The organism is Chryseobacterium sp. 2987 (assembly GCF_031456375.1).
GTDB lineage: Bacteria > Bacteroidota > Bacteroidia > Flavobacteriales > Weeksellaceae > Chryseobacterium > Chryseobacterium vaccae.
Map to the genome: position 1 here is coordinate 57,672 of NZ_JAVDUN010000005.1, position 57,671 is coordinate 115,342.

General features: G+C 37.9%; 52 protein-coding genes (2 of these 52 cut by a window edge). 30 read left to right on the top strand and 22 right to left on the bottom strand.

Annotation, left to right across the window (positions count from 1 at the left end; translation table 11 throughout):
* A protein-coding gene (locus J2Y40_RS15695; RefSeq protein WP_309999967.1) for an insulinase family protein crosses the window boundary here: on the bottom strand, window positions 1-899 show its 5' end (the start). The gene continues 2,041 nt to the left of window position 1, outside the view; the window shows 899 of its 2,940 coding nt (coding positions 1-899); it begins with the start codon at window positions 897-899; the stop codon falls past the left edge of the window.
* Between the two features lie 22 nt (window positions 900-921).
* On the bottom strand, window positions 922-2,121 hold the full coding sequence (locus J2Y40_RS15700) for a pyridoxal phosphate-dependent aminotransferase (RefSeq protein WP_153391810.1): 1,200 nt from the start codon (window positions 2,119-2,121) through the stop codon (window positions 922-924).
* Between the two features lie 181 nt (window positions 2,122-2,302).
* On the opposite strand from J2Y40_RS15700, the gene J2Y40_RS15705 reads away from it, so the two are divergent.
* The 5 genes from J2Y40_RS15705 to J2Y40_RS15725 all read left to right on the top strand — a co-directional run bounded on the left by J2Y40_RS15705 (window position 2,303) and on the right by J2Y40_RS15725 (window position 7,568).
* Window positions 2,303-3,136, top strand: coding sequence for a GLPGLI family protein (locus J2Y40_RS15705; RefSeq protein ID WP_153391812.1), 834 nt, complete (start codon window positions 2,303-2,305; stop codon window positions 3,134-3,136).
* A gap of 106 nt (window positions 3,137-3,242) precedes the next feature.
* Window positions 3,243-3,878: a 16S rRNA (guanine(527)-N(7))-methyltransferase RsmG gene (gene rsmG, locus J2Y40_RS15710; RefSeq protein ID WP_153391814.1), complete on the top strand. Its 636-nt coding sequence runs from the start codon at window positions 3,243-3,245 to the stop codon at window positions 3,876-3,878.
* A 59-nt stretch (window positions 3,879-3,937) separates the two neighbouring features.
* The gene (locus J2Y40_RS15715) at window positions 3,938-4,342 is read left to right on the top strand and encodes a hypothetical protein (RefSeq protein WP_153391816.1); all 405 of its coding nucleotides are present in this window, start codon (window positions 3,938-3,940) and stop codon (window positions 4,340-4,342) included.
* Window positions 4,343-4,347: 5 nt separating this feature from the next.
* On the top strand, window positions 4,348-4,878 hold the full coding sequence (locus J2Y40_RS15720; protein WP_231128609.1) for a DUF922 domain-containing Zn-dependent protease: 531 nt from the start codon (window positions 4,348-4,350) through the stop codon (window positions 4,876-4,878).
* The gene (locus tag J2Y40_RS15725; RefSeq protein ID WP_153391820.1) at window positions 4,875-7,568 is read left to right on the top strand and encodes a PD-(D/E)XK nuclease family protein; all 2,694 of its coding nucleotides are present in this window, start codon (window positions 4,875-4,877) and stop codon (window positions 7,566-7,568) included. Before J2Y40_RS15720 ends, J2Y40_RS15725 begins: the two co-directional genes overlap by 4 nt.
* Before the next feature lie 68 nt (window positions 7,569-7,636).
* Here the strand turns inward: J2Y40_RS15725 and J2Y40_RS15730 are convergent, their stop codons facing one another.
* From J2Y40_RS15730 to J2Y40_RS15745, 4 genes are all read right to left on the bottom strand, one after another.
* A complete protein-coding gene (locus J2Y40_RS15730) occupies window positions 7,637-9,598 on the bottom strand; it encodes a T9SS type A sorting domain-containing protein (protein ID WP_153391822.1) in 1,962 nt (653 codons plus the stop codon).
* A 162-nt stretch (window positions 9,599-9,760) separates the two neighbouring features.
* A complete protein-coding gene (locus tag J2Y40_RS15735; RefSeq protein ID WP_309999973.1) occupies window positions 9,761-10,939 on the bottom strand; it encodes an acyl-CoA dehydrogenase family protein in 1,179 nt (392 codons plus the stop codon).
* Window positions 10,940-11,068: 129 nt separating this feature from the next.
* Window positions 11,069-11,857, bottom strand: coding sequence for an NrtR DNA-binding winged helix domain-containing protein (locus J2Y40_RS15740; RefSeq protein WP_153391826.1), 789 nt, complete (start codon window positions 11,855-11,857; stop codon window positions 11,069-11,071).
* A gap of 23 nt (window positions 11,858-11,880) precedes the next feature.
* Entirely contained in the window at window positions 11,881-13,065 is a 1,185-nt protein-coding gene (locus J2Y40_RS15745; RefSeq protein ID WP_309999976.1) for an MFS transporter, read from the bottom strand.
* A 176-nt stretch (window positions 13,066-13,241) separates the two neighbouring features.
* Between J2Y40_RS15745 and J2Y40_RS15750 the strand changes: the two genes are divergently transcribed.
* The 5 genes from J2Y40_RS15750 to J2Y40_RS15770 all read left to right on the top strand — a co-directional run bounded on the left by J2Y40_RS15750 (window position 13,242) and on the right by J2Y40_RS15770 (window position 22,750).
* Window positions 13,242-16,070 carry a SusC/RagA family TonB-linked outer membrane protein gene (locus J2Y40_RS15750; protein ID WP_309999978.1) on the top strand — a complete coding sequence of 943 codons (2,829 nt, stop codon included), beginning with the start codon at window positions 13,242-13,244 and terminating at the stop codon, window positions 16,068-16,070.
* 10 nt (window positions 16,071-16,080) lie between these two features.
* Window positions 16,081-17,520, top strand: a complete 1,440-nt coding sequence (locus tag J2Y40_RS15755; protein WP_153391830.1) for a RagB/SusD family nutrient uptake outer membrane protein — start codon at window positions 16,081-16,083, stop codon at window positions 17,518-17,520.
* 2 nt (window positions 17,521-17,522) lie between these two features.
* A complete protein-coding gene (locus J2Y40_RS15760; RefSeq protein WP_309999981.1) occupies window positions 17,523-18,950 on the top strand; it encodes a glycoside hydrolase family 30 beta sandwich domain-containing protein in 1,428 nt (475 codons plus the stop codon).
* A gap of 10 nt (window positions 18,951-18,960) precedes the next feature.
* The gene (gene bglX, locus J2Y40_RS15765) at window positions 18,961-21,183 is read left to right on the top strand and encodes a beta-glucosidase BglX (RefSeq protein ID WP_309999984.1); all 2,223 of its coding nucleotides are present in this window, start codon (window positions 18,961-18,963) and stop codon (window positions 21,181-21,183) included.
* A 127-nt stretch (window positions 21,184-21,310) separates the two neighbouring features.
* The gene (locus J2Y40_RS15770; protein WP_309999986.1) at window positions 21,311-22,750 is read left to right on the top strand and encodes a glycoside hydrolase family 30 protein; all 1,440 of its coding nucleotides are present in this window, start codon (window positions 21,311-21,313) and stop codon (window positions 22,748-22,750) included.
* Between the two features lie 474 nt (window positions 22,751-23,224).
* On the opposite strand, the gene J2Y40_RS15775 is transcribed toward J2Y40_RS15770, so the two are convergent.
* Together J2Y40_RS15775 and J2Y40_RS15780 are read right to left on the bottom strand one after the other, a co-directional pair.
* On the bottom strand, window positions 23,225-24,037 hold the full coding sequence (locus tag J2Y40_RS15775) for an enoyl-ACP reductase (protein WP_153391837.1): 813 nt from the start codon (window positions 24,035-24,037) through the stop codon (window positions 23,225-23,227).
* Window positions 24,038-24,157: 120 nt separating this feature from the next.
* Complete coding sequence (locus tag J2Y40_RS15780) at window positions 24,158-24,457, bottom strand: hypothetical protein (protein WP_153391838.1); 300 nt, start codon at window positions 24,455-24,457, stop codon at window positions 24,158-24,160.
* A gap of 324 nt (window positions 24,458-24,781) precedes the next feature.
* Between J2Y40_RS15780 and J2Y40_RS15785 the strand changes: the two genes are divergently transcribed.
* The 3 genes from J2Y40_RS15785 (at window position 24,782) to J2Y40_RS15795 (ending at window position 27,972) form a co-directional block, all read left to right on the top strand.
* Entirely contained in the window at window positions 24,782-25,339 is a 558-nt protein-coding gene (locus J2Y40_RS15785; protein WP_309999988.1) for a DNA-3-methyladenine glycosylase I, read from the top strand.
* Window positions 25,340-25,602: 263 nt separating this feature from the next.
* Window positions 25,603-26,985 (top strand): hypothetical protein, encoded by a 1,383-nt coding sequence (locus J2Y40_RS15790; protein ID WP_153391840.1) that lies wholly within the window; start codon window positions 25,603-25,605, stop codon window positions 26,983-26,985.
* Window positions 26,986-27,207: 222 nt separating this feature from the next.
* Complete coding sequence (locus J2Y40_RS15795) at window positions 27,208-27,972, top strand: hypothetical protein (protein ID WP_309999991.1); 765 nt, start codon at window positions 27,208-27,210, stop codon at window positions 27,970-27,972.
* 405 nt (window positions 27,973-28,377) lie between these two features.
* On the opposite strand, the gene J2Y40_RS15800 is transcribed toward J2Y40_RS15795, so the two are convergent.
* Genes J2Y40_RS15800 through J2Y40_RS15810 form a run of 3 tightly spaced genes read right to left on the bottom strand, consistent with a single transcriptional unit; the run spans window position 28,378 to window position 30,242 of the window.
* Complete coding sequence (locus J2Y40_RS15800) at window positions 28,378-28,896, bottom strand: hypothetical protein (RefSeq protein ID WP_309999993.1); 519 nt, start codon at window positions 28,894-28,896, stop codon at window positions 28,378-28,380.
* Window positions 28,897-28,902: 6 nt separating this feature from the next.
* Window positions 28,903-29,757 (bottom strand): nucleoside phosphorylase, encoded by an 855-nt coding sequence (locus J2Y40_RS15805; protein WP_153391843.1) that lies wholly within the window; start codon window positions 29,755-29,757, stop codon window positions 28,903-28,905.
* A gap of 26 nt (window positions 29,758-29,783) precedes the next feature.
* Window positions 29,784-30,242 (bottom strand): hypothetical protein, encoded by a 459-nt coding sequence (locus J2Y40_RS15810; protein ID WP_153391844.1) that lies wholly within the window; start codon window positions 30,240-30,242, stop codon window positions 29,784-29,786.
* A 230-nt stretch (window positions 30,243-30,472) separates the two neighbouring features.
* Here J2Y40_RS15810 and J2Y40_RS15815 point away from each other — a divergent pair, with 230 nt between their 5' ends.
* The 3 genes from J2Y40_RS15815 (at window position 30,473) to J2Y40_RS15825 (ending at window position 35,591) form a co-directional block, all read left to right on the top strand.
* Window positions 30,473-32,302, top strand: a complete 1,830-nt coding sequence (locus J2Y40_RS15815) for a cytochrome c peroxidase (RefSeq protein ID WP_309999998.1) — start codon at window positions 30,473-30,475, stop codon at window positions 32,300-32,302.
* 164 nt (window positions 32,303-32,466) lie between these two features.
* Window positions 32,467-34,632, top strand: coding sequence for an alkaline phosphatase PhoX (locus tag J2Y40_RS15820; RefSeq protein ID WP_310000000.1), 2,166 nt, complete (start codon window positions 32,467-32,469; stop codon window positions 34,630-34,632).
* Between the two features lie 59 nt (window positions 34,633-34,691).
* The gene (locus tag J2Y40_RS15825) at window positions 34,692-35,591 is read left to right on the top strand and encodes a leucine-rich repeat domain-containing protein (RefSeq protein ID WP_310000002.1); all 900 of its coding nucleotides are present in this window, start codon (window positions 34,692-34,694) and stop codon (window positions 35,589-35,591) included.
* Between the two features lie 2 nt (window positions 35,592-35,593).
* On the opposite strand, the gene J2Y40_RS15830 is transcribed toward J2Y40_RS15825, so the two are convergent.
* Complete coding sequence (locus tag J2Y40_RS15830) at window positions 35,594-35,917, bottom strand: translation initiation factor (protein WP_153391849.1); 324 nt, start codon at window positions 35,915-35,917, stop codon at window positions 35,594-35,596.
* A gap of 296 nt (window positions 35,918-36,213) precedes the next feature.
* Between J2Y40_RS15830 and J2Y40_RS15835 the strand changes: the two genes are divergently transcribed.
* The 6 genes from J2Y40_RS15835 to J2Y40_RS15860 all read left to right on the top strand — a co-directional run bounded on the left by J2Y40_RS15835 (window position 36,214) and on the right by J2Y40_RS15860 (window position 42,844).
* Window positions 36,214-37,458 carry a DUF2268 domain-containing putative Zn-dependent protease gene (locus J2Y40_RS15835; RefSeq protein WP_310000004.1) on the top strand — a complete coding sequence of 415 codons (1,245 nt, stop codon included), beginning with the start codon at window positions 36,214-36,216 and terminating at the stop codon, window positions 37,456-37,458.
* Window positions 37,459-37,979: 521 nt separating this feature from the next.
* Complete coding sequence (gene gpmI / locus J2Y40_RS15840; RefSeq protein ID WP_310000006.1) at window positions 37,980-39,521, top strand: 2,3-bisphosphoglycerate-independent phosphoglycerate mutase; 1,542 nt, start codon at window positions 37,980-37,982, stop codon at window positions 39,519-39,521.
* A 153-nt stretch (window positions 39,522-39,674) separates the two neighbouring features.
* Complete coding sequence (locus J2Y40_RS15845) at window positions 39,675-40,652, top strand: acyl-ACP desaturase (RefSeq protein ID WP_153391855.1); 978 nt, start codon at window positions 39,675-39,677, stop codon at window positions 40,650-40,652.
* 95 nt (window positions 40,653-40,747) lie between these two features.
* Entirely contained in the window at window positions 40,748-41,179 is a 432-nt protein-coding gene (locus J2Y40_RS15850) for a BT0820 family HAD-type phosphatase (RefSeq protein ID WP_062699114.1), read from the top strand.
* An 88-nt stretch (window positions 41,180-41,267) separates the two neighbouring features.
* On the top strand, window positions 41,268-42,077 hold the full coding sequence (gene map, locus J2Y40_RS15855; RefSeq protein WP_153391857.1) for a type I methionyl aminopeptidase: 810 nt from the start codon (window positions 41,268-41,270) through the stop codon (window positions 42,075-42,077).
* Entirely contained in the window at window positions 42,077-42,844 is a 768-nt protein-coding gene (locus J2Y40_RS15860) for a class I SAM-dependent methyltransferase (protein WP_153391859.1), read from the top strand. Before map ends, J2Y40_RS15860 begins: the two co-directional genes overlap by 1 nt.
* A 76-nt stretch (window positions 42,845-42,920) precedes the next feature.
* Here the strand turns inward: J2Y40_RS15860 and J2Y40_RS15865 are convergent, their stop codons facing one another.
* Both J2Y40_RS15865 and J2Y40_RS15870 read right to left on the bottom strand, forming a co-directional pair.
* Window positions 42,921-43,247 carry a multidrug efflux SMR transporter gene (locus J2Y40_RS15865; RefSeq protein WP_153391861.1) on the bottom strand — a complete coding sequence of 109 codons (327 nt, stop codon included), beginning with the start codon at window positions 43,245-43,247 and terminating at the stop codon, window positions 42,921-42,923.
* A 290-nt stretch (window positions 43,248-43,537) separates the two neighbouring features.
* A complete protein-coding gene (locus J2Y40_RS15870) occupies window positions 43,538-44,101 on the bottom strand; it encodes a Crp/Fnr family transcriptional regulator (RefSeq protein ID WP_153399736.1) in 564 nt (187 codons plus the stop codon).
* A 200-nt stretch (window positions 44,102-44,301) separates the two neighbouring features.
* Between J2Y40_RS15870 and era the strand changes: the two genes are divergently transcribed.
* Window positions 44,302-45,177, top strand: a complete 876-nt coding sequence (gene era, locus J2Y40_RS15875; RefSeq protein ID WP_153391863.1) for a GTPase Era — start codon at window positions 44,302-44,304, stop codon at window positions 45,175-45,177.
* Window positions 45,178-45,242: 65 nt separating this feature from the next.
* The gene (locus J2Y40_RS15880) at window positions 45,243-45,671 is read left to right on the top strand and encodes a DoxX family protein (RefSeq protein WP_153391865.1); all 429 of its coding nucleotides are present in this window, start codon (window positions 45,243-45,245) and stop codon (window positions 45,669-45,671) included.
* A gap of 56 nt (window positions 45,672-45,727) precedes the next feature.
* On the opposite strand, the gene J2Y40_RS15885 is transcribed toward J2Y40_RS15880, so the two are convergent.
* Window positions 45,728-45,889, bottom strand: coding sequence for a bacteriocin-like protein (locus J2Y40_RS15885; protein ID WP_153391867.1), 162 nt, complete (start codon window positions 45,887-45,889; stop codon window positions 45,728-45,730).
* Window positions 45,890-46,009: 120 nt separating this feature from the next.
* Here J2Y40_RS15885 and J2Y40_RS15890 point away from each other — a divergent pair, with 120 nt between their 5' ends.
* Both J2Y40_RS15890 and J2Y40_RS15895 read left to right on the top strand, forming a co-directional pair.
* Entirely contained in the window at window positions 46,010-48,412 is a 2,403-nt protein-coding gene (locus J2Y40_RS15890; protein ID WP_310000015.1) for a prolyl oligopeptidase family serine peptidase, read from the top strand.
* Between the two features lie 73 nt (window positions 48,413-48,485).
* On the top strand, window positions 48,486-49,196 hold the full coding sequence (locus J2Y40_RS15895) for a hypothetical protein (protein WP_310000019.1): 711 nt from the start codon (window positions 48,486-48,488) through the stop codon (window positions 49,194-49,196).
* Window positions 49,197-49,236: 40 nt separating this feature from the next.
* Here J2Y40_RS15895 and J2Y40_RS15900 read toward each other — a convergent pair whose 3' ends face one another.
* Entirely contained in the window at window positions 49,237-49,926 is a 690-nt protein-coding gene (locus J2Y40_RS15900; protein ID WP_310000021.1) for an HAD family hydrolase, read from the bottom strand.
* A 78-nt stretch (window positions 49,927-50,004) separates the two neighbouring features.
* Here J2Y40_RS15900 and J2Y40_RS15905 point away from each other — a divergent pair, with 78 nt between their 5' ends.
* The 4 genes from J2Y40_RS15905 (at window position 50,005) to J2Y40_RS15920 (ending at window position 52,291) form a co-directional block, all read left to right on the top strand.
* Complete coding sequence (locus J2Y40_RS15905; RefSeq protein ID WP_310000023.1) at window positions 50,005-50,568, top strand: Crp/Fnr family transcriptional regulator; 564 nt, start codon at window positions 50,005-50,007, stop codon at window positions 50,566-50,568.
* Between the two features lie 306 nt (window positions 50,569-50,874).
* Window positions 50,875-51,378: an N-acetyltransferase family protein gene (locus J2Y40_RS15910; protein WP_310000025.1), complete on the top strand. Its 504-nt coding sequence runs from the start codon at window positions 50,875-50,877 to the stop codon at window positions 51,376-51,378.
* Window positions 51,379-51,667: 289 nt separating this feature from the next.
* Complete coding sequence (locus J2Y40_RS15915; protein WP_310000027.1) at window positions 51,668-51,841, top strand: hypothetical protein; 174 nt, start codon at window positions 51,668-51,670, stop codon at window positions 51,839-51,841.
* Window positions 51,842-52,129: 288 nt separating this feature from the next.
* Window positions 52,130-52,291: a GNAT family N-acetyltransferase gene (locus J2Y40_RS15920; RefSeq protein ID WP_231128612.1), complete on the top strand. Its 162-nt coding sequence runs from the start codon at window positions 52,130-52,132 to the stop codon at window positions 52,289-52,291.
* Window positions 52,292-52,384: 93 nt separating this feature from the next.
* On the opposite strand, the gene J2Y40_RS15925 is transcribed toward J2Y40_RS15920, so the two are convergent.
* From J2Y40_RS15925 to J2Y40_RS15950, 6 genes are all read right to left on the bottom strand, one after another.
* The gene (locus tag J2Y40_RS15925) at window positions 52,385-52,879 is read right to left on the bottom strand and encodes a hypothetical protein (RefSeq protein WP_153391876.1); all 495 of its coding nucleotides are present in this window, start codon (window positions 52,877-52,879) and stop codon (window positions 52,385-52,387) included.
* A gap of 6 nt (window positions 52,880-52,885) precedes the next feature.
* Window positions 52,886-53,707, bottom strand: coding sequence for a GLPGLI family protein (locus J2Y40_RS15930; RefSeq protein ID WP_153391878.1), 822 nt, complete (start codon window positions 53,705-53,707; stop codon window positions 52,886-52,888).
* Window positions 53,708-53,801: 94 nt separating this feature from the next.
* Window positions 53,802-55,163, bottom strand: a complete 1,362-nt coding sequence (locus J2Y40_RS15935) for an MATE family efflux transporter (RefSeq protein WP_153391880.1) — start codon at window positions 55,161-55,163, stop codon at window positions 53,802-53,804.
* Between the two features lie 102 nt (window positions 55,164-55,265).
* On the bottom strand, window positions 55,266-56,450 hold the full coding sequence (locus J2Y40_RS15940; RefSeq protein WP_310000032.1) for a sigma-54 dependent transcriptional regulator: 1,185 nt from the start codon (window positions 56,448-56,450) through the stop codon (window positions 55,266-55,268).
* 56 nt (window positions 56,451-56,506) lie between these two features.
* On the bottom strand, window positions 56,507-57,166 hold the full coding sequence (locus J2Y40_RS15945) for a YggS family pyridoxal phosphate-dependent enzyme (protein WP_310000034.1): 660 nt from the start codon (window positions 57,164-57,166) through the stop codon (window positions 56,507-56,509).
* Window positions 57,167-57,289: 123 nt separating this feature from the next.
* On the bottom strand, window positions 57,290-57,671 hold the 3' end of the coding sequence (locus J2Y40_RS15950) for a polysaccharide deacetylase family protein (protein WP_153391886.1). It continues 485 nt past the right edge of the window; only the last 382 of its 867 coding nucleotides appear in the window; the start codon falls outside the window, past its right edge — the gene reads right to left on this strand; it ends in the stop codon at window positions 57,290-57,292.

Genomic DNA, 57,671 nt, shown 5'->3' on the forward strand with positions numbered 1-57,671 from the left:
GCTTTGTCGATTTTTGCGATCACTTCATCAGGATTGAAATCTCCGGACATGATCACCCCCATATTATTAGGAACATAATAGTTGTTGAAATAATCTCTGATAGCTTTCAGAGAAGGGTTTTTCAGGTGTTCAATGGTTCCGATAGTAGTTTGCTTCCCGTAGTTATTATTCGGGAAAAGATTGGCGAACATCATGTCAAACACCTTATCACCATCATCATCAAGTGTTCTATTTTTTTCTTCATAAACCGCTTCAAGTTCCGTATGGAAAAGTCTTAAAACCGGCTGTCTGAACCTTTCGGATTGTACTGCTAAGAACTTATCAATCACATTGGCTGGAATGTCTTCTGTATAAACGGTCTGCTCAAAAGAAGTGAAGGCATTGGTTCCTTCAGCTCCCATTCCGGTCATCATTTTATCGTATTCGTTGGCGATTGCATATTTAGCCGCTTCACCGGAAACTTTGTCAATTTCTTTATAGATCTCTTTTCTCTTAGCCTCGTCCGTCGTTTTGTTGTACTTTTCATAAAGTGCATCGATCTGGTCTAATAAAGGTTTTTCTTTTGCCCAGTCTTTAGATCCGAATTTATCGGTTCCTTTGAAAAGCATATGCTCCAAGTAATGAGCTAGCCCCGTATGATCCGCAGGATCGGTTTTGCTTCCCGCTTTAGTAGCGATGTAAGCCTGGATTCTTGGGTCTTTATTGGTTGGACTTAAAATAACCGTCAGTCCGTTTTTTAACGTGTAATATCTTGCTGCAGTAGGGTCGTTGGTTACATATTTGTACGTATAACCGTTAGATTTTGCTTCTTTCCATTGGAAATCCTGTCCATAAGCATAACCGGCAAAACTTGCGGCGGCGATACTTGTTGCGATTGTTAGTTTTTTTAACAGATTCATTTTTGTTGCGTTATTATATGCTTTATTTTGTGCTGAATGGTTCCAGCAGGTTTTTGATTCTTTTCATAGCTTCTCTCAGATCATCTTCTGATGCGGCATACGAGAATCTGATGCATTCCGGGCTTCCGAAAGAAACTCCGCCTACACATCCTACGTGGGCATTTTCTAAAAGGAACATGGCAAAATCATCAGCATCTTTGATTTCTGTACCATTTAAAGTCTTTCCGATATAGTAGGAAACATCCGGGAAATAGTAAAATGCAGCTTTTGGAAGAACTACTTTAAACCCCGGGATTTCTTTGATCAGATCATACACAAGATCTCTTCTTTTTTTGAAGGCATCAATCATGTATTTGTATTCCGAAGGATCTGTTTTCAGTGCGGTAATAGAAGCTCTCTGGGCCATCGTGTTGGCTCCGCTGGTCATTTGTCCCTGGATCTTTTCACAGGCTTTGGCCAGCCATTCAGGACATGCAGAATATCCAATTCTCCATCCGGTCATGGCATAAGCTTTAGACATTCCGTTGATCACAGCTGTCTGCTCATATACTTCAGGAAACTGGGCAATAGAGGTCGTCTTGGTTTCGTAGTTGATAAACTCGTAGATCTCATCCGATATAATGGTAACATGTGGATGCTTAGCAATAACTTTGGCCAAAGATTTCAGCTCATCATAGGTGTAATATCCTCCTGAAGGATTACATGGAGAACTGAAAAGAACAGCTTTTGTTTTCTCTGTGATTGCTTCTTCCAGCTGTTCAGCCGTAATTTTAAAATCAGTTACATAAGAAGTAGGAAGCATAACCGAATTTCCGCCCATCATTTTCACCATTTCATCATAACTTACCCAATATGGGGCAGGAAGAAGAACTTCGTCTCCATCATTGATGATCGCTGCCAGTACATTAAGGATTGCCTGCTTGGCTCCGTTTGATACGCAGATTTGTGAAGGTTTATAGTCAAGATTGTTATCTCTTTTCAGTTTGTAGGCAACGGCCTCGCGAAGTTCCAGAAATCCCGGAACAGGAGAGTAGTGGCTGTAGTTTTGATTAATAGCGTCGAAAGCTGCCTGTTTAATATTATCCGGTACGTCAAAATCCGGTTCGCCAAGAGTGAGGCTGATTACGTCAATGCCGCTGGCTTTCATTTCTCTTGCTTTGTTTGACATGACGAAAGTCTGCGAGTAACCCAGTCGTTTTACTCTATCTGAAAGTTTGTCCATGTAGTCTTTTTGAATTTTAACAAATATATAATAAAAACATCTTGCCGGGAAATAAAAATAAGCTTAGAGAAAAGATTTTTGTCAGGTTTCAATTTAATCACTAGCTTTGGAAATAGGATTGATTTTGAGGCTTTCACCAGCTTTAAAAATTGATAATGTTTAATAATGGCCAAACTTAAAAATGTACAAACTTCTTTTTTTATTGTCCGCAGCTCTCTTTTCTGCACAGAATTACCGCTTTGTTTATGAATACAAGATGAAATCTGATATCGAAAATGATTCTTTGGTCACCGATTATATGAGTCTGGATACCGACGGGAAGAAATCTTATTTTTATAACACCGCTAAGTATGAAAAGGACTCTGCTTATGCGGCTGATAAGGATTTTGCAAAACTGTTTAAACGTAAGAACTATAACAGAAATCTGAACTATCTTATTGAAAAAGATTACGCTAAAAAGACTATCAATTTTTATGATCAGTTTAAAAGTGTGAAGCTGGTGACTACGGATAGCGAAATTCCTCAATGGAAAATAGAAAAAGAGTTTGTTAAGATCAATAACATGAAATGCCAGAAAGCGGTGACGAATTACAAAGGAAGAACCTGGGAAGCGTGGTTTAGTAAAGATTATCCGATCAATGACGGACCTTATAAATTCAGCGGTCTTCCGGGGCTTGTGGTAAGTATAAAAGATTCCGAAGGGCAGCATATCTTTAACCTGATCCAGATCAAGAAAATGAAAACCCTGTTTGATCGGGTTCCTGCAAACAGTAAGAAAATGTCTGAGAATGAGTATAAAAAACTCATGAAAAATTATACTTTCATTCCTGCAGAAGATTTTGAAGCATTCCAGGCAGATACAAAAGCGGGTACTGTTGGAGTTCAGCTGAAAGACGGCTATACAGTGCAGTACAATGTTAAAGAGCTTGAGAGGTATACAGGAAAAGGGGAGACTATTGACGATGAAATCCTCAGAAGGCTTAAAAGAACCAACAACCCTATTGAAAGGGATTAAAAATAATACATAAAGGACCGCAAAACTGCGGTCTTTTTTTATATCCGGCTCTTAAAGTTTGAATAAAGCCAATAAAAACTTATTTTTGCGGTTTATAATAATTCATATGGCAATATCGTTACTATTAAAATACTTTCCGGATCTTACAGAAAAACAGATCGAACAGTTTACCCAGCTGGAAAAACTGTATCACGAATGGAATGAAAAGATCAATGTGATTTCCAGAAAAGATATGGAATCGCTGTATGAAAAACATATTCTGCATTCTTTAGGAGTGGCAAAGGTAATGGAGTTTGCCCCGGGTACAAAAGTATTGGACATTGGAACCGGAGGTGGTTTTCCGGGAATTCCTTTGGCAATCCTGTTCCCTGAATCTGAATTTACCCTGATTGATTCCATCGGAAAAAAGATCAGCGTGGTACAGGCAGTTGCAGAAGGAGTAGGACTGAAGAACGTAACCGCTATTCATGGTCGTGCAGAAAAACTCAAAGAAAAGTTCCACTTTGTTGTAAGCCGTGCCGTGACCCAGATGCCGGAATTTTTGAGATGGCTGAAGGGGAAGTTCGAAAAAGAACAGTTCAACGCCAAGCATAACGGAGTTTTGTATTTAAAAGGTGGTGACCTTGCAGAAGAGCTTGCCGGTCTTAAATGTGAAATTTTCAGCCTTAAAAACTATTTTGATGAAGAATTTTTTGACACTAAAAAAGTAGTGTATTTATCAAAAGGCAATTTTAATTCCTGATCTGGATGACAGAGGAATAATTTTTGCTGTTTCTTGTTAATAATCAGTAAATTGAGGGTATGAAAAAACTTTTAAATATTGGATTTCCTGCATTATTTTTAGGGCTGCTTTTCATCTCCTGTAACGATGATGACTATCAGACCGTTGAATCGATCGGCAGGATTAAAATTGACAGCGTAAAAATAGTAAATGATACGATGGATGTTTTTTCCGTACAGAGTATCAGAACATATTCTACCTATCCTTCGCAGTGTGAAGGATTTTATGGCTATGATTATATTTATGATAATGATTTTGACAGGTCGGTAACTGCTTATCGCTATATAAAAGACGGCCCCTGCAGCCAGAACAGCTATACGGCAGGCAGCCAGATCAATTTCAATCCACGTTATAAAGGGAATTATACCTTCAGATTCTGGAACGGTGGAAACCAATGGATCACCAAAATAATTGTGGTTAAATAATGAGGATGATATTGGTATTCTGTTTTCTGGCTGTACATACAGTCTGGGGGCAGAAAATAATCTGGAAGGAAGATCAGAAGCTGGTTTGGGATAATTTTAAAAGTCCGGTTAACCGCAAAAACAATCCCAATGTGGCAGCTTACACCCATTGTGGATGGGAATATTCCCTGGTGAGATCTTCCAATCCCAAAACTCCGGTGAAAATTGAAATAACCGCTATTTTTAATGAAGAAAGATCATGGAAAGATGTGAAAAAAATCAATGATTATATCCTTCTTCATGAGCAGAAACATTTTGATATCGCAGAACTGTTTGCCAGAAAGCTTAGAAAAGAAGTCGCTGAAAAGATTATTACTTCCGGTGACTATGATAAGTATTTTAAAGCGGTTTATCAGAAAGTGTCCAATGATTATCAGAATTTTCAGAAATCTTATGACAGGGAAACCCAACACGGAATCAATGAAGAAAAGCAGAGAGAATACAATGTCCTCATCTCTGAAGAATTAAACAATTTAAAAAGCTACCAGGCCTCTTGAAATTTCTCAATAAGATCATCCACGAACTTCTGGAACAAAACCCGGACCTTTCGGCATTTAATATCGTTTTGCCCGGGAAGCGTCCCATCGTTTTTATCAGGCAGATTTTAGAGGAGAAGAACTATTCCGGACTTCTTCCCAACTTCTTTACCGTGGAGGAATTAATAGACCGTATTGCAGACAAACAGCCAATCCAGGGAATTTCTCTCTGGCTCTTTGCCTTTGATGTTTACAGAAGCCTTAATCTGACTCCCCGGGATGATTTCTCTGATTTTCTGAAATGGTTTCCCACCCTGCAGAAGGACTGGGATGATATCCTTAAATTCTCCGATAATGATCAGGTAGTTCTCCAGTATATGTTTGATGAAGAGAGGATCAAAGAATGGGCGCAGGATCTCGGTGAAAATGATGATGTTCCAAGGAAAAAATTCCTTAATTTCTGGCAGAATATGAATATTTTTCTTCCGGTATTAAAGGAAAAACTGCAGGAGAAGAACTGGGCAACCTCCGGAATGATCCACGAAACTGCAAAGTCGAAGATTGATGATTTTGCTAAAAATACTTCAGAACATTTTGTTTTCTGTGGATTTAATGCCTTTACCCCTGTAGAAGAAAAGCTTGTAAGAAGTCTTTTAAGATGGAATAAAGCCGGTTGTTTTTTCCAGGCAGACCGTTATTATTTTGATGATGAAAGACAGGAAGCCGGAAAATTTCTCAGAAGCCATAAAATGTGGAAAGAATTCAATGATAACAGAGATTTTCATTGGATTGAAGACGACTTTAACCAGCCGAAAAATATCAAGGTCTATGAAGTTTCAGGAAATGTAACCCAGACAAAAGTTCTTCCTGAGATTTTTAAAGAGATTGAAAATAAAACCTTTTCCAACACAGCAGTTGTATTGTTGGACGAAAATCTTCTGCCTGCCAGTTTAGACGTGATGTACGGAGTGCAGAACCTGAATATCACTATGGGTTTTCCGCTGAAGAACCTGTCTTTTTCCAATGCCGTAAAACAGCTTTTTTATCTTCAGAAACAACTGGAAAAAAACAAAACTTCCTATTATTACAGGGATGTTTTTCCTATTCTGGAAGAATTGCCGAAATCTGCGGAAGATGAATTGGTGATCAGTGATTTTAAAACCAAAATAGAAGAGAGGAATATTGTTTATATATCAAAAAAACTGCTGCATGAGCTCCTGAGCAGTCTTTCTTACTACGATCTGCTTCAGAAGGCAGATCACACAGGTATTTATCTGGATAAGCTGATTGCTTTCTGCCGGCATATCAAATGGCTGGATATTGATGATATTCAGTATGAAAATGTGTCTCACTTTGAAAACGCTTTCAGAATCATAAAAAATCAGCTAAGTCCGTATAATTTTGAGATCAGAATGGAAACGCTGGAAATTCTGATCAACCAGCACATCAATTCCGAGAGTATAGATTTTCAGGGAGAACCGCTTCGCGGACTTCAGATCATGGGGCTGCTGGAAACCCGTCTCCTGAATTTTGAAAATGTTATTCTGCTTTCTGTGAATGAAGGAAAACTTCCTTTGGGAAATACACAGAATACCTATATTCCTTTTGACATAAGGAGATACTTTGACCTTCATACTTTTCTGGAAAATGACGGGATCTACGCCTATCACTTTTACAGGCTGATTCAGGATTCGCAGAATGTACACCTTTTGTACAATGCACTGAGTTCGGGAGTGAATACGGGTGAGAAAAGCCGTTTTATTACTCAGATTGAAATGGAAAGTTCCCACAAAATAGAACACCTGATCATAGAGAATTCTTCTGAACCGATTGCTTCTAAGCCTATCGAAATTCCAAAGACGGCAATCGTTATGGAAAGACTTCAAAAATGGAAAGAAAAAGTATCAGCTTCACATCTTACCAGCTACCTTTATAATCCGATTGATTTTTATCTTTCCAAGATCCTGAACACCTCGGAAACAGATGAAATTGAAGAAGAACTGTCTGTTAAAAACTACGGAAACCTGGTTCATTATTCACTTCAAGAAGTTTATGAAATACTTAAAGGTAAAGTTTTAAAAGAAAGTGATTTACAGAAGTCAATTAAAGAAATAGATCAGTATATTGAAAAAGCAATTGAAAAGCTGAAACACCAGCCGGAGTTCTATGAAAAAGGAATGAATTACATTCACAAAGCGATTGCTAAAAAAGTTATTGAAAACATTCTTACCCACGATCTCGAACTGATCAGAAACGGAAATGAACTGGAGATTCTGGATATTGAAAAAAGATTTGAAAATGTAGATTTTTATCTTGAAGAAAAAGACAAGATTTCTTTCTTCGGATTTATTGACAGGATAGACCGTCTGAACGGAACTTTAAGAATTATCGATTATAAAACGGCCAAAATCAAAAATCTTACGGTAAAGATTGATGAGGATAATGTGTCGGATTATTTCCATAACAGCGACAGAAAACAGGCTCTCCAATTATGCATCTATCATTATGTAGTCCAGAACCTTCCTGAGTTCTGGGGATTCCCGATTGAGACCGGAATATGGAGCTTTGCCGAAGCTCGGAAAGGGGTGGTTTCCCTCCAGTTTGATAAAGGGAATATTGATGATGCGATGAGGTCTGTAAAAAAACTGATTCTTGAAATTCTGAATCCTGACCTGACATTTGTAGAAAACGTGAAATCCTATACTGTCTAACAAAAAAATGCACTCCATTGCTGAAGTGCATTCCATTTGAAAATGAAGAAATATAATATGAGAAGATACTAAAGTTTTATCTTTTTGTTGATTGTTTTTCCATCAGCAAGAGTGAGCTGTACCAGATAAACTCCCGGTTCCAGGGATTTTGATTCAAATTGAGATAGGTTTACATCCTGCCGCACAACTAATGCTCCTGAAATACTGTATATGCTGATGTTTTTTATATCGCCGGCTGATCTGGCGATGATCTGACGGCCATGTGCAAAAATATCTGTTTTATTTTCCGAAGAATGCCCAATGATCATTTTATTGAACTGCAGATTATAGAATTGGGTGGCAATCTCAAAGGTATAGTTCTGGTTTTCAAGATCCTGAATAGAGATTCCGTTATTTTCTATATACTGTGATTGGGAAACTGTTTTTATCAGGTTACGTTTTTCATCAAAGATATGTACTGCGGACAATTCATCCGGATGAATTTTAAGTTTTAAAATTCCATTGTTTTCAGATTGGATGATCTCATTTTCAGCAATTTGCTGAGGTGTATTTTTGATATAAGGAATCAGCTTGTTTTCATTGTTTTCCTGAACCTTCAGCAGATAAATTCCATCCTTAAGACTAGCCAGATTATTTTCTGTTACAGATTTTGCCACTGTTTTTTCTTGATTAAAATCTGTGATTTCCAATAGTTGCATATGTCCCAGATCAGGTTTGATTTGGGAAGAATATAGCGGATTGTTTTCCCTGGATTCTATTATCTGATCGCTATTTCCTGTCTGCTTTGAAGTAATCACAGCCCATTGATTGAATAATCCTCCGCTTCTGAGCGTATTGAATTTCGCATTGGAAGCCAGAACAAAAGGAACAATTCCTCCCACATGTCCCAGAGGGCCCCAGTAAAATGAATCCAGCTTGTATTTATCCAGATCCCACCACGAGTAATATCCACGCTGTACATTAATGGTTTTAGAGGTGTTTTCCGGCGGGATGGCCAGATCTACGGTGGAATGCCCTAAAGTCATTGGAGTTTTATTGTACCAGTCGTAAACATCTTTAGGTTTCAGGCATTGTCTGAGCTTATTATTCGGATTGCTGGTAACATCACTGACAAAATTGGGTGTGAAAAGACTTCTCCAGATCACAGGTCCCCACAAAAGTCCGCCGTTATCCTGAACCACATGATAATTATATTTGTCCAGATATTCCGCTGAAATAACTTCTGAAATATTGTTATTATAAGTTCTGTAGCCTGTATTATTGCAGGTGTGGAGTACATTGGCCAGAAAAGAGGTGAAAGGGTAGATGTCTTTTTCCAGAACTCCTTTATTCAACGTAACTCCCGAAAAATCATAAGGCCCGTCACCCATATACGCATATCTGAATTTTAAATTGTCCGGGTTTGAAATACTAAGCCTTTTCAAAGTTGACATTGCAGCATGCGCCCCCTGAGAATAGCCTGCCAGAAAATATTCATTATAACGTTTGATTCCCAGCTGTCCGAGGACTTTATTGGCGGCTGTAACGAAATCTATCGTAGCACCAGCTTCAGTAGCATAGTCTACATAAGGATGAACACCGTCTCCGCTGCCCATTCCCACATAGTCCGGAGCCATAAGAATATAGCCGTTCAGAACATAGGAAAGTTCTACTACAAATCCTGCACTAAGCGCTCCTTTTAGATTAGACGGAACATTTTGCCGACTGTCTGTAGTTCCATGGTCCGAAACAACAGTTGAAAGCTTGTAATTTACGTTAGGGTACATCAGAAGCCCTGTTGCTTTTACCAGAACATTATTCTCATTTTTAGTGTAATAAGTGATTTTATACCCTTTTAAACCAACATTGAAACCATTCAGATAATTGGTGAAATCAGGAGTATTCTGCTCACCGAGATTAACGGCTATGAAATTGATAACACCTTGTGGAGTAAGATCGAGTTTCTGTTCAATATTTACCACATCGCCAGCCTGCTGAGCCAGGTAAAAAGGAGCTGTAAAACTTAGTAAAAAGAAAGATAGTTTTTTCATATTAATGCATTATGGTGATATTAAATTAGTTGTTTTTAATAAAACCATTCATACATTATCAGATCAATAATTATTTATTGAATATAAATTCTCTGTAAAGTGAGTAAAACAAAGGATTCCGGCCTTCGGCCGGAATCCTTTGTTTTATATCGAATCTTTTAATTAAAAAGCATTGATACCTGTAATATCCAGACCTGTAATTAATAAGTGTACATCATGTGTTCCTTCGTAAGTAATCACCGATTCCAGGTTGGCAGCATGTCTCATCATCGGGAATTCACCCATGATTCCCATTCCACCAAGAATCTGTCTTGATTCTCTTGCAATATCAATCGCCATTTTCACATTGTTGCGTTTCGCCATGGAGATCTGTGCAGGCGTTGCTTTATGATCATTTTTAAGATTTCCTAACTGAAGACATAATAACTGAGCTTTAGTAATTTCAGTTAAAAACTCAGCCAGTTTTTTCTGCTGAAGCTGGTAAGAGCCAATTGGTTTTCCAAACTGCTTTCTTTCCTTAGAATACTGAACAGCTGTACAGTAGCAGTCGATGGCAGCACCAATTACACCCCATGAAATTCCGTATCTTGCGGAATTCAGACAGGATAAAGGCCCCTTTAATCCTGTAACTCCGGGAAGAAGATTTTCTTTAGGAACTTTCACATTATTAAATACAAGTTCACCTGTTTTTGAAGCCCTTAAACTCCATTTGTTATGCGTTTCAGGAGTGGTAAAACCTTCCATGCCTCTTTCAACGATCAATCCCTGTACTTTTCCTTCCTCATTTTTAGCCCATACTACAGCAATGTCGCAAAGCGGAGAATTGGTGATCCACATTTTAGCACCATTCAGCAGGTAATGGTCACCCATATCTTTGAAATAAGTTTCCATAGAACTAGGATCAGATCCGTGGTTAGGCTCAGTAAGACCGAAAGATCCAATCATTTCTCCTGAAGCAAGCTTAGGAAGGTATTTTTTCTTCTGCTCCTCAGATCCGAATTCATTAATTGGGAACATCACAAGAGAACTTTGTACAGAAGCAGCAGAACGTACCGCAGAATCACCTCTTTCCAGCTCCTGCATGATAAGACCGTAAGAGATCTGATCAAGACCGGAACCTCCGTACTCCACTGGAATATAAGGACCCAATGCTCCGATTTTTCCCAATTCTCTCATTAAGCCGGGAAGGTCAGTATGGTTTTGTGCAGCCTGGTCAATCTGCGGCATTACAAAACTTTCTACCCAGTCTCTTACAGATTGGCGGATCAATTTGTGTTCTTCAGTAAGTAAAGCATCAATTCCGTAATAATCAGGGATGCTTGTAAGAGGATAATATGACATGATTTTTTGATTTGTTTAAAAATAGTACTTTTCAGGCGGTTTGGAAAATTTTTTTAAAAGCCTTTTGAGTGATTGATTTTCAGTGATATATGATGGTTTTAATTAATTCATATAACAAAATGCCTAACCTTAAGATTCCTCATCATTAGAGATAGGATACTGGTGGGCAGAATTATGGATTTTATTCTTGAATTTATACAGGTAAGGAGCTTTGTTGGCAGAACCGTCATAAAACTTCTCCAGCCTGTCCAGAATATTCAAGCTTAATATTTTACGCTGGAAATTATTTCTTCTGAATTTCTGTCCTAAAATAGTTTCATACAGCAGTTGAAGATCCTTCATGGTAAACTTTTCAGGCAGAAGGTTGCTGGCTGCTGCTTCGGTATTGATATTCATCCGAAGGTATTCCAGCCCGGTTTCTATGATCCTGTCATGGTCAAATGCCATTTTAGGCAGATTATCCACTTCAAACCATTCACAGCTTTCATTGAAGGCATCAGGAAAAGTATCCGCAATGGAAAAATCAATAAGACTGCAGTATCCTACAGTAATAAATCTCTGGAAGATCCAGTGGTCCTGAGGCACCTCAATTCCTTTATTCCGAAGCAGGATCTGGTGTACATTATTCTCGGTACGGTCTATTCTTCCAAAAGTGTGAAACTGCTTTAAAAACAGGTCTTTCAGATGAGTTCTTTCATACAGAACCCTTGCAGCGGCCTCACGAAGATCTTCATCATTGAAAACAAAACCGCCGGGAAGCGACCATAGATCAAGATCATGATATTTTAAAAGCAGGACTTTCAGAATATTGTTGTGAAACCCGAATATCGTGCAGTCAACAGATACATGTGCTACAAAATCTTTTGTATCAATAAGTTCCTGAAGGGTTTCTTTGCTTTTTGTGTCTTTGAGTTTCATGGCAGTAAAAATAAAATTATTTTCTAAATTTTCCTTCCTGACAGTCTAAAATATATCAAACTTACCGTAAAAAGCACTAAAACAGCAAATAAGATATAAATAGGGTAATAATTTAAGAGCTCTTTTCCAAACAGAACAGACATAATAATAGAACTGACGGAGCTTCCTAAAGAAGAAAAAATAACAATAAGGGACGTAAACAGGTTGATTTTCTCTTTATCAACCTGCGCGATCATCTTTGAATTCACAACAGGGTAGAGCGGAGATAAAAATAACCCAATCACCGGAAATAAAAACACCAATATCCCGGAATTTTCAGATCCGAAATACTGAATTCCTACAATAAGGGTAAGAACAGCCATGATCAGACCTATACAGAGCAGGTAATATTTAGATAATGAAAACCTTTGAATGATATTGGCCGTCACAGTTCTTCCGGCATATGAAAAAAGAGCAAGAAAAGAAGTCGCCTGCAGGGAAAAAAACGAATCAATTTTCAGGTGGTTTTTGTAAAAAGAAGGAAGCCAGGAATTAAATCCCTGTTCCACAAACACAATAAAAAAGATAACGCCTAAAAATGCGATGGTCGCGGGATTGATAAAACCGGATAACTCAGAAATGATTCCTTTCGTTTCGGTTTTCTTAGCTTCTGAAATCGTCAGACGGGAAAATAAAAATATCGTTACAGCCGAAAGTATGGCAATAGATAAAAATCCAAACTTCCAGTATTCAGAATATTGACTTGAGATCAGCCATCCAAAGCCCATATTCACTACAAAAATACCGATCATAAAGGAAGCCTCCACACTATTCATCGTTTTTGCAAGTGATTTTTCATCCGAAATATTATTCCTGATAATCCCGAAAACACAGATTTTTCCAATCGCAAAGCAGGTTCCGATAATAGCAAACCAAACCTTATAGAACCAGAAATCTTCAATAAAAGGAAGAAGACAAGAGCAGGCCCCAACAATAATTAATGCTGTGATCAAAGCTTTTTTGGTTCCGGTTTTACTGATAAAATTAACAGCAAAGAGGGAAATAAAAGCAATCGGAAGATCTTTAAATGATTCTAAAAATCCCAGTTTTTCATAAGAAATGGCCTCAGAAAGCTGAAGGATGACCAGACCCATACAATTCAGTACCATTGAAAAAATAAGGAAAGTCAATTTTAACGGAAGTGAAATATGGGAGAGCTTGGCAGTCATTTTGGAGATTTTTTTTTTAAGTTTTTACAACTTTTTTTATGAATTATGATGCAAATTTAAGCCTTTAAAGCCCCAAAAATAAAAGAAAAATTAAAATATTTATGAAGACAATGTTAATTAATTAAAAAAAAATATATTTTTATTGTCTCAATTTGAGAATTAAAAACTAACTCTATATGAATATAAGAATATCAGGAAGTTTTGGACTGGCCGCAGTGCTGTATTTTACAGCTAATTTCAATGCCCAGACCAAGGTAATAGATTCTGTTCCCAAGGAAAATAAAATAGACGAGATTGTCATGATCGGATATGGAGGAGTGAAAAAGCAGAACCTTACCAGTGCAGTCTCTTCAGTAAAAGCAGATGCCTTTGATAACAGACCAATCTACAGCGTAGGACAGGCTTTACAGGGACAGGCGGCAGGAGTGAATGTCATTCAGGCTTCAGGAAAGCCAGGAGCAGCTCTTGATGTGAAAATCAGGGGGAATAACTCAATTTCATCCTCGGTGAGCCCTCTGTATGTAGTTGACGGAATCCAGACCAATGACATCACCGGGCTGAATCCTGACGATATTGTTGATATGACTATTCTTAAAGATGCCTCTTCTACCGCTATTTACGGAATAAACGGATCTTCAGGAGTGGTTATCATTACAACCAAAAGAGGAAAACAGGGAAAACCCCAGCTTAATTTTAATGCCTATTGGGGAATTTCAAAAACCGTGAAAAATATTGATGTCCTGAATCTTGATCAGTATAAAACCTTAATGGCAGACATCCAGGCAAACGGCGGATCAGACTATCTTTCCACCGTTACCAACCCCAGATATGCAGGGATTGATACCGATTGGAGAAAAGAAGTTTTTCAGACCGGATTTGATCAGAATTATAACGTAAACTATGCCTTTGGAAATGAGAAAGTAAAAGCTTACACCGCATTAGGGTATCAGGATATTGAAGGAATCATCAAGCCTGCTCATTTTCAGAGGACTTCGGTGAAAGTAAACTTAGATGCAGTGATTGCACCCTGGCTGAAATTAAATTCCTCAGTCAATTACTACTTTACCTCACTCACCAATACCAACGATAATTTAAGTACAGCGAGAGGCGGGGTAGTGCTCAGTGCTTTTAATACGCCGAGTTTTCTGCCTGTATACGGAACAGATGTTAATTTCATCCCGTCAGATGGAGTAGTCTATGATCAGACAACAGGCCAGATTAATGACGGATATAAGCCGGGCCAGTTTGCTCCGAATCCTTATCAGTCGTCTTGGGAAAATCCAGTTGCTTATCAGTCAAGAAAAGATAAAACCCAGACTCAGCGTTTCCTAAGCAATTTAGGTCTTGATGTGAAAGTTCTGAAAAATCTGGTATGGAAGCCAAGCATTTCATTTGATATGACAGACTCCCGGAATACTAAATTTACAGACGGATTCCAGACCAGCTACGGAAGATCAAAATCCGGAATAGGCTCCCAGGAGTATATTCAGTATCAGGAATATAACTTTGAAAATACCTTAACTTATACCCTGAAAAAAGGGGTTCATGATTTTTCATTACTTGGAGGAGCCCAGATCACCCAGAAAAGTTTTCAGAATGAATACTTTGCCGGAGAAAAATTCCCTGAAGGAATAATAAATTTCGATTATGAAAAGGCGGCAACACAAGGTTATGACAAACATAAAGACGTTCTGAGAAATGCTTCGTTCTTCGGAAGGGCCTTGTACACGTATGACGGAAAATATACCTTAATGGGAGTGTTCAGGTATAACGGTTCCTCAAACCTTGCTCCGGAAAAAAAATGGGGTTTCTTTCCGGGTGTTTCAGCTTCATGGCTGGTGTCTAAAGAAGATTTCCTGGCAGACAGTAAAGTCATCAGCGAATTAAAACTGAGAGGGGGATGGGGACAGACCGGAAATGTGTCCGGGGTTCCTGCTTATTCACACTTTAACATATTTGATCCGTATTGGTCAAATGGAATTCCTGCCTATACATTTAAACAATATGACAGTGATGTAACCTGGGAAACAACAACCGATACCAATGTAGGGCTGGATCTTGGGCTTTTCAATAACCGGATCAGGTTTACAACGGATCTCTATAAAAGGAAGACTACGGACCTTATTTTCCCTTATGTAATGGGGAATTTATCAGGACCAATCTATAGAAACGCCGGAAGCCTGGAAAATAAAGGAATTGAGTTTTCATTGAATACCGCTAATATCAAGAACGAAAACTTTACATGGAACACGTCATTCAACATTTCATTTGCTAAAAATAAAATTCTGAACTTTGAGCAATACCTCAATACCATTGATGTAATAAGTATGGAAAGTGTTGGAGGTAAAGTAATTCGTTTTCAACCTGGACATGCTTTGAGTACATTTTACGGATATAAAGTAGATCACGTGGATCCAAATACCGGAAACATGATCTATAAAGACCTTAACGGAAACGGATATCAGGATGTGGATGATAGAACATTTATCGGAAATCCAAACCCAAAGTATACTTTTGGCTTCAGCAATAATTTTACTCTGAAAAACTGGTATATGGATGTTTTGATTACCGGTTCTGTGGGAAATGATGTCTTCAACGCAACCCGTTTTGATCTGGAAATGATGAATGATTATAAAAATCAGTCAACAGCAGTTCTTAACCGATGGACTACGCCGGGACAGATTACCGATGTTCCGAGAGCCAATTCGGCGTCTGCACAGGAAATTTCAGACAGATTTGTGGAAGACGGGTCTTATGTGAAACTGAAAGCGGTAACATTAGGATATAATTTCAATAATCCTTTTAAAGGAGTAAGCAAACTGAATGTGTACGTAACCGGACAAAATCTGTTAACCATTACAGATTATTCCGGAATGGACCCTGAAGTAAATGCTTTCACGCCTAACAGAAATACATCCGGTGCAGAGAAATCTGTTTTCGGAATAGATTACGGAACCTATCCTCAGGTGAGAACCTTCATCATTGGTTTAAAAGCTAATTTCTAAATTATTTACAATGAAAATCAATAAAGCAATATATTATTTATTCGGTGCATCAGTACTTGCTGCCAGCGTTTCCTGCAATGACTTTCTGGATACAGAACCCATTACTGAACAGGGGATTTCTATTGATAATCCGTTAAAAACAGCAACAGATGCAGAAAACAGGATGAGCACCATTTACACTGCATTTGGAAATGAATACTGGCAGCTGGATTATTTTTTTAATGGTGATGCCCAGACAGAAATTTCCTATGCAGGAGCAGATAACGTCCAGAATTTTCAGCAGGATGAATATCGTATTGTAGCAACTAATCCGAATGTTGAAAGAGACTGGAAATATCTGTACGGGTTTATCAATGACTGTAATATGATCCTCAATTATGCCGATAATATCAATGATCCGGCGCTTACAGCAGCAAGAAAGGCTGAAATGAAATCAGAAGCAGCGATATTTAGAGCACTTTACTATTTCCATGCTGTTCAGCTATGGGGTGATATTCCTTTGGTTACCAAGGCTGTAATAGGAGTGAATGCCAGTAATTTTGATGAAGTATACAGTCAGGTATATCCCGCCAGAAAAACAGTAAAAGAAGCTTATGATCTGATTATTGCCGATCTGGAGGGAGCTATTGCCAATGCACCATCAGGAACTCAAAAATACAGAGCCAATAAAAACTTTGCTTATGGTCTTCTTGCGAAAGTGTATGCCTCAAAGCCGAATCCGGACTGGACCAAAGTAAAACAATATGCTTCCAATATTTCAGGGGTAAATCTTCTTCCGGTTTATGATCAGCTTTTTGACGGTACGCATGAAGCTAATTCCGAATCTATTTTTGAAGTCGATGGAAATGCCGGAACAGTCTGGGCCTGGGGATCATCCATGTTTTATGGAACAGACTGGAAAAAATTCAATGTTCCGTCTAATGATCTGGTAAAGGCATTTAATGATGCCGGAGATACCCAGCGTTTAAACAGCTCCGTTAAATTTTTACCGGTAAGTTGGTCAGATAAGTACTGGACGAGTAATAACTATCCATTCATGTATAAAATGAGGAAAACCGATGGAACTCAGAATTTTTATATCCTTAGATATGCGGATGTTCTCTTACTTCAGGCTGAAGCAGCCGTAAGAACCGGAGATTACACAGGTGCCGCAGGTTTTATCAATCAGGTAAGAACAAGAGCCGGACTTTCTCCGGTTGCTATTTCATCGGAAACGGATGGGATTCAGAAAGTTCTTCAGGAAAGAAAACTGGAACTGGCATTTGAAGGTCAGAGATGGTTTGATCTTAAAAGAACAGGAGCAGCCGTTGCCATCCTTTCCCAGCAGAAAGACGGAAACGGAGTGATACTGCCTTATGCTGCAAGCATTAATCAGAACAGGTTATTATGGCCGATTCCGCAGGGACAGAGGGATAACAATCAGAATTTAACCCAAAATTCCGGCTATTAAATATGAAGTTTCACAACTTATATAGTTTCTTTTTTAATGGTACCGCACTGCTTTGTGGTGTGGTACTTTTTCCTTTGTCATGCACATCTGTGGCAGGAAACAAAGGAAATGAAGTTCAGTTTTGGCTTACAAAAGGAGATCAGAGTGTAAAATTACAGCAGCAGACCCCGGTAAAATTTACCCAAAACAAGAATGATTTTCAGAATATTAAAATTGATGAATCTCAAAAGTTTCAATATATAGACGGTTTCGGATATACCTTAACGGGCGGAAGCGTAGAAGTCATCAACCGTCTTTCACCTGCGAAAAGGAAAGCATTATTGAACGAACTTTTTGGTGATGATAAAAATTCGATCTCTGTAAGCTATCTCCGGTTAAGCATCGGAGCTTCAGATCTGGACGGAGAAGTTTTTTCATACGATGACCTGCCGGAAGGACAGACAGATCCTTCTTTGTCCAAATTCAGTCTGGCAAAAGATAAAAATCTGATTGCTATGCTGAAAGAGATTCTGGCAATTAATCCTGAAATAAAAATCATAGCAGTACCATGGTCGGCTCCTGTCTGGATGAAAGACAACGGAAAATCTAAAGGAGGAAGCCTAAAACCTGAATTTTATGGAGCTTACGCCAATTATTTTGTCAAATATATTCAAGGGATGAAGAAAGAAGGAATTCATATTGATGCCATCACACCTCAAAATGAACCCTTACATCCTGGAAATAATCCAAGTTTGTATATGCCTTCCGAACAGCAGAGAGACTTTATCAAAGGCTTTTTGGGACCCGCTTTTAAAGCCAGTCAGATCAAAACTAAAATTGTGGTGTACGATCACAACTGTAACAAACCGGAATATGCCCTTGATATTCTGAAAGATCCCGAAGCTTATCAGTATATTGACGGTTCTGCGTTTCATTTATACGAAGGAGATATCTCAGCTTTAAGCACAGTTCATAACGCTTTTCCGGATAAAAATTTGTACTTTACCGAACAGTGGACCGGAGCGAAAGGAACTTTTAACGAAGACCTGAACTGGCATACCAAGAATGTGATTATCGGTTCCATGAGAAACTGGAGTAAAACGGCTCTGGAATGGAATGTAGCTAATGACCCGAAATATGGCCCCCATACCGATGGTGGCTGTACAGAATGTAAAGGAGCAATAACCGTTTCCGACAGTGAAAACTTCACCAGAAATGTTTCTTATTACATTATTGCACATGCCTCAAAATTTGTTCCTGCAGGCTCTCAGCGTATTGCTTCCACGCAGACAGAACATCTTTCCACGGCAGCATTTAAAACTCCAAAAGGGAAAACAGTTCTGATTGTACAGAATGGAAATACCACGGATGAAAATTTTAATATACAATATAACGGAAAAACAGCTACAGTAAAAATCTCCGGAAACTCAGCTGCAACCTATATTTTTTAATAATATAATTATGAAGAAGGCCTATTTTTTACTTGCATTTTCAGCATTAGGTATAAACGCTTACGGACAGAAAACAGTTGATCAGAAGGTTTCAGAACTTCTGTCTAAAATGAGCCTGGAAGAAAAAGTAGGACAACTGGTACAGTACAGCGGATTTGAATATGCTACAGGTCCCCAGAATTCAAATTCTGCTACAGTTTTAGAAGAAATAAAAAAAGGACGGGTAGGATCCATGCTTAATGTGGCGGGAGCTGAAGAAACCATAGCTTTTCAAAAGCTTGCTTTACAGTCCGGGCTGAAAATTCCTTTATTGTTCGGGCAGGACGTTATTCATGGTTACAGGACCACTTTTCCTGTTAATCTAGGACAGGCAGCCAGCTGGGATCTGAGACTCATTGAAAAATCTGAAAGAATTGCAGCAACAGAAGCTTCCGCATACGGAATACACTGGACTTTCGCACCGATGGTAGACGTGGCAAGAGATCCGAGATGGGGAAGGGTAATGGAAGGTTCCGGAGAAGACACCTATCTGGGTACACAGATAGGGTTGGCAAGGATCAGAGGATTTCAGGGAAAAGGTCTGGGAAATCTTGATGCCGTGATGGCCTGTGCCAAACATTTTGCCGCTTATGGTGCCGCAGTAGGAGGAAGAGATTATAATTCGGTGGATATGAGTTTAAGACAGCTTCACGAAACCTATCTGCCTCCTTTTAAGGCCGCAGCAGATGCAGGAGTAGCTACTTTTATGAATTCGTTTAATGACATCAACGGAATCCCGGCAACAGCCAACTCATATATTCTCAGAGACCTTTTAAAAGGGAAATGGAATTATAAAGGCTTTGTAGTTTCTGACTGGGGAAGTATCGGGGAAATGATTCCTCACGGTTATGCCAAAGATGCAGGAGAAGCGGCTGAAAAAGCCATTGCAGCAGGAAGTGATATGGATATGGAAAGCCATATCTATATGACAGAACTTCCCAGGTTGGTAAAAGAGGGAAAGGTAAATATTAAATGGGTAGATGATGCCGCCGGAAGAATCCTGAAAAAGAAATTTGAAATGGGACTTTTTGATGATCCCTACAGATTCAGCAGTGAGAAAAGACAAAAAGAACAGACCAATAATACAGAACACCGGAAATTTGGAAGAGAATTTGGTTCCAAAAGCATTGTATTGCTTAAAAACCACGGAAATATATTACCTCTTTCAAAAGCAGTAAAAACTGTTGCCCTGATTGGTCCTTTCGGCAAAGGAACGGTAGCCAATCACGGATTTTGGTCGATTGCTTTCAAGGATGACCAGCAGAGAATTGTTTCCCAGTTTGACGGAATTAAAAACCAGCTGGATAAAAATTCAACTTTATTATATGCAAAAGGCTGTAATGTAGATGATAACGACAGATCTATGTTTGCTGAAGCTGTTGAAACGGCAAAAAAAGCAGATGTAGTGATTATGACACTGGGAGAAGGCCACGCAATGAGCGGTGAAGCCAAAAGCAGAAGCAGCATCGGCTTTACGGGAGTTCAGGAAGACCTTTTAAAAGAAATTGCAAAAACTGGAAAGCCTATCGTTCTGATGATCAATGCGGGAAGACCTCTGATCTTTAACTGGGCAGCAGATCATATTCCGGCCATCATGTATACCTGGTGGCTGGGTACAGAAGCGGGGAATTCCATAGCAGATGTTCTGTTCGGAACCGTAAACCCGGGAGGGAAACTGCCCATGAGTTTTCCAAGAACAGAAGGGCAGATTCCGGTTTATTACAACCATTACAATACGGGAAGACCTGCCAAAAATAATACAGACCGGAATTATGTTTCGGCCTATATTGATCTGGATAATGATCCCAAATTTCCTTTTGGATACGGACTTAGCTATACTGAATTTAAATATTCCGATATGAACCTAAGTTCCACAGCTTTGAAAGGAAATCAGACTTTAACTGTTGATGTAACAGTTTCCAATACCGGAAAATATGATGGTGAGGAAGTCGTACAGCTCTATGTGAAGGATTTATTCGGAAAGGTGGTGAGGCCCGTGAAAGAATTGAAAAGCTTTCAGAAAGTATTGATCAGGAAAGGAGAAAACAAGACTGTAACCTTTAAACTGACACCGGAAGATCTTAAATTTTTTGACAATGACCTGAATTATGACTGGGAAAGCGGAGAGTTTGACATCATGATTGGGACTAACTCCCAAAATGTTCAAACTAAAAGAATCAACTGGACTCGATAAAAAATGACATTTACAGTTAATTTTGCAGCCTGTAAAAATAAATGTAGAAGTAAGAAGTAGGTTTCAGCCTAGTAGTAAATCAAAAATAATGAAGCGAGGACATATTCGTCCGAAAAGAGAGAAAGATATGAAAAAACTAATTGTAAGTTGTCTGGCCGCAGGTGCCGTTTTGAATGTTAACGCACAAAACTACTGGAAGAAAAATGCAGGAAAAACAGCTAAGGTGATCCTCACCAATTCCAAAACCAGCGAAAAAATGGCAGACAAAGGAACCGTGAAATTTGAAAAATTCGGGCAGCCGAAAGAAACAGATGCCTGTATTTTTGTAGATCCTGATTTCAAATACCAGAAGCTGATTGGGATAGGAGGTGCTGTTACAGATGCTTCCGCTGAAACATTTTATAAAATGCCTAAGGATAAGCAGAAAGAAATCATCGATGCTTATTTCGGAAAAAACGGTCTGGGTTATACTGTGGTTCGTACCAATATGAATTCGTGTGATTTTTCAAGTGATTCTTATACGTATGTAGCAGATAATGATACTTCACTGAAGTCGTTCAATATTGCGCATGATGAAAAGTATAAGATCCCGATGATTAAAGAAGCCCAGAAGGCAATAGGGAAAGATTTTACCTTTTATTTCTCACCCTGGAGCCCCCCGGCATGGATGAAGTCTAATAAAAGTCTGTTCAAAGGAGGAAGACTGGAAAACCAGTATTATCAGACCTGGGCAGATTATTATATTAAATTCATGAAAGAATATGAAAAAAGAGGAATTAATATCTGGGGACTGACGATTCAGAACGAGCCGATGGCTACGCAAACCTGGGAATCCTGTATTTATTCTGCGGAAGAAGAAGGTGATTTCCTTAAAAATAATCTGGGACCCACACTCTGGAAAAATGGCTATAAAGATAAAAAAGTAATGATCTGGGATCACAACAGGGATCTTATCTACCAGAGAGCAACAACCACTTTAAGCGATCCTGAGACCTCTAAATATGCACACGGAATCGGCTATCACTGGTATGAAACCTGGAACAACAAGACCCAGCTGTTTGATAATTTAGCGGAAACCCAAAGAGCTTTTCCTGATAAATTCCTTGCTTTTACGGAAGGATGCAAAGAACAGTTCAGCATGTCAAGAATTTATGATGTAAGTCTTGGAGAACTTTACGGGAAAAATATGCTGAATGATTTCAATAAAGGGACCGCTTTGTGGACAGACTGGAATGTTCTTTTGGATGAAACGGGAGGTCCGAACCATGTCGGGAATTTCTGCTTTGCACCAATTATTGCTGATACCAAAACAGGAGAAGTCCATTATACTTATGAATATTATTATGTAGGTCATGTTTCAAAATTCATTAAGCCTAACGCTCAGAGGATAGGAAGTTCTTCCAACAGAGTAGCCCTTACTTCAACTACTTTTATGAATGAAAACGGACAATTGGTGACTGTAATTATGAATGATTCCGATAATGATATTGAAACCAACCTGTGGATTGAAGGAATGTCTGCAAAACTGTCTGCTCCGGCACATTCTATACAGACTGTAATTATATAAACTTCATATTAATTATTTTTTAAGAGACTGGCTTTTGAAGTCGGTCTTTTTTTATTGAAAATCTGGATTTCCTAATGTTGAAAAACGCAAGGGCGTAAGGTTTTTGGATGTTAGAATGTTTTTAAGACACAAAAAAACAAAGATTTTTAGCAAATTTTTTCAACGAGTCTGAAAATATATTTTTTATTTAGTCTTTGATTGAGCAGATCTGGCAGATTTCTTTTCTGTTGAATTTATTTTGAAAATAAAAATAATTTTTTGTGCCAAAAAAACTAATCATCATATCATAAAAAAGATCTGCGAAACATAAAATATCAACAAAGATGTGCGTCAATCGCGAAATCCGCGGGAAATCTTTTGAAACAGCAGATTTAAAATTTACGCTTATAAAATTAAATAGAACTTCCTGCAAAAAATAAGAGGTTATCCTTCCGCGGATAACCTCTTTGTTTCATTTAAAATAAGAATGACTGATTAGTCTTCAATATTATATTTATTAATCACTTTCTGAGTTACCCCTGAACTGCTGAAACCTCCATCGTGGAAAAGGTTCTGCATCGTTACTTTTTTAGTAAGATCAGAGAAAAGAGTAACACAATAGTCTGCACATTCAAGAGCGGTAGCATTTCCTAGCGGAGACATATCTTCAGCATAACCTAAGAATCCTCCAAAACCTTTCACACCGCTGCCTGCTGTAGTCATGGTAGGAGACTGAGAAACTGTATTTACACGTACTTTTCTTTCCCCCCAATAGTTTCCGAAAGTTCTCGCAATACTTTCAAGATAAGCTTTGTTGTCAGACATATCGTTGTAATCCGGGAATGTTCTCTGAGCGGCAATATAGGTAAGTGCTAAAATGCTTCCCCATTCGTTCATACAGTCTTTTTCCCAAGCCACACGCATTACTTTGTGGAAAGAAACAGCGGAAATATCCCATCCTTTTTCCAACCAGTCGTAATTCATTTCTGTATAGTGTTTTCCTTTTCTTACATTCACGGACATTCCGATAGAGTGAAGAATGAAATCTATTTTTCCGAATTTTGCTGTCGCAGCATCAAAAAGTTTTTCAAGATCTTCTATAGAGGTCGCATCTGCAGCGATCACTTCAGAACCTGTTTTTTCTGCTAAACCATTAAGTTCTCCCATTCTCAAAGCGATAGGAGCATTAGATAAGATGAATTCTGCACCTTCCTCATGACATCTTTCAGCAACTTTCCATGCGATAGATTGTTCATTAAGGGCTCCAAATATAATCCCCTTTTTGCCTTTAAGTAAACCGTATGACATAATTCTTTAATGTTTATTTTACTACAAATGTAGCAATAATTTGTGTTTGCGGCATAATAAAAATGGAGTCTTAAATTAATAAGGCTCCATTTTCTTGAAAATATTTATATGACTGAAATTTTAATTGGTTTTCTTGTTCCATTCTGCTTTTACATCTTCAGCTGCATCTTTGGTTTTTTCCCATGCATCGTTGGCTTTGTCTTTAATGTCATCCCATGCATCAGAAACATTATTTTTTACTTTCTCCAACCAGTCTTCCTGTTTTGCTTCTTCATCATTGGATCTCTTTTCATTGATATACTCTTTTGCCTTGTCTGCTAATTCCTCAATTTTCCACTTTGCTTTATCTGCTGCATTCTTTAATGAGTTTTCGGTATCATTTACTGCATTTTCCGCTTTGTTGTATTCTGAATTGTTCATAATATAAAATATTTTGTTGTGTATCAGTAAACAAACAATAACCATTCCTAAAATCCGGCTCCATTGTTAAATTTTTCATAATCTTTTGTTATTCTTTTCTAAATCGATGTACCTTTAATAATCTCAGTTCGGATCATAATTTCTGATATATATAGGTTTGAAGCTGGATGATAGAAAGGGAAAGTTATGAGGGGTATCAATAATAAGTATTGCTTTGTTTAATTTGATTTTACAGAGACTTTCAATATCCCTAAAGTAACTTCCATTTTTCTGCCTTTAATATCAGCCTATTTAACCCGGGCTTTAATAACAAATGAAAAACTTATGGAAAAAATACGCTGCGGATGGTGTGAGAAGGATGATCTCTACCGCAAATACCACGATGAAGAGTGGGGAAAGCCTGTCTTCGATGACAAAACTATTTTTGAGTTTCTCGTTCTTGAAAGTTTCCAGGCAGGATTGAGTTGGTATACGATTCTTTCTAAACGCGAAAACTTCAGAAAGGCTTTTGATGATTTTGATTATAGGAGAATAGCCTTTTATTCAGATGAAAAAACAGAGGAACTCATGCAGAATTCGGGAATTATAAGAAACAGGCTTAAAATAAAAGCTACCGTAAGTAACGCACAGCGGTTTATGGAAGTACAGGAAGAATACGGAAGCTTTTCTGAATATATCTGGGGTTTTGTAGGAGGAAGGCCATTAGATAATATGCCTGAAACATTATCTGATATTCCTGCGGTAACAGAAGTTTCGGACGCTTTGGCAAAAGACCTTAAAAAGCGAGGTTTTAAGTTTTTGGGATCAACAGTGGTATATGCCCATATGCAGGCTACCGGAATGGTGAATGATCATCTGAAAAGCTGTTTCATTAGGTGGTGATAAATTTTGTTTTATTCATTTTTAAGTGAAGTTTTGTATGAATAATGTAATTGTATTTTAAGTTTATTTAAGTTTGAAGTGCTTTTTATGGCTTTGCAAAGGGTGTTTGTATAGATTTGAAGTCGTGGAATGTTTCATTTAATGGTGATTAAGTATTGTTTTACTCACAGTGGGGTGTGTTTATTATTGAATTTTTAAAATATTAATGGTTTTATTGAAAAATTCGTATATTTGCACCCTCAAAATAAACACCCAACAATAGCATGATCAAAAAATGTAAACTTTCGTTTTTTCTTATCTTTTTGCTAATTACTATTTCTTTACCGGCACAGGTGGGGATAGGAACTCCGAGTCCAGATCCTTCTGCAATGCTGCAGATCAGTTCAAAAGATAAGGGAATGTTGCTGCCTAGTGTGGCGTTGGTTTCATTAACGGATCGTACAACTATTCAGAATCCTGCGGACGGGCTTATTGTATGGAACAATGGTAACGGAACTTTAACCGAAACCGGTTTCTATTACTGGAATGCTTTAAAATGGAATATGCTTTCCACAGCTTCCGGAAATAACGGAAACGGAAATAACGGTGGTGGAAGTGTAACCCCAATGTCTGCCTGGAACAATTCAGCATCCAACAGTGGGAATTCGGGAGGGGCTAATACGAATCTTTCATTGGGAACCAATACTTCTGATGACCTTGTGTTTAAAGTAAATTCAATTTCGGTTGGAAGATTGGGAGTAAATAATTCGGTAAGTTTCGGAACAAATGCGAATGCATCTCAGAATGGTATTGCTTTGGGAAATTCCAGCAGTGCTTACCAGGGAATTGCAATCGGAACCAATACTTCGGTAACGGCTAATGAATCTGTGGCTTTGGGAGCTAACTCAAAAATTTCAGGATATCAGTCAACAGCAATCGGATATAATGCAAAAGTTACGGTGAATGAAGCTACGGCAGTAGGGAATAATGCTGATGCATCTGGATTTCAGTCTGTTGCTATGGGATATAATGCGAAAACAACCACAAATGATGCTACTGCTTTAGGGAAGAATTCAACAGCATCCGGATTTCAGTCAACAGCAGTCGGCTATAATGCTAAAACAACTTCTAACAGCGAAACAGCAGTGGGGTATAATACACAGACCAATAATCAGAATTCTACAGCAGTAGGATCGGGAGCTCAGGCATTGGGACAATTTTCTACTGCAATAGGTTATGGGGCTTCTACCTCTCAGGCTAATGCTGTAATTATCGGAAACGGGAATGCCAATGTGGGAATTGGAACAGGAGCTCCAAATACTTCTGCAAAGCTGGATGTAAACGGATCTTATAAAATGGGTGAGAAGGGTAGTGTGCAGAAAAACCAGATCAGTTTTGAAGCCTGGCCTTCAGTTTCGATAAATAATCTTCCTACAGGAAAATCTGTAACGATGGAAATTCCGGTTCCTGCCAACCTGCAGCCTGGTTCTACAAGAGCTGCCATAGTGGTTTCTCCAGCCGGAGACTTTACCGGAAACACTTCTTTTTCAATTTCAAATCCAAGAATGAACTCTGTTTCAAGTATCACCATCAACCTTACCAATATCTCAGGAAATCCGGAAAGTCTTTATTCTACGCATTTCTATGTGATGATTAATGAATTTTAAGATAGAATGATATGATGAATCCGGAAATTGAGAGAAGAATAGTCATGAAAATAAAATTTTTGTAATAAAACAAAGACTGCCAACAGATATTGAATTAATTTTGTCATGGATAATTTCAGACGGAAAACCTGAAGAAAGCGGCGGGGAATTCCTGATGTTTGAGTAGTTTCAGAGTGTTTCTATTGTCTGATCATTTTAAGTTTTCAGAAACCATTATTCAATATGACAAAAACAGGAATCATAGGTTGTGGCTGGCTCGGATCCAGAATTGCAGAATCGCTGCCAGACAGACATATTATATATACTACGGCCACCACGGAGCAAAAAGTTGCACAACTGAATTCTAAAGGTTTTAATGCTTCTCTGGCCAGTTTCCCGGATTATCAGCTGGATGAAAAGATTCCGCAATGGAGCATGATCAGTCAGCTGGATGTTTTAATCATTACAATTCCGCTTTCCGGGAAAAGCTGTTGTGTGAGTTCTTTGTACAACAGGATACAGCATTTGTTGTCATTTATAGGAGATTGTAAAGGGCAGATGTTTGTGATGAGTTCCACAGGCGTTTATCCTGATCTTCCAAAAGAATTTACAGAAGATGATCTGTGGGTGGAGGCTGTTTCCGGGGAAAGAATGATCCGGAATAAATATCCTCAGGCTAATATTTTACGATTAGGTGGATTGATGGGGGATAACAGGCTTCTTAAAAATTATAATGTTTCAGGTCTGGAAGCTCCGGTTAACCACATTCATTATGCAGATATATGTTCTGTAATTTCAAGAATGACAGAGCTAGGAACAGAAGGGAAACTTTATAATGTGACGGCTCCTTTTCATCCTTCAAAGGCGGCTGTCATTCATGCCCAGAAGAATTTACCGTTTTCTGAAGAGAGAGAAGTTGAAGGCAGAAAGGTTCTTTCATCAAAACTGGTTTCTGAGCTTGATTTTGCATTCAAATATCCTGACCCGTGTCATTTTCATGAAGTATGAAAAATAAGTTAGGTAGTAGTGATCTCCCACAGATTTTACAGATGACACATATTTTTTTTTAAGATGAGTTTTGCAATTCATCTTAAAAACAGAATTAGATTATTGATAAAAAGTAGATGAAGCGGAGTTTGAAAATCGCGATTTAAATTCAACTCAAATTCTACAATTTATACTTACTTTTTAGAATGACTTCATAAAATCTGCCAGATCTGCCCAATCAACGAGACTAAATAAAAAAAACATCTATTTATCAGATACATTGACGAAATATTGAAAATCTTTGATTTTCTTGCGCCCTAAAAGCAGCATAATGAGTTAAAGTCTTGCGTCGCTGCATTAAACCACAAAAAATTCATTAAAAAACCTTACAGAACTAAATCTGTAAGGTTGTGTGAGTCTATGTATTTATTTTTTTGCCTGCAGCAGAGTATAGGCTCTGTTCGAAGTGAGATAGGAATGAAACAGGTCATACATGTCAAGCCAGTCGAAATTCAGGCCGAAGTTCTTTTTGGCTTCTTTAATGTTTTCAAAATTGTTTCCTGCAAACTGACTTTCATTATATACCAGGGCATTTTTAATGATTTTGTCATCAAGAACCTGCATAAAACAGTAATCTACCGGCATATCTGCCCATTCAGAACTGTGTTCAATGATAAAACTTTCAATTTTATGATCTCTGATCATTTTAAAAATATCCCCATCCCAGTGATCATTGTCCCGGTCGTATGGATAACTTTCAAAATCGGTTTCAGATTCCAGATGTCTGATATAATCGCTCACCAGATCAAAATTTTCTATTCCCTCAAAATGTGGACAGGACATATTGAAAGGAACGAAGGTGAAGTTTTGCACTTCAAAATGAACAACATCTTTTCCTAAATCAATTTTTTTATTGATGATAAGACAAGTAATATCCTGGCCCATGGTGAATTATTTGATGATTCTGTCAAGTACCCAGGTAATCAGGTTCTTTTCAGAAGCGTTGTGGTCTGTAGAGAACTCTCCGCGTCTTCTGTTGGCAATAACGTTATTTACGGTGATCGCTTTGTGGCCTAATAGTTTTGAAAGGGCATAAATTGCAGAAGTTTCCATTTCAAAATTCGTGATGCCAAGATCATTTAATGTTTCCAGGAAATTATCATCCACTGCTTTCAGACGAAGCTGTCTTCCCTGAGGAGCGTAGAATCCAGGGAAAGTGGCTGTATTTCCGTGGTATTTAGCGTCTTTGTAGTATTCTCCCAGTTCTTCGGCCCAGTCTGAGAAGTAAAGCATCGGTTTGATTCTTTCATAAGGAAACTTTTCCAGGAAGCTTCTGGAGAACTCATTCTGGAAATTATAGTCCTGGTAGAAATGCATAAGACCATCCAGCCCAACCACATTCTGGGTAACGAGCATATTATCAACCTGTACATCAGGATTTACACTTCCACAGGTTCCCATACGGAATAATTCAAGGGATTTATGCTCTGTTTTGAATTCTTTATTCTTAAGATCGATGTTCACCAGCGCATCAAGCTCGTTCATCACGATGTCGATATTTTCAGTTCCGATCCCTGTAGACATTACGGTGATTCTTTCTCCGCGAAGGGTTCCTGTATGCGTATAGAATTCTCTTTTATTTTTTTTGATCTCAACTTTATCAAAATACGTTGAAACTTTTGCCACTCTGTCCGGGTCTCCTACAAGGATAATCTTGTCAGCAATATCTTCGGGTAAAAGATTCAGGTGGTATACACTTCCGTCTTCATTCAGAATAAGTTCTGAAGCAGCAAGTTTGTTTAGCATAATATGTATAATTTATTTTTTAATTTTTAATCAATGAAAATGGCTTCTTTATAAGGAGACGATATCAGCTCGTAAAGGGAACCGTATTCTTCTACGATCCTTTTCTGGCCCTGAATGACCTCATATACTGTAACTGTCGTTTTTTCAAAATTCTTAGGATCTTTTCTCTGGGAAGTAATCTCGTAGAAATGATCTCCTTTTTTAAGGACAGAAATCAATTCTTCTTTGGTAGAGTTGTTAGATTCCATCATTCCGGGAAATTCTATCACAATATCCTTAAGCTCATTATATTTTTTATAGGGTTTTGTAGTTCCGTTGGAATAAACATAAACATTGGGAACATCTTTATCTTTTTCGAGACGGATCAGATAATAATCGCTGCCTTTTTTCTCCGCATATACAGCCATTTCCTGTTGTTTTTTCTGCGAAAATGCGGAAAGTGAAAGGAAGCTTGCTGCAAAAGCAAACAATAATTTTGTTTTCATATGACTATTTTCGTTTTTTGATGTTGAATTTAATTAAAAATATCCTCTCCCAATAACCCTTCCCATTATTTTTACCGGCAATTTAGAATATCCGTTTCTTTAAGAATAATGAATTTTGATTTCGGGGTTTAAAATTAGTAAAAAATCTCCTATTTAAAATATAAACATTTTTTAATCTGTAATTAAAACTGGGATAACATCTGATTAATAGTTTTACCGCTAAAAAATTCATGAGATCTTACCCGCTGTTTGTTCTAATTCTGTTGATTGGTTTTGCTGTTATGTCTTTCAACCCTGTTGATAAAGGGATAAAGAACGAAACTACATTTGTCAATAAAGGCCTGTCTGACTTTAAAACCAGGCTTGAACAGCTGAAATCAGATGTCTATAAATTTTCGGAAGACCGAATATCTCTTGAAGAATTACGGAAATCACTGAGCAGTACAAGAAATTCATTTAAGGAAATTGAATTTTATGTTGCCTATCATTATCCTGAATTTACGAAAACACATCTTAATGCAGCACCCTTGTTCCATATTGAAGCGGCCGGAACTTCAGCTTACACTCTGCCTCCGGAAGGATTGCAGGTTCTGGACGAGCTGATATTTTCTGATGAAGCAGGAGATGAAAAAGAGAAGATCAAAACCATCACAGATTTTTTATATAACAGTTACTCCGGGTTTTATCTGAGTGCTGTAAAAAACGGATTAAGCAAAGGAAATAATAAGACACTTCCGCTTCGCATAGAGCTGATACGAATTTATACATTAGGTGTTACGGGATTTGATACGCCAGGTTCCCTGAATATTTCTGAGGAGTCTGCTCATGCGCTTACAGGAATTAAAAAGTATATTCATGATGATCCTTACTTCAGGAATTATAATCTACAGAAAGCAGATCAGGTTCTGGCCGGAAGCATCGATTATCTTTCAAAAAATACAGACTTTGAAACCTTTGACCGGATTGAATTTTATAAAAATTATATACAGCCGCTTTATGAAGAATTTGGAAAATGGGATGGAAGAACAGATGATCTTAAAGAGTTTTCAGGCTGGAATGTAAACAGTAAAGGTCTTTTTAATAGTGATTTTCTGGATCCTTATTTTTATACATGGCTGAAATCTTCAGAAGACAATGCAGATCTTCGTAATCTTGGAAAGGCCATGTTTTATGACGGAAGCTTAAGCGGAAACGGTAAAATGAGCTGTGCTGCCTGTCATTTGCCGGAAAATGCCTTCACAGATCTTAAGCAGAAATCTGAAAGTAATGTGGAAGGAAAGACTGTATTAAGGAATTCACCATCGCTTTATAATGCCGTTTTTGCTAAAAGATTTTTCTATGACCTTCGTGCCTTTTATCTGGAACAGCAGGCTGAACACGTGATTTATAATGAAGATGAATTCAATACAAGCTATGAAGATATTATCAGAAAATTGAAAACAAAACCCGAGTATAAAAAAGCATTCCGTTCTGCATTTAAAAACGGAAAGATCAATAAGGAAAACTTTTCCAAAGCCCTGAGCTCCTATGTTGCCTCTTTATATTCTTTCGATAGTGATTTTGACCGTTTTATGAGGAATGAAAAGGACGTTTCGGAGGAAGTGAAAAAAGGTTATAATCTGTTTATGGGAAAAGCCAACTGTGCAACCTGTCACTTTGCTCCTCATTTTTCAGGACTGGTTCCACCGTTTTTTAACGAAAATGAATCTGAAGTTTTAGGGGTTACCACAAAACCGGTCAATGAGCTCCCGGTTGAACTTGATGGAGATCTCGGAAGAGCCAACAGTCCTGTAAAGAAAGAAAAATCATGGATTTATGATTACTCCTTCAAAACGGTAACGGTAAGGAATATAGCGCTTACTAAACCTTATTTTCATAACGGTGCCTTTAATACACTGGAAGAAGTGCTGGATTTTTACAATGAAGGCGGAGGAGAAGGATTGGGATTGAAAATGAAGAATCAAACGCTTCCACCGGACAAGCTAAATCTTACTCAAACAGAAATCAGACAAATTATAGCTTTTCTGAATTCTCTTACTGATGTAAGCAAAGCGAAATAAGCGGGGCTATAAAATAGAATTGAACACTTAGTTTTAACAATTATTTAATCCCCTTAACATTAAATTCCAAATTAATTAACAAATATCAGGACATATTTAAAATCCTATTAACGGAGGTGCCGGCTCAAAAAAATAGTTTTGCAAGGTCTAATAAATCAAAAAAAATGAAGAAAAAACTACTAGCAATCGGAGCTATCGCATTAGCTGCAGGCTTTAACGTAAAGGCACAAACCACTGTTTTCGACAGAAACTCATCCTGGAGCTACAGAGATCTTGACCAGGCCCAGCCGGATGAATGGAAAACCAAAACCTATGACATTTCTGCCTGGCCGGTAGGAAACGCTCCGTTAGGATACGGTGACCCTGTAACAACAACTATTCATAATGGGGCTACCGGACTTGTCACCGCTTATTTTGCAAAAGATTTTACCGTGGATCTTTCAACCCTTTCAGATGAAATGGAGCTTGGAGTAATGAGAGATGATGGAATCATTGTTTACCTGAACGGAGTAGAAGTCGTAAGAGATAATATGCCTGCAGGACCTGTTACTTTCAATACCTTTTCATCAACAACTATTGATGGAGCTGCAGAAAATGTATATAACCTTTTCTCAATCCCGAAATCAAAATTTGTAAACGGAGTGAATAGAATTTCTATAGAGCTTCACAACAGAAGCGTATCAAGTTCTGACCTGAGAATTGATGCTTATCTGAAAACTACAATAACTACTAATCCTCAACCAACTGCCTGCAACGGAACACATATCAGCTGCTTTACCTCTATTGTCCCTACAGCGCAAACCAATAAACTGATTATTCCTGCTGAACATAAATATCAGCTTATCCTGAAAGAAGGAGATAATTATACAGAAGGAGGCGGAATGGTAGGTGGCCAGAATGACTTTACGGCGTACGTAGGGAAATTAGGAAGCAGTACAAACGGATACCTTTCCGTAAACCATGAGACCAATCCGGGAGGAGTAACCATGGCAGAAATCAACTACAACGCAAGTACCAAACTTTGGCAGCTAACAAAATCCAGGGCAGTAAGTTTCTCAGATCCAAGCCTTGTTCAGACCATCAGAAACTGTTCAGGAGGGATTACACCTTGGGGAACAGTAGTTACAGCTGAAGAATCTGTAACTTCCAGCGACGTGAACGGTGACGGATATAAAGATTACGGATGGTTAGTAGAAATAGATCCCGCTACAGCACAGGTGATTTCTAAAAACCCAGACGGTTCCAAAGGAAAACTTTGGCAGATGGGAATTATGAACCATGAAAATGTGGTGATTAATAATGCAGGAACTACAGCTTATTACGGTGAAGACGGCGGGACACACATGGTATACAAATATGTAATGGATACCCCGAACGATCTTTCTTCAGGAAATCTTTATGTACTGAAACTGGATCAGGGTCTGAACGCTTCCGGAGATCCTATAGGAACAACAGCAACATGGATCCCGATTCCTAATAAAATAAAAGCAGACCAGAACAATACTACCGGACTTGCCCAGTCATTGGGAGGAACAAGATTTAACGGAGTGGAAGATGTAGATATCAGTCCGCTGGATGGAAAGATCTACTTTACAGCAAAAGGGCTTGATAAAGTATACCGTCTTCAGGATAACGGAACTACGGCTTCTCAGGTAGAAACATTCGTGGGGGGAGCTTCTACAGCGTATTCATTCAATACTCCACAGGGGATGAAAACTGAAGCTTGGGGAGACGGAAATGACAATCTTACCTTTGATGAACTTGGAAACCTTTGGGTACTTCAGGACGGAGGGAAAAACTATATCTGGGTAATCGCTCCGGATCATACTCAGGCCAATCCTAAAGTAAGATTGTTCGCCTCAATGCCGGCAGGTTCAGAACCTACAGGACTTACCTTTACACCAGATCATAAATTTGGGTTCTTCTCTATTCAGCATCCTAACTCAACGATTTCAACAGATATAGATGCAACAGGGAATACAATTGATTACAGAGGGAAATCAGCAACTGTGGTAATTGCTCTGAAAGAAAATCTTGGTACAAACGGTTCATTGGGAACGATTGATAGCCATGTTTCTGAGAGTACAGTAACCGTTGCCCCTAATCCGACTGCAGGAATCGTAAAAATCAATTCAGACAAAGGATTGAAAGATATTCAGGTAACCGCTTACAGCATGGACGGAAAAATCGTTTATACGAAAAAATTCAGCGGACTAAACAGAGCTTTGGAGCTTGATTTCACAAAGCAGCTGGAAGCATCCCGTATTTTGCTTTTAAATATCGAAGCTGAAGGAGGATTCCAGAAAACCGTAAAACTAGTAAAGAAATAAGTATTAATAATTCCCGTCCGGGGCGGCAGCGAAGCTGCCGCCCCGGACACTTTTTATCTATGAAAAAAATTCTTCTGTCAGTTTCCGTTTTTTTTCTTTTTCAGGTAAAAGCTCAGATTGATCCTGTAAAATATCCTACCTTTACTAGTATTGAAGAGGCTTTGAGCAGTAGTAAAACAGTATACAGCATGAGCTTTCGGGAAAAAGGATTGTTCAACCTCCCTCCGCAGATTGCCAGCTTGAAATCGCTGTTTTTTCTGAATATCATGGGAAACAGGCTTGAAAAAATGGACCGGGAGATTTTTGGTTTAAAAGAACTGACGATTTTAAATGTCAATGAAAACAGTATTAAATTCATTCCTGATGAAATCGGAGAGCTGACCAAGCTGGAAACTTTTTCAATGAATCTCAATGGGCTTACAGGCATTAATCCAAATGTGGCAAAACTTCAGCATTTAAAAGCTGTACATCTGGAAGCCAATAATCTGAATACTTTTCCGGAAGCATTGATGGAAATTCCGTCCTTGGAAGAAATTAACCTTCAGGGAAACCAGATCAGCTTTATAACGGATCAGATAAAGAGAATCAAAAATCTGAAGTTTTTAAATCTTTCCGAAAATCAGATCAATGATATGGGAAACCTTTCTTTTCCGAAAAACCTGAAATACCTTGAACTTCAGCAGAACGCCATTACAAAGCTTCCTGAAAATCTTTTCAGAACCCAAAATCTTGAATATCTGAATGCCAGCGGAAATAATATCACCGAAATTTCATCACGAATCAATGGTCTGAAAAATATGACTAGCATGAATCTTGCTCATAATTATCTGAAAGATATTCCAGTAGAGATCACCCAGCTGAAAAATTTGAAAACATTAATTCTGACAGGAAATCCAATAGAAAAGTCCAGAATAGAACAGTTAAAAAAGCTGATGCCGGAAACCCAGATCTACTTCTAGATCTATCCGCCGACTCTTTTGGTTTTATACCCCATTTCTTTAAGGATATTCATGATCTTATCGCGGTTATCCCCCTGAATAATGATCGTTCCATCCTTTTCAGAGCCGCCTATTCCTAAGGTGGTTTTTATTTTCTTCGAGATTTTCTTTAAATCTTCCTCGCTGCCTTCCCAGCCTTCAACAATGGTGACAGGCTTACCGTTTCTGCCTTTCTTCTCAAATTTGCACACCAAAGGCTCCTTCTGCTTGAATTCATCTTCAGGCATTTCAAAATCCTGCTCTTCGTGTTCAGGAAAAAGGTTCTTCAATTGATCTCGTAAATCCATAAAACAAAATTAATAATAAATAATTGAATGAGAGAAATAATTAGGCAAACCGGAAACATTTTATAAAGGATGGGAAAGACCAGAAGAGGGAAGCTGGAGGTTACTTTTAGTTATAGATACTGAAAACCTCCGTAAAATCAAACTAGCTAAAAAAGATGGTAATCTATTATTGATGAACGTCAGAATCTCCCTCTTCCATCATCCCTCTTCCATGCCTATCAAACAAATTTTTCTTTTCTTACGTAATATTTTCCTATTTTGTACTGTTAAATAATAAAACTCATTAAAAGAATACCATGAAAATAAAAATAAATCAGCTCCTTGCGGTCTGTTTTTTCACTTGTGCAACAGTAAATGCTCAATCTGGATTTTCCAATGATCCACTGAATGCTGTTTTTGAAACCAGTGATACCGAAAAGTTCTGGAAAGCTTTCGATAAAATGGAAACTTCCAAAGATAACCCCTTTACAGAATACATGAAGGATGGCTCACTGGGAGTTAAAGGCTTCACAGAATTCAGGATCATTAATGCTGATTCATTATATACGATGGTGAAAAGACGGAAAGCAGATTACCTGAAAACCCGCAATGTGCTTGATGGAATAGGGCTAAAGGAAAAAAGAGCGAGGGCCATTTACAGTGCTATGAAATACTGGTATCCGGACGCTAAATTTCCTCCCGTTTATTTTGTCTATGGAAGATTCAATTCCGGGGGAACAGTTTCCAAAGACGGAATTATTATAGGAACAGAAATGCTGAGCAATCTGGATGGGGTGATGGGACTTGTAGCTCATGAGCTGATCCATTTTCAGCAGGATATCAGCGGAGATGGTTCTTTATTAAAAAATACCCTGATGGAAGGGGGGGCTGATTTTATCAGTGAAATGATTTCGGGTGAAAATATCAATACAGGACCTTTCCGTTATGGAGAAACTCATTTAGATGCTTTATGCCGGGAATTCGTAACCAAATTAAAAAATGATGATAACACAGACTGGCTTTACGGAACCAGTAAAAAAGATGACAGGCCCAATGATCTGGGATATTGGATGGGGTATAAAATTTCGGCAGCTTATTTCAATAAGCAAAAAGATAAACACAAAGCGATCCATGATATTCTGAATATTAAAGATCCGTTGAAATTCCTGAAAGAAAGCGGCTTTTTAGATCCTTATATCAAAGAATACATAGAAAGCAAGAAGATGAAATTTGATGATTTCTATAAACCGTATTCAGACGAAACCCATGAAATTACTTTCACCGTAAGTGTTCCTGATAAAAATGATGAGGTATACATTACAGGAAACCAGCCGGAATTAGGAAGCTGGACACCCTCCTCTATTAAAATGAATAGGAAAAATGCCAAAGAAAGAAGCATTACCTTAAAAATACATTTTCCTGCCCAGTTTAAATTCACTAAAGGAAACTGGGAGTCTCAAGCGGATATAAAAGGAAAAGACAAATGGCAGAATATTAGAATTGAGGAAAAGCCTTCAAAACCGGTACATTATGAAATCATAAACTGGTCTGATAATCAATAAATAGAGATTGAAAATCTACTCAATCTGGATCTGTGAAAATACTATATAATTTACAGAGTTATTCAATAGAGGCAGACTTTAGTCCGCCTAAATAATAAAAACAATCCATTGGCTTTAGCTAAAACTTATACAGCAGACTTTTAATACCTGTGAGAAAAATGAAAACAGAGCGATTGCTTTGTTAATGAAGCTGCATGACTATTCATCCGCTTCATCGAATCAACGAAGTTGATTCTACTCTTTGCTCCCTAAAATCAACAGCATCAATCATCAACTTTGCGTTAAATTGTTTTCCATATTTTGCATGAGTAGCCAATTAATATTAGTGAATTCGTGGCAAAACATTTTCCTACAGCTCCCGGATATTTTATAAGTAACTGTTACAAAATCGATACAAATTATCATAGGCAGACTGGATTTAGACTGGATAGTAAAAATTAAGTACACTATTAAAATTAAGCGCTGCAAATTCTTCTGTTCATCGGAAATTAGGTAAATTTGTATAACAAAAGTTTTACAAAATGTCAAAAAAAGCAATATTAGCAATCCTTGACGGATGGGGGCTGGGAATGAATCCGGACGTTTCAGCGATAGACAAAGCAGACACACCGTTTATTGACAGCTGCTATAAAAAATTTCCTCATACAACCCTTGAAGCAAGCGGCCTGGCAGTAGGACTTCCGGTAGGACAGATGGGGAACTCTGAAGTAGGACACATGAATTTAGGAGCCGGAAGAGTGGTTTACCAAAATCTGGTAAAACTCAATATGGCTGTGGAAAACGGAACTTTAGGACAGGAAAAAGTCATTCAGGATGCTTTTGAATATGCTAAAAAAGAAAATAAAAAAGTACACTTTATAGGGTTGGTATCCAATGGAGGAGTACATTCTCATATCAATCACCTGAAAGGTCTTTTAACGGCTGCAAAAGAATCCGGACTGAATGAAAATGTTTTTGTTCATGCATTTACAGACGGAAGAGACTGCGATCCGCATTCAGGGTTAGGCTTTATCGAAGAGCTGCAGAAACACATGGAAGCAACCACAGGAAAACTGGCAACCATTGTGGGGCGTTATTATGCCATGGACAGAGACAAAAGATGGGAACGTGTAAAATTAGCATATGATGCCCTTGTAGAAGGGGTAGGACTTCAGACTACAGATGCAATAGCAGCAATTAAGGCTTCTTATGATAGTAATGTAACAGATGAATTCCTGAAACCGATTATTATGGTTAATACTACAGCAACCGGAAATGTGGTGCCTGTAGCAAAGATCATCGATAATGATGTAGTGATCTGCTTTAATTTCCGTACAGACAGAGGTCGCGAGATTACAGAAGTACTTTCCCAAAAAGATTTCCCGGAATATTCTATGAATAAACTGAATCTTTATTACGTAACACTTACCAATTACGACAAAACATTCCAGAATGTACAGGTTGTTTTTGATGAAAATGTCCTGCAAGATACCATGGGAGAAGTGCTTGAAAGAAATGGAAAAACCCAGATCAGAATTGCCGAAACAGAAAAATATCCTCACGTAACATTCTTCTTTTCAGGGGGGAGGGAAAAAGAATTTGAAGGCGAAAGAAGATTGCTCTGTCCAAGCCCGAAAGATGTTCCTACCTACGACCTGAAGCCGGAAATGTCTGCTTATGATATAACCAATGCTATTGTTCCGGAATTGGAAAATGGAACCGCAGATTTTGTATGTTTAAATTTTGCCAATACAGATATGGTAGGACATACCGGAGTTTTTGAAGCTGCTGTAAAAGCTGCTGAGACAGTAGATAAGTGTATTGAAAAAGTAGCCACTGCCGCTTATGAGAACGGATATACTGTTTTTATTCTGGCTGACCACGGAAATTCCGATGTAATGATCAACCCGGACGGAACGCCTAATACCCAGCATTCAACCAATCTGGTTCCTTTTATTGTTATGGATAAAGACCATATCTGGAATCTTAAACCGGGTAAACTGGGAGATGTAGCTCCTACCATATTGAAAGTAATGGGAGTGGAAATTCCGGAAATTATGACCGGAAATATTTTAGTTAGCTAAAATTCAACAATAATGATAAAAAAGTACCGTTATAGTAGTGTATCACGGTCTTCTTTTATGATTTATGTCAGACATGATATGAGTTGCATACTTTATTATGCGGTAAATAATAAATAAATCATATCTTTGCTGTTTAAAATTAATAGAGTTACAATGTATCAAAAGCTTGTTAGGAAAGAAGTAATGGGAATTCTGGAAAAGGAGGTAGGTTCTTTTCTGGAAAAATTTTTAACGCCGATCGAAAAGATCTGGCAGCCTTCAGACATGCTTCCGGATCCTTCAAGCGCCGACTTTAAATATGATTTAGAGGAAATTCAGACCTTCGCTCGTGAAATGCCTTATGATTTGTTTGTAACCCTTATCGGGGACTGCATTACAGAAGAGGCGCTGCCTTCTTATGAATCCTGGCTGATGGGAGTAGACGGAGTAAATCAGGAAGAAAGCGTAGGCTGGGTAAACTGGGTAAGAGCCTGGACTGCCGAAGAAAACAGACATGGAGATCTTCTGAATAAATACCTTTACCTGTGCGGAAGAGTAAATATGAGAGAAGTGGAAATCACTACTCAATATCTGATTAACGACGGCTTTGATCTGGGAACAAGCATGGATCCATATAGAAACTTTGTGTATACAAGCTTCCAGGAAACAGCTACCAATATTTCTCACCGTAGAGTAGGAACACTGGCAAAACAGTCCGGAAACGGAAAACTGGCCAAAATGTGTGGGGTGATTGCAGCAGATGAGGCAAGACACGCTAAAGCTTACAAACATTTCGTAGCTAAGATTCTTGAAATAGATCCTTCAGAAATGATTCTTGCTTTTGAAGATATGATGCGTAAGAAAATTGTAATGCCGGCACACCTTATGAGACAATCCGGCCAGAAAGCAGGAGAGCTTTGGGGGCATTTCTCAGATGCAGCACAGAGATGTATGGTTTACACAGGCCAGGACTATATCAATATTATGAAAGAATTGTTGGATGAATGGAAGATTGAGCATGTAAAAGGGCTTACTGAAAAAGCTGAAAAAGCTCAGGAATACTTAATGAAATTACCTGCCAGATTACAGAAGATTACCGACAGGGTTTCTACTCCCGATCTGCAGTTCCAGTTCAGTTGGGTAAAAAGTTAGTTCAGCATAATCATTAAATTATAAAACTAAGAGTGTCATCGTTTTTTGGCACTCTTTTTATTTCTTATCTTTGCAAAGCTAAAAAAAGAACAAAAATGCTAAATAATAAAAAAATTGCTGTTGATTTTGACGGAACCATCGTGGATGACGCTTATCCGGCAATTGGAAAAGCAAAGATTTTTGCTTTTGAAACCCTTAAAAGACTTCAGGCAGAAGGCTACAGATTAATTCTCTGGACATACAGACATGGGAAAACATTAGATGAAGCCGTAGAATTCTGCAGAGAGAACGGGATAGAGTTCTATGCAGTGAATTCCAGCTTTGAGGGAGAAGTATTTGATTCTGAAACACAGTCCAGAAAACTGGATGCAGACTGGTTCATTGATGACAGAAATTTAGGCGGATTTCCGGGTTGGGGAGAAATTTACAACATTATTCAGGAAAGAATAGAATTCCGTGTAGAAGGAAAAGAAGTTCTGGCTTATTCAAAACTTAAAAAAGAAAAGAAAAAAGGACTTTTCTGGTAGAAAAGACCAATATCATAATAGCATAATCAGACAGCGTATCATTTACTATTGATACACTTTTATATAAATACATTGGTAAATTAAAACAATGATTCAGTTAAAAACAATAGAGGAGCTCCGCCTGATGAAGGAGAGTGCCAGACTGGTTTCCAAGACACTGGGAATGCTGGCAAAAGAAATTAAACCGGGAATCAATACCTTATATCTGGATAAATTAGCACACGATTTTATTAAAGATCATGGTGCTGAGCCTGCTTTTCTAGGATATGGAGGCTTCCCGAATTCTTTATGTATTTCTCCGAACGAACAGGTGGTTCATGGTTTCCCTAATAAAGATATTGTAAAAGAAGGAGATGTTCTTTCCGTAGACTGTGGAGTAATTCTGAACGGTTTTGTGGGAGATCATGCCTATACTTTTGAAATCGGGGAAGTAAAGCCCGAGGTAAAAAAAATGTTGCAGGTAACTAAAGAATCTCTTTACAAAGGAATTGAGCAGTGTGTACGAGGAAAAAGAATCGGAGATATTTCCCACGCAATCCAGGCACATTGTGAAAAAGAAGGCTATGGGGTAGTGAGAGAATTGGTAGGACACGGTTTAGGCAGAAAAATGCATGAAGATCCACAGGTTCCTAATTACGGAAGACAAGGAAGCGGAAAAGTAATTAAAGACGGTCTTGCGATTGCTATCGAACCCATGATTAATCTTGGAACTGAAAAAGTGAAGTTTCATAATGACGGATGGACGGTAACAACTTTGGATAACCAGCCTTCTGCCCATTTCGAACATGATGTAGCGGTAATCAATGGTAAACCGGTATTGCTTTCTACTTTCCAGTATGTATACGAAGCATTAGGAATTGTAAGTGACGAAGAGAAGCCATTCCAATTGGATTTTTAATGAAAAAAGTAACGAAACTTTTACTCAATAAAATTCCGCGTCCGATGCTGATCAAAATGAGCATCTGGGCCAGACCTCTTATTTACCAGTTTTTCAAAGGAGATAAGTTCTTTGATCCTATTGATGGAAGATCGTACCGAAAGTTCCTTCCTTACGGATATGGAAAACAACGGGAAAATGCACTTTCTCCCGGTACTCTAAGTCTCGAAAGACACCGCCAGATGTGGCTGTATCTTCAGAATGAAACAGATTTTTTCATCAAAAACTATAAAGTTCTGCATATTGCTCCCGAACAGGAGTTTTTGAGAAAGTTCAAGAGAATGAGAAACCTGGATTACATCTCTGCAGATTTGTTTTCTCCTATTGTGGATGTAAAAGCAGATATTCTGGACCTGCCTTTCGCAGATGAAAGTTTTGATATTGTTTTCTGTAATCATGTTCTTGAGCATATTGAAGATGATGGCAAGGCTATGAGTGAGCTTTACAGGGTGATGAGACCCGGTGGATGGGGAATTTTCCAGGTTCCCATGAAAAATTCATTGGAAAAAACCTACGAAGACTTCTCTATCAAAGATCCGAAAGAACGGCAAAAGCACTTTGGTCAATACGATCATGTGCGCTGGTACGGAATGGATTACTTCGACCGTTTAAGAAAAACCGGTTTTGAAACCGATCCTAATTTCTATTCCCAGAAATTCTCCGATGAGGAAATAAAAAAATACGGATTAAGGCATAATGAAATCCTTCCCGTAGTTTTCAAAAAATAATAAAACCGTCTTCAACTAAGAAGACGGTTTTATATTGATAGATAGAAGTTGTTTTAAAAATATGTGGTGAAGGATTTTAGTGAGAAACAGATTTTAAACCTACTACAGACCCAATCAGAGTAACGATAAAAAATACTCTCCAGAAGCTTACCGGGTCTTTAAAAAAGAAAATTCCCATAAGAGCTGTTCCTACAGCACCAATACCGGTCCATACGGCATAAGCGGTTCCTATCGGCAGAGTTTGTGTTGCTTTGATCAGAAGAACCATACTGATGGTCATCGTTACCAGAAATCCTGCATACCAGTAATACATTTCAGATCCCGATGTTTCTTTGGCTTTCCCCAGACATGAAGCAAAAGCTACTTCAAATATTCCGGCAATGATTAAAATAATCCAGTTCATTTTCTTAAATTTTTCTACTGCAAATTTCAGGATTCGAAAGGGAAAAAAATTTTACAAATGATAAAAAATGAATTTTCAGGCTTAATTTCAGAGATGGAGAGGAATTAATATTAATCTGAGTTCGGGTTAAGGAGTTTAAGCATACAGACTGGAAGATGGAAGAAGGAGGTTGGAAGTTACTTTTAGTTATAGATGATGAAAGCCACTATAAAATCAAATTAACTAAAAAAAATAACTATTTATTATTGATGAGCTTGAAATCGTCCCTCTTCCATCCTCCGGCTTCCTAACTATTTGATTTCTGCCCTTATCCTGCTCAGGCTGACTTGTGTGATGCCCAAATAAGAGGCAATATGCCCCAACTGAACTCTTTTCAGAAGATCAGGACTGTAAGTAATCAGATCTTTATACCGTTCCAGAGAGGTTTTAAATTGTCTGGAAATAATCAATTCTTCGGATTTTATCATTTCCGATTCAGCCAGTTTTCGTCCCCAGTTCGCAATATGGATATCTTCGTTAAATAATGTTTTGAGGTTTTCTGTTTCCAATCTGTACAGATCACAGTCTTCCAGAAGCTCAATACTTTCATAGCCGGGTTTATCTTCAACGTAACTTTTCATTGAGATCACTGTTTGGCCCTCACTTCCGAACCAGAAGGTGATATCATTTTCCGCAGTAGTAGCATAAGCCCTGGCAATACCTTTCCGGATGAAATAGACGTAAGGAATAATCTTATCTGCCTCCATAAGACAGAAATTTTTAGGGTATGAAACTTCAGTAATATGTTTCTTTAAACTCATTCTGGAAGCTTCAGGAAGAACATATATTCGGTCAAGGATCTGGTCTATATTCATAAAAAGAATTCTGGTTTTCAAAAATATCAGTTTTAGCCTATGCAATACAATAAAATACATTCATTTTTTACAATTTAGATACTCACAAATCATTTCCGAGAACTGTATCAGTAAATAAAGCTTTTTTCTTCCTAAAATTGGAGATAAACCCTGAAGACCGGTTTTGTTTTAGTAACTTTGCAGTTCGTAATATTATTTTTATGCATAAAGCTGGATTTGTAAATATAGTCGGAAAGCCTAATGCCGGAAAATCTACCCTGTTGAATCAATTGATGGGAGAGAAGCTGGCAATTGTAACACAAAAGGCCCAGACAACCCGTCACAGAATTTTTGGAATTTATAATGAAGATGACCTGCAGATCGTATTTTCTGATACTCCGGGAGTATTGGATCCAAAATACGGGCTTCAGGAAAAAATGATGGATTTTGTAAAGGATTCTTTGCAGGATGCTGATGTTTTCCTGTTCATTGTAGATGTAACCGATAAGGCAGAACCTTCAGAGTTTTTAATTGATAAACTGAATAAAATTCCGGTTCCTGTACTTCTTCTTCTGAACAAAGTAGATCAGACTAATCAGGAAGGACTTGAAAAACTGGTAGAATTATGGCATGGCAGAATTCCGAAAGCTGAAATTCTTCCTATCTCGGCACTTAATGCTTTCAACACAGAGATTATTCTTCCTAAATTAAAATCATTGCTGCCGGAAAGCCCGCCATATTATGAAAAAGACCAGTTTACCGACAAACCGGAAAGATTTTTTGTCAATGAAGCAATCCGTGAAAAGATCCTTCTCAACTATGAAAAAGAAATTCCTTATTCAGTAGAAGTTGTAACAGAACAGTTCAAAGAAAAAGAAGGAATTATTTTCATCGATTCTATTATTTATGTAGAAAGAGATACCCAGAAAGGAATTATTATCGGGCATAAAGGTGAGGCCATCAAGAAAGTAGGAACAGAAGCGAGACTGGACCTTGAAAAATTCTTCAGTAAAAAGATCCATCTGAATTTATTCGTGAAAGTGAAAAAAGACTGGCGTAAAAACGACAGAGATCTTAAAAATTTCGGGTACAGATAAACTAAAAACACCGGAATCCCGTTGTATTAAAAGATTTTTATTACCTTAGTCTAAATTTTTAGTAGATGAACTATTTAAACTCGAATTCCAGCTCAGTCCCTAAAGATCTTGTTTTATTAGTAGTGAGAGTATTTATTGGTTTTGCCATGCTGTCTCACGGTTTTCCTAAACTTCAGACGCTTATAGGAGGCGGGAAAATTGAATTTTATGATTTCATAGGACTAGGCCCTCAGATTTCATTGATTCTCACTGTTTTTGCTGAATTTGTTTGTTCAATACTTCTGATCCTTGGCCTTTTTACAAGGATTTCTTTAGGATTTCTGATCTTCACCATGATCATGGCTGCTTTTGTAGTACACGGGGCAGATCCTTTTGATAAAAGAGAAATGAGCCTGATATATCTGTCTGTATATCTTCTGCTGTTAGTATTTGGCGCAGGAAAGGTATCTGTGGATCACATGATAGAAAAAAGAAAAAGAGCTTCAGATTGGTAAGCTTAAATCTATAAAATTAAAGAGGCATTCCAGAAATGAGGTGCCTCTTTTGCTTTTTATGGCCTGCAGGGAGATGAAGTCGGGATGCAGTCCCAGATGGGAGATCCGTGTTCCGTTCTGCCTACTACGCAGGCTCTGTAGCCATCATCACATAAAGGAGCACTTCCTCCGATAATTGTTTTCAGATTGCTTTTGGATAATTTTCTTAAATTTTTCATATTGTTTTATTTTGAATATTAAAAGTAAGTAAAAAATATTAATTATTCACATTCATGGGATTATTTTAATAAATTTCATATCTGTTTCAAATTTCATTATATTAGTGGAAATGATTTTTTATGAAGATAAAACTGACCATCTGCCTCCTGGCATTTCTTAATTTTTATGATGCGCAGGAAAATATTGCTTATCAAAAACCATCTGCGGAAATCCTTAAACTGGCAGATTATGAGAGACCTCCCGGGGTTCTGATGAACAGTAAAAAAGACTGGGTTGTTTTTACCTACCGCCCGACTTATAAAACTCTGGAAGATCTTAACCAACAGGAACTGAAACTGGGAGGGCTTAGGATTAATCCCATAACCAATATTTCAAGTACGGTTACGTATTCAAACAATCTGAAGATCCGGAAAATCAATGATAAGGATGAAATTCAGGTAAAAAATCTTCCTTCCAATCCCAAAATAACATCTATTTCATTTTCTCCGGATGAAAAAAAGCTGGCTTTTACCAATACAACAGGAAAAGGAGTAGAACTCTGGGTTGTAGATATGGAAACAGCTGCTGCTAAGAAAATGACCAGTGATAACCTTAATGCGAATGTAGGAACTCCTTATCAATGGTATAATGATTCACAGAATTTATTGATCAGAACTCTTCCTCAGAATAGACCTGCTCTGATTAATTCAGATAAAGATCTTCCAACAGGACCAATTGTTTCTACGGCAGACGGTAAAGTTTCGCAGAACAGAACCTATCAGGATCTGCTTAAAAATCCTCAGGATGAGAAAAACTTTGAAGTGATCACCGCTTCTGAAATTTATAGTGTTGACCTGAACGGTAACCTGAAAAAAGTAAAAGACAAGGATATGTATGTAGGTCTGAGCTTTTCTCCCGATGGAAATTATTTAATGGCAGTTGTGGTTAAAAAGCCATTCTCCTATATCGTTCCTTATAACAGATTTCCATTGACGACCACAGTGTATGATATGAAGGGAAATACAGTGAAAGTAGTCAATGAAGTTCCTTTAAATGAAGTGATGCCCAAAGGGTTTTCTTCCGTAAGAACAGGAAAAAGAAGTATGGGATGGAGAAGTGATGCTCCGGCTACATTAGTCTACGCTGAAGCACTGGATGGCGGAGATCAGTCTAAAGCTGCAGATTTCAGAGATGAGATATTTACATGGGAAGCTCCGTTTACTGCATCTCCTAAATCATTCTTCAAAACAAAACAGAGGTATGAAGGAACAGATTGGACGAATGATCACTATGCGGTTATTTCCGAAGGTTGGTATGACACCAGAAATACAAAGTCTTTCTTAGTAGATCTTAATAATTCAGAATCGAAAATCATAGAAGATAGAAATTCCCAGGACGTATACAGTGATCCGGGGAGATTTAATACCACGAAAAATCAGTACGGAAGATATGTAATTGATATGAAAGGCGGGAAATCTTATCTGATTGGTGACGGATTTACCAAAGACGGACAGCACCCTTTTATTGATGAGATGGATATGAAATCGTTGAAAAAGAAAAGGCTGTACACTTCCGATCTTAAAAATGCAAAAGAAGAAATTGTGGATATTCTGAATCCCGCAAAAGGAGAGATTCTGACAACCCAACAGTCTTCCAGCCAATATCCGAATTATTTCAAAAAGAATATTAAATCCAATAAAGCAGAGGCGGTTACCAGCTTTGCCAATCCGTTTGAAAGCATCAAGGATGTCTATAAAGAAGTGATCACCTATAAAAGAAACGATGGGGTAACGCTGACCGGAACCTTATACCTTCCGGCAGGCTATGACCGTAAGGCAAAGAAAGAAAAGCTTCCGTTGCTGATCTGGGCTTATCCTACAGAATATAAAGACAAAAATACGGCAGGCCAGAATACTCAAAACCCGAATGATTTCACCTTCCCTTATTACGGATCTTTTGTCTATTGGACTACAAAAGGATATGCCGTGCTGGATGATGCTGCTTTCCCGATTATTGGTGAAGGCAAGACTGAACCGAACGACACTTTTATTCCCCAGCTGGTAGCCAATGCTGAGGCCGCTATCAACGCAGTAGATCAGTTAGGCTATATTGATAAAAAGAAAGTAGCTGTAGGAGGACATTCTTATGGAGCCTTTATGACGGCAAACCTTCTTACCCATTCCAAATTATTTGCCTGCGGTATTGCCCGAAGCGGAGCGTACAACAGAACACTGACTCCGTTCGGATTCCAGATGGAGCAGAGGAATTACTGGGATGTTCCGGAAATTTATAATACAATGTCTCCTTTCACGCATGCCGACCAAATGAAAACTCCATTACTGCTGGTGCATGGTGACGCAGACAATAATCCGGGAACCTTTACCCTTCAGACCGAAAGATATTTCCAGGCTCTGAAAAACCTGGGAGCGCCGGTAAAAATGGTTCTTCTGCCAAAAGAAGCCCACAGTTATATGGCCAAAGAAAATATCCTGCATCTTTTATGGGAACAGGACCAGTTCTTAGAAAAATGTTTAAAGAAATAGAAAATATTTAAAGATAAAGCCCGTTTGATACTAAGCGGGCTTTTTTGTTCCGTTGAAACTGATAAACACACTTATGAAACAATACTGTATTTTATTTTTGATTCCTGCCCTAAGCTTCGCACAGCTATCTGATAAAACGAATAAGATTTATAAAAAACTGTCCGAAAGCAATAGAGTAGAGTCTGCAGGAATTGGATATGCAGGGGAAAGAAGCAGTGTATTTGAGCTTTATTCTGATCTGGATAAAAATGCATCAGATGAGGAAATAGAGTATATGGCTTATCACGGTGCTCCGGTTGTAAAAACATATGTTTCGCGAACTTTTTTTGAAAGAAAACTAAATGGTCTGGATAAACTCTTTTCTTATTATTTAAAACATAATGACTCTATTGAAGTTAAGTCAGGGTGTGTGGGTTTTAATTCATTTCTTGCCGATGAACTCTATAAAAATGTGTTTTGGGAAAAGGATGGTCTGAAAAGTAGGATAGCTGATAAAAAATATGTCGACAGTATGAGAGCTCTCAAATACCAGGATGAGTTGCTGGATCAGATGGATCAGAGAGAAATCAAATGGACTGAAACCGAGCTTGATTCAGTTCTGATGAAATTTGAACAGCTTGTCCTTAATGACTCATCCTCAGCCAAACACTTAGTGGAACTTATTGCAGGGGTATACATTATAAAGAAAAAAAAACGCCCCGAATATTATGAAAGACTAGCTTATTTTGAAAAGAAATACAATTCTGAAATGATAAAAAAATATCTGGAATTTTGCGGAAACTGACTGAAAACACAAAACCGCTTTCAAACAGCGGTTTTATTATTTACAAATGTTTCAGCACTTCATTAATGCTTTTCAGCTCCATGAAATGTTCGTGTTCAAGAGTGTTCTCATGCTGTTCATGAGCCCAGGTGATATGATAAGGAATATGGGCGGCAGATCCACCGATTTCTAAAACAGGCAGAATATCAGATTTTATGGAGTTACCAAGCATAAGAAAATTTTCAGGCTGGCAGTCCAGATGTTTCAGGAGCTTTCTGTAATCGCTTTCCTTTTTGTCACTCATGATCTCAATATGATGGAAATATTCCTGCAGTCCCGAATTTTTAAGCTTACGTTCCTGATCCAGAAGATCTCCTTTTGTAGCCACCACCAGACGGTATTTTCCTTTCAGGCTTTCCAGGGTTTCTGTAACGCCTTCCAGCAGTTCTATGGGCTTTTGAAGCAATTCCTGGCCGATCTCAATGGCTCTGTTAACCAGCTGAAAAGAAGCTGTCCCTCCTGTAACCCGGCTTATCGTTTCAATCATGCAGAGCATAAAACCTTTTACACCATATCCGTAAAGAGGGAGGTTCTGCATTTCCGTTTTGAATAATTCCTGGGAAACTGAGTGCTGAGGCAGATAATCTTCAAGCAATATACAGAATTCCTTTTCTGCTTCCTGGAAATAAGGTTCATTAATCCAAAGTGTATCGTCTGCGTCAAAAGCAATGGTGGTGATGTGATTATTCATTTTAGTTTTTGTATTTTTCTTACCGCAAAATTCAGAATAAAAAATAAACAAGGAAAGGACATTTGTCCCGGATATCATATGTTACGAACCAATCAGTTATTTTTAGATTATATAGAAAGCCTTTATGATAAGAAAGAAAATAAAGGAAATATTGTGTTGAAATCTTTTTCGAAAGGAGAAGAAATATTGGTTCAGAACCAGAAACCTTCCCATATCATGTTGGTTAAAGACGGGATCACCAAATGTTTTTTTGTGGAGGAGAACGGAAAGGAATACATCGTGGAGTTTCTTGGAAGAGGAGAGATCATCGGTGAAATAGAACTGATCCGGAATATTCCGTGTTTATGCAGTATTGAAGCTTTAACGGATGTCTGTGTTTATACTTTATCAATTTCTTATTTCCAATCTTTGATCAAAAGCGATCTGGCTCTGAATAATCTGTTGCTCGATGTATTTGCACAAAGGATTGTCAATACGTCCAGCCGTGCATCTTACCAGCAACTCTATACAACGGAACATACTTTGGGACAGCTTCTTGAACTGCAGGCACAGCAGGGAATTCATCTTTCAAAAGAAGATATGGCGGCGTATCTGGGAATTACAGTAAGAAGTTTAAATAGAGCTTTGAAGAACTTAATTTGATTAAAGGGCTGGAAGCTGGAAGAGGGACGCTGGAAGTTACTTTTAGCTATAATTACTAATTAAATTACCTTAAACAGATAAATAATAAATCAACAGCTATTATTGACGACTTTCATAACTTTCTTCTTTCGTTTTCCAACTTCAAACCTACTTGAATTATAAATTCTTATTCCTAATTAATGTTTATTTAATTTTATTTGCTCTTGTTTTTATAGGGCGTTTTTGTGTTATTTGATTGAAATTTAATTCCATATTGTTTTTATTTAGGGGGTGTTGTGTAATTTTATTAATTTTGAATAAAAAATAATGAACGGGATCACATTCAGAAATGCGGCATTACAGGACCTTGGGAAAATTGTTGAAATATACAATTCAACCATTGCTTCGAGAATGGTAACGGCAGATGTGGAAGAAGTTTCGGTTGAAAGTAAGCATCAATGGTTTGATGAGCATCATCCGGACACAAGACCGCTTTGGATGGTGGAAGATCATGAAGGTAGGGTAGTCGGTTGGGTAAGTTTCAGTTCGTTTCATGAAAGAGCTGCTTACAGCGGAACGGCAGAGGTTAGTATTTATTTGGATGAAAGCTGCAGAGGAAATGGCTATGGCAGGGAAATTCTTCAGTATTGTATAGATAACGCTCCAAAATTCGGAATTCATACCCTTGTTGCTCTTATTTTCCTACACAACGAACCAAGCCTGAAACTCTTCCGGCACTTCGGATTTGAAGACTGGGGAACATTACCAGATGTTGCCATTCTGGACGGTGTGAAAAGAAGTCTGAAGATTTTGGGACGAAAAGTAGAGTAAATACAAAAGCGGCCTGTGTGACCGCTTATATTTTTTCTGACAATATTATAAAAACTCATTGTCGACCCCTAATTAACCTCATTTCGGGATAAGAAAATCAAACTTATATTAAGTGCTATAATTTGATGATCAAATTATAAATTTTTGTAAAAAAATATGATTTTATTTGAGCTTTTTAAGTGCTTCGTAGGAGTACTCTGTTCATAGAATTTAATACATGATCTAAGGAGAGCTCCGTAGGAGCGACCTGATAATTATAGTTATTAATATGTGGTCTGATAGAGCTTTAATGCGAACGAAATTTGAAATTCATACCCTTGTTGCTCTTATTTTCCTACACAATGAACCAAGCCTGAAACTCTTCCGGAACTTCGAATTTGAAGACTGGGGAACATTACCAGATGTTGCTATTCTGGACGGTGTGAAAAGAAGTCTGAAGATTTTGGGACGAAAAGTAGAGTAAATACAAAAGCGGCCTGTGTGACCGCTTATATTTTTCTGACAATATTATAAAAACTCATTGTCGACCCCTAATTAACCTCATTTCGGGATAAGAAAATCAAACTTATATTAAGTGCTATAATTTGATGATCAAATTATAAATTTTTGTAAAAAAATATGATTTTATTTGAGCTTTTTAAGTGCTCCATAGGAGTACTCTGTTCATAGAATTTAGTACATGATCTAAGGAGAGCTCCGTAGGAGCGACCTGATAATTATAGTTATTAATATGTGGTCTGATGGAGCTTTAATGCGAACGAAATTTGAAATTCATACCCTTGTTGCTCTTATTTTCCTACACAATGAACCAAGCCTGAAACTCTTCCGGAACTTCGAATTTGAAGACTGGGGAACATTACCAGATGTTGCCATTCTGGACGGTGTGAAAAGAAGCCTGAAAATTTTGGGATAAAAAGTAGAGTAAATATAAAAGCGGCCTGTGTGACCGCTTATATTTTTTGTTTACGAATATTATATTTACGAATAATATCTTAATCCAATCATTTTATTCTGATTTAAAATAGGCTAGATTCACAAGCTGAATCCTCCAGTTTTGTAATCGTTTAATGATTGCATTCAGATCTCTTTTTTCATTTAATGCTAAAACTCCATGATAAATAGGGTAGAGATTTGGGTTCAGGTTATGTTTGCTCAATTGTTCAGAAGCATCAGGATTCCATTTTATATATTTCGCCAGTGAAAAAATCAGGTCAATAGCTGGTTCTGAATGATAGAGCTGAAGATAGTCTTTTTCTTTTGAGGGTTCCACCTTAAAGCTTCCTATAGTCTTTTCTAAATAGTCCTCGAAAGCAAGAATAGCCAGTCTGTAAATTAATTCATGTTCATATTTCTCATCTAATGTTCCCCACCAATCAATGCCAAGTTCTTCTGATCTTAGGTGAGTAACCGCTTTGTTGACCCCTTCAATAATGATTTCCAGCCTTGAAATATTCTGGTCATAATTAAGCATCATCCCATGAATCTGTTCTGTTGTTAGCATATTGGTTTATTTAAAAACAGGCTGCTTATCTTTCTCAATATAAATATACCGCTCCTTAATTCCGTTCTGCAGCATTGCTTTTTTACTGTTCAGTTCTGCAATAGATTCTACCGTTTCATTTTTAAAATTGGCTTTGTTGCCGTTTTTTACCCCCTCTGCAAATATCCGGGTAGGATCTGCATACAAATTTTCAACATAGGTATTGAATTTTTCGTTGGTTATGGGAATCGCCTGTTTACCATAATGACTTTCCATAAAATCTTTGGTATCGAACTCTGTACTAAGCTTTTTATTGTTGATCAGTTTATAAACAAAATTTTGGTCTGCATCTTCGAGGATAAAAATCAATCCCGGAAGACCTCTGAATTTATAAGGGCCTTCTTTGATATTCACTTCATTGGAAAACCAGGCCGTCCACGTTCTGCCTCCGAAATCTGTCGTGGCCTTCTGAAGTTTATAACCGTTGTATTCCTGTGTTTCCTGAAGTAGTTTCCATTTCATTTCATCATTTGTTTTTACAATGAAATAATCATGAAAATCTCTATACCAGTTATTTTTGAAGGAATCCGGTTTTCTCTCAATAACCTGATCAGTTCTGGTACTGTAACGTGAAGTGGTTCCACGATCCAGTTTATTGATAGAATCGTATTCAGCGAATCTTTTATCGTAAAATTTAACGGACTTAGGACTGATATCCAGATTCATCAGACTTTCCCTGTAATCTTCCGAAGCCTCTTTCCTGAACTGAAGCTGGTAGGTGAATCTGTTAGTTTGAGACTGATAAAAAGAACCTGCATATAAAGCCAGCAGGAATAGTATTTTTTTCATGGTATCGTTTAAAATAAGATGGTTCAAAAGTAGTAAAATAAAATAAAAAAACGCAGAGTTTCAGGCTCTGCGTTCATTTTTATAGAAGTACTTTTTATAAGGTCTGCTTAATCCTCTTTGCAGACATATTTAAGAATCGTTTTACCAGGAATACAGCAGAAACCGTAAGTCCCAGTCCCAGAGCAATCCACATCCCGAAAGCACCCATTTTTAAAGTGACACAAAGGAAATATCCTAATGGAATGGTAATAACCCAATAAGCGATAAAAGTGTAGATGGATGGTATTTTTACATCCTGTAATCCTCGAAGCATACCAAGAGCAGTCACCTGAATTCCGTCTGAAAGTTGGAATAGGGCAGCAATGATCATGAGTTTAGAAGCTAAAGTAATCACCTCAATCTCTTCTTTCTTGGTAAAGAACGTAGGAAGGATATTTCGGCCTAAAATAAAGACCAATCCGCAGATACACATAAAAATAAATGCGATCTTCAGGTTGTTGATTCCCACTTTTCTTAGCTCAACAAAGTTTTGTTCACCTAATTTTCTTCCGATCATTACTGTTGACGCTACACTGAAACCAACACATAGATTGAAGGTGAATGAGGCCATACTTAATGCAATCTGGTGAGAAGCAATATCATGAGCAGAGATCAGTCCGCAGATGAATGCAGCTCCCGCAAAAGCAGTTACTTCAAAGAACATCTGTAAGGCTGTTGGTAATCCCAGTTTCACCATTTTATCAAACATTTGCTTGGAGAAATCCTGAATTTTTAAAGAAAAATCCTTGATATAACGTCTTGTTTTCTTCTCTTTTACCAATACAAAATACAGGAACACTACCATGAAAATTCTAGAGATCAGCGTTGCTAAAGCAGATCCTTTCACACCCATTTCCGGGAAGATCCAAAGCCCTTTGATGAAAACATAGTTTAGTACAATATTGATGATATTGGCAATGATGGTAGCCTTGGTAACTCCTATGGTATAAGATAGCCCTTCAGAAACTTCACGCAGGGTCTGGAAAGCCATGAATGGGATCATACTGATCGCCATAATACTGAGGAAGTCCACTGTGTTCGGGATAATCTTTTCCGGCTGTCCGGAGTGATAGAGCAGAGGCATCGCTAAAAGCAAAAGCCCCATCAGGATGATCCCTACAGACATATTGATGACAAATCCGTGGCTGAATACAGAGTTAATGGTCGCATGATCCTCTTTGGAATGCGCCTCAGAAACCAGCGGCGGTATAGCAAATGAAAACCCCAGCGCCAGTACAAATATGGAGAAAAATACGGCATTCCCCAATGAAACAGACGCCAGTGCATCTGCTCCTAAAAGTTTTCCGACAATAATATTGTCGAATAAATTCACCGAGACCTGCCCCACCTGTGTAAGCATAACAGGAAGAGCCAAAGTCAGGCATTCTTTCGTATAATTTTTGTTTAAAAAGTTCATAGTATTTTATGATTCATATAGTTATATCTTCAATAGTTCCAAAAAAAAAATTTGCAGTAAGGCTACTGCAAATTTTTATAATTTATTTAATGTTTAATTAAATTATTTCCTTACAAAACTTGCAACATCCTCCTCAGAAACAGAATTTCCGCCAAGAATAATTAATCTTTCCACCACATTTCTAAGTTCTCTGATATTTCCGGTCCATGAAAGCGCTTTTAGAGCTCCAATAGCCTTATCATCAAATTTTTTCACAGCAGTACCATGTTCATCGGCAATCATACCGGAGAAATGCTCTACTAATAATTTAATATCTTCCTTTCTGTCATCCAAAGGCGGAACATAAATTTCAATCACAGAAAGCCTGTGGTAAAGATCTTCTCTGAATTTTCCTTCTTCAATTTCCTTCTGCATATTTTTGTTGGTAGCCGCAATCACTCTTACATCTACCTTTATTTCCTTATCGCTTCCTACCGGAGAAACTTTACTTTCCTGAAGAGCCCTCAATACTTTAGCCTGAGCAATAAGGCTCATATCACCAATCTCATCCAAAAAGATGGTACCACCGTTGGCTTGCTCAAATTTTCCTTGCTTATCCTTAATTGCTCCTGTAAATGAACCTTTTACGTGTCCAAATAATTCAGATTCAATAAGTTCAGACGGGATTGCCGCACAGTTCACTTCCACCATTGGACCTCTTGCTCTTTCACTCTGGTTATGGATGGCGTGAGCTACCAGCTCTTTTCCGGCACCGTTAGGTCCTGTGATCAGAACTCTTGCATCTGAAACAGCAACCTTTTCAATCATATCCTGAATTTTCTTAAGGGCAGAAGATTCACCAATCATTTGATATTTTTTGTTGACCTTCTTTTTTAAGGTTTTATTTTCAGTCTGAAGATTTTTGTTCTCTTTCTTTAAAGACTCTTTAGCCAGTGCATTCTTTACGCTGGTGATCAGCCTGTTGATGTCAATGGGCTTGGAGATGAAGTCGTATGCACCTTCCTTCAGACAGGAAACAGCAGAGTCGATATCTGCGTGACCGGAGATCATGATAAAAGTGGTTTCAGGTTTCAGCAGCATACTTTGTTTTAAAAGTTCAGTTCCTGAAAGTTTAGGCATCTTGATATCAGAGATCACCAGTGCGAAATCTTCTTTTTCTATCTGTTTATAACCTTCAAGGCCGTCTTCGGCAATAATGAATTCATAATCAGTAAGTTCATCAGAAAGAATATTATGTAATACTCCTGAGATTGCTTTTTCGTCTTCTACAATAAGGATTTTTTGCATAGTTGCAAATTTAAATTTTTTGATTCAATTATTAGCAAAAACCATACCTAAAAATTTTATTTTAAATAATCTCTTCTGCCGAAAATTGCAGATCCAACCCGTATGGAATTGGCTCCGCATTCAATAGCTGCCGGAAAATCATCGCTCATTCCCATTGATAAGGTTTCCAGTGTTTTTGATTGACTAAATTCATCAAAAAGAGCTTTTAAAATTGAAAATTCTCTCCTGATCTGCTGTTCATCGTCTGTGAATGTAGCCATTCCCATGAGTCCGGTAACCTCAACATTTGGAAAATCACCGTTAAGATATTTTTCAAACAAATTTCTGGCTTCAGGAGTGTCAAGTCCGAATTTGCTTTCTTCCTCAGCAATTTTTACCTGAAGAAGTACTTTGATCTTCCTGTTATGCTTTCCTGATTCTTTGTCGATCTCAGAAAGAAGTTTTTCAGAGTCCACACTTTGAATGGTATCTATAAAAGAAGCGATATACTTCACCTTGTTGGTTTGCAGATGTCCGATCAGATGCCACTGGATATCTTTAGGAAGAAGCGGATACTTTTCCATTAATTCTTGCACCTTGTTCTCTCCAAATACCCTTTGTCCCAGATCGTAAACCTCCTGAACAGCCTCAGCCGGATGTGTTTTTGAAACAGCTACCAGTTGTACTCCTGCCGGGAGCTGCTGTAGTATTGCGTTATAATTTACTTTAATATCCATAAATGCAAATTTCAGAATAATAAAAACAAAAAACTAATGAATCTGCAAAATAGTTGAGAGACATTAGCTGATGATGTACAGGGTAGTTGATGATGAATGCCTAGATTCTAAGGCATCATACTATTAATTCAGAATCTCGTTGATCTTAGGATATTGTGATATTTTTCTGAACACAAACTTGTTGCTCTTCTGTAGTTTTTCAATAAACATATCCAGCTCGTTGATAGAATCTGCGTCTCTGAGGTATTGATCGTGGGTCAGGAAAACAAGATGTCTCGAAGTCTTTTCCAGATCATTCAGGAAGATGCTGTCTACTTTTCTCAGCATGGCTTCATGGCTTCCTTTTAAAGTCATTTGCGGAGACGGTCTCCATTCAAGATCCCATCCAATCACTTTATATCCTGCTTTTTTGAGACCATTGGCAGCCTCAGTAGAACTCTTGATGTCTGTTACATTAATATTGTTAAGCCTCCAGATATTTCTTCCCGGAGTTCTTGCTATTTTA

What these genes read in the sequence shown, in the direction of transcription:
- J2Y40_RS15700 (WP_153391810.1), bottom strand. Translation starts at nt 2,121, where the DNA reads ATGGACAAACTTTCAGATAGAGTAAAACGACTGGGTTACTCGCAGACT.
- J2Y40_RS15705 (WP_153391812.1), top strand. Translation starts at nt 2,303, where the DNA reads ATGTACAAACTTCTTTTTTTATTGTCCGCAGCTCTCTTTTCTGCACAG.
- rsmG (WP_153391814.1), top strand. Translation starts at nt 3,243, where the DNA reads ATGGCAATATCGTTACTATTAAAATACTTTCCGGATCTTACAGAAAAA.
- J2Y40_RS15715 (WP_153391816.1), top strand. Translation starts at nt 3,938, where the DNA reads ATGAAAAAACTTTTAAATATTGGATTTCCTGCATTATTTTTAGGGCTG.
- J2Y40_RS15720 (WP_231128609.1), top strand. Translation starts at nt 4,348, where the DNA reads ATGATATTGGTATTCTGTTTTCTGGCTGTACATACAGTCTGGGGGCAG.
- J2Y40_RS15730 (WP_153391822.1), bottom strand. Translation starts at nt 9,598, where the DNA reads ATGAAAAAACTATCTTTCTTTTTACTAAGTTTTACAGCTCCTTTTTAC.
- J2Y40_RS15735 (WP_309999973.1), bottom strand. Translation starts at nt 10,939, where the DNA reads ATGTCATATTATCCTCTTACAAGCATCCCTGATTATTACGGAATTGAT.
- J2Y40_RS15740 (WP_153391826.1), bottom strand. Translation starts at nt 11,857, where the DNA reads ATGAAACTCAAAGACACAAAAAGCAAAGAAACCCTTCAGGAACTTATT.
- J2Y40_RS15745 (WP_309999976.1), bottom strand. Translation starts at nt 13,065, where the DNA reads ATGACTGCCAAGCTCTCCCATATTTCACTTCCGTTAAAATTGACTTTC.
- J2Y40_RS15750 (WP_309999978.1), top strand. Translation starts at nt 13,242, where the DNA reads ATGAATATAAGAATATCAGGAAGTTTTGGACTGGCCGCAGTGCTGTAT.
- J2Y40_RS15755 (WP_153391830.1), top strand. Translation starts at nt 16,081, where the DNA reads ATGAAAATCAATAAAGCAATATATTATTTATTCGGTGCATCAGTACTT.
- J2Y40_RS15760 (WP_309999981.1), top strand. Translation starts at nt 17,523, where the DNA reads ATGAAGTTTCACAACTTATATAGTTTCTTTTTTAATGGTACCGCACTG.
- bglX (WP_309999984.1), top strand. Translation starts at nt 18,961, where the DNA reads ATGAAGAAGGCCTATTTTTTACTTGCATTTTCAGCATTAGGTATAAAC.
- J2Y40_RS15770 (WP_309999986.1), top strand. Translation starts at nt 21,311, where the DNA reads ATGAAAAAACTAATTGTAAGTTGTCTGGCCGCAGGTGCCGTTTTGAAT.
- J2Y40_RS15775 (WP_153391837.1), bottom strand. Translation starts at nt 24,037, where the DNA reads ATGTCATACGGTTTACTTAAAGGCAAAAAGGGGATTATATTTGGAGCC.
- J2Y40_RS15780 (WP_153391838.1), bottom strand. Translation starts at nt 24,457, where the DNA reads ATGAACAATTCAGAATACAACAAAGCGGAAAATGCAGTAAATGATACC.
- J2Y40_RS15785 (WP_309999988.1), top strand. Translation starts at nt 24,782, where the DNA reads ATGGAAAAAATACGCTGCGGATGGTGTGAGAAGGATGATCTCTACCGC.
- J2Y40_RS15790 (WP_153391840.1), top strand. Translation starts at nt 25,603, where the DNA reads ATGATCAAAAAATGTAAACTTTCGTTTTTTCTTATCTTTTTGCTAATT.
- J2Y40_RS15795 (WP_309999991.1), top strand. Translation starts at nt 27,208, where the DNA reads ATGACAAAAACAGGAATCATAGGTTGTGGCTGGCTCGGATCCAGAATT.
- J2Y40_RS15800 (WP_309999993.1), bottom strand. Translation starts at nt 28,896, where the DNA reads ATGGGCCAGGATATTACTTGTCTTATCATCAATAAAAAAATTGATTTA.
- J2Y40_RS15805 (WP_153391843.1), bottom strand. Translation starts at nt 29,757, where the DNA reads ATGCTAAACAAACTTGCTGCTTCAGAACTTATTCTGAATGAAGACGGA.
- J2Y40_RS15810 (WP_153391844.1), bottom strand. Translation starts at nt 30,242, where the DNA reads ATGAAAACAAAATTATTGTTTGCTTTTGCAGCAAGCTTCCTTTCACTT.
- J2Y40_RS15815 (WP_309999998.1), top strand. Translation starts at nt 30,473, where the DNA reads ATGAGATCTTACCCGCTGTTTGTTCTAATTCTGTTGATTGGTTTTGCT.
- J2Y40_RS15820 (WP_310000000.1), top strand. Translation starts at nt 32,467, where the DNA reads ATGAAGAAAAAACTACTAGCAATCGGAGCTATCGCATTAGCTGCAGGC.
- J2Y40_RS15825 (WP_310000002.1), top strand. Translation starts at nt 34,692, where the DNA reads ATGAAAAAAATTCTTCTGTCAGTTTCCGTTTTTTTTCTTTTTCAGGTA.
- J2Y40_RS15830 (WP_153391849.1), bottom strand. Translation starts at nt 35,917, where the DNA reads ATGGATTTACGAGATCAATTGAAGAACCTTTTTCCTGAACACGAAGAG.
- J2Y40_RS15835 (WP_310000004.1), top strand. Translation starts at nt 36,214, where the DNA reads ATGAAAATAAAAATAAATCAGCTCCTTGCGGTCTGTTTTTTCACTTGT.
- gpmI (WP_310000006.1), top strand. Translation starts at nt 37,980, where the DNA reads ATGTCAAAAAAAGCAATATTAGCAATCCTTGACGGATGGGGGCTGGGA.
- J2Y40_RS15845 (WP_153391855.1), top strand. Translation starts at nt 39,675, where the DNA reads ATGTATCAAAAGCTTGTTAGGAAAGAAGTAATGGGAATTCTGGAAAAG.
- J2Y40_RS15850 (WP_062699114.1), top strand. Translation starts at nt 40,748, where the DNA reads ATGCTAAATAATAAAAAAATTGCTGTTGATTTTGACGGAACCATCGTG.
- map (WP_153391857.1), top strand. Translation starts at nt 41,268, where the DNA reads ATGATTCAGTTAAAAACAATAGAGGAGCTCCGCCTGATGAAGGAGAGT.
- J2Y40_RS15860 (WP_153391859.1), top strand. Translation starts at nt 42,077, where the DNA reads ATGAAAAAAGTAACGAAACTTTTACTCAATAAAATTCCGCGTCCGATG.
- J2Y40_RS15865 (WP_153391861.1), bottom strand. Translation starts at nt 43,247, where the DNA reads ATGAACTGGATTATTTTAATCATTGCCGGAATATTTGAAGTAGCTTTT.
- J2Y40_RS15870 (WP_153399736.1), bottom strand. Translation starts at nt 44,101, where the DNA reads ATGAATATAGACCAGATCCTTGACCGAATATATGTTCTTCCTGAAGCT.
- era (WP_153391863.1), top strand. Translation starts at nt 44,302, where the DNA reads ATGCATAAAGCTGGATTTGTAAATATAGTCGGAAAGCCTAATGCCGGA.
- J2Y40_RS15880 (WP_153391865.1), top strand. Translation starts at nt 45,243, where the DNA reads ATGAACTATTTAAACTCGAATTCCAGCTCAGTCCCTAAAGATCTTGTT.
- J2Y40_RS15885 (WP_153391867.1), bottom strand. Translation starts at nt 45,889, where the DNA reads ATGAAAAATTTAAGAAAATTATCCAAAAGCAATCTGAAAACAATTATC.
- J2Y40_RS15890 (WP_310000015.1), top strand. Translation starts at nt 46,010, where the DNA reads ATGAAGATAAAACTGACCATCTGCCTCCTGGCATTTCTTAATTTTTAT.
- J2Y40_RS15895 (WP_310000019.1), top strand. Translation starts at nt 48,486, where the DNA reads ATGAAACAATACTGTATTTTATTTTTGATTCCTGCCCTAAGCTTCGCA.
- J2Y40_RS15900 (WP_310000021.1), bottom strand. Translation starts at nt 49,926, where the DNA reads ATGAATAATCACATCACCACCATTGCTTTTGACGCAGACGATACACTT.
- J2Y40_RS15905 (WP_310000023.1), top strand. Translation starts at nt 50,005, where the DNA reads ATGTTACGAACCAATCAGTTATTTTTAGATTATATAGAAAGCCTTTAT.
- J2Y40_RS15910 (WP_310000025.1), top strand. Translation starts at nt 50,875, where the DNA reads ATGAACGGGATCACATTCAGAAATGCGGCATTACAGGACCTTGGGAAA.
- J2Y40_RS15915 (WP_310000027.1), top strand. Translation starts at nt 51,668, where the DNA reads ATGCGAACGAAATTTGAAATTCATACCCTTGTTGCTCTTATTTTCCTA.
- J2Y40_RS15920 (WP_231128612.1), top strand. Translation starts at nt 52,130, where the DNA reads ATGCGAACGAAATTTGAAATTCATACCCTTGTTGCTCTTATTTTCCTA.
- J2Y40_RS15925 (WP_153391876.1), bottom strand. Translation starts at nt 52,879, where the DNA reads ATGCTAACAACAGAACAGATTCATGGGATGATGCTTAATTATGACCAG.
- J2Y40_RS15930 (WP_153391878.1), bottom strand. Translation starts at nt 53,707, where the DNA reads ATGAAAAAAATACTATTCCTGCTGGCTTTATATGCAGGTTCTTTTTAT.
- J2Y40_RS15935 (WP_153391880.1), bottom strand. Translation starts at nt 55,163, where the DNA reads ATGAACTTTTTAAACAAAAATTATACGAAAGAATGCCTGACTTTGGCT.
- J2Y40_RS15940 (WP_310000032.1), bottom strand. Translation starts at nt 56,450, where the DNA reads ATGCAAAAAATCCTTATTGTAGAAGACGAAAAAGCAATCTCAGGAGTA.
- J2Y40_RS15945 (WP_310000034.1), bottom strand. Translation starts at nt 57,166, where the DNA reads ATGGATATTAAAGTAAATTATAACGCAATACTACAGCAGCTCCCGGCA.